This is a genomic window from Bradyrhizobium sp. LTSP885 (assembly GCF_000938305.1).
In the GTDB taxonomy this organism is placed as follows: Bacteria; Pseudomonadota; Alphaproteobacteria; order Rhizobiales; family Xanthobacteraceae; genus Bradyrhizobium.
Genome location: NZ_JYMT01000038.1, coordinates 256136 through 312456 on the forward strand (window position 1 = coordinate 256136; position 56321 = coordinate 312456).

The 56321-nt window shown below is 64.3% G+C and carries 55 protein-coding genes, 1 tRNA gene and 1 riboswitch (1 of these 57 cut by a window edge); of the genes, 29 read left to right on the plus strand and 27 right to left on the minus strand.

What is annotated here, in order from left to right:
- Positions 1 to 91 precede the first annotated feature (91 nt).
- Positions 92 to 1027 carry a methionyl-tRNA formyltransferase gene (gene fmt, locus UP09_RS24980; protein WP_044540943.1) on the plus strand — a complete coding sequence of 312 codons (936 nt, stop codon included), beginning with the start codon at positions 92 to 94 and terminating at the stop codon, positions 1025 to 1027.
- Positions 1027 to 1764 carry a tRNA pseudouridine(38-40) synthase TruA gene (gene truA, locus UP09_RS24985; RefSeq protein WP_044540944.1) on the plus strand — a complete coding sequence of 246 codons (738 nt, stop codon included), beginning with the start codon at positions 1027 to 1029 and terminating at the stop codon, positions 1762 to 1764. Before fmt ends, truA begins: the two co-directional genes overlap by 1 nt.
- Positions 1765 to 1936: 172 nt before the next feature.
- On the opposite strand, the gene dapE is transcribed toward truA, so the two are convergent.
- From dapE to rpmH, 11 genes are all read right to left on the minus strand, one after another.
- Positions 1937 to 3091 carry a succinyl-diaminopimelate desuccinylase gene (dapE, locus tag UP09_RS24990; RefSeq protein WP_044540945.1) on the minus strand — a complete coding sequence of 385 codons (1155 nt, stop codon included), beginning with the start codon at positions 3089 to 3091 and terminating at the stop codon, positions 1937 to 1939.
- Positions 3088 to 3729, minus strand: a complete 642-nt coding sequence (locus UP09_RS24995; RefSeq protein ID WP_044540946.1) for a DUF805 domain-containing protein — start codon at positions 3727 to 3729, stop codon at positions 3088 to 3090. Before UP09_RS24995 ends, dapE begins: the two co-directional genes overlap by 4 nt.
- Before the next feature lie 215 nt (positions 3730 to 3944).
- On the minus strand, positions 3945 to 4790 hold the full coding sequence (gene dapD / locus UP09_RS25000) for a 2,3,4,5-tetrahydropyridine-2,6-dicarboxylate N-succinyltransferase (RefSeq protein WP_044540947.1): 846 nt from the start codon (positions 4788 to 4790) through the stop codon (positions 3945 to 3947).
- A 94-nt stretch (positions 4791 to 4884) separates the two neighbouring features.
- Complete coding sequence (locus UP09_RS25005; protein ID WP_044540948.1) at positions 4885 to 5577, minus strand: pyrimidine 5'-nucleotidase; 693 nt, start codon at positions 5575 to 5577, stop codon at positions 4885 to 4887.
- Between the two features lie 24 nt (positions 5578 to 5601).
- Positions 5602 to 6588, minus strand: a complete 987-nt coding sequence (locus tag UP09_RS25010; protein ID WP_044540949.1) for a DUF1036 domain-containing protein — start codon at positions 6586 to 6588, stop codon at positions 5602 to 5604.
- A gap of 191 nt (positions 6589 to 6779) precedes the next feature.
- Entirely contained in the window at positions 6780 to 7673 is an 894-nt protein-coding gene (gene argB, locus UP09_RS25015) for an acetylglutamate kinase (RefSeq protein WP_044540950.1), read from the minus strand.
- 169 nt (positions 7674 to 7842) lie between these two features.
- Positions 7843 to 8211, minus strand: coding sequence for a DUF423 domain-containing protein (locus tag UP09_RS25020; protein ID WP_044540951.1), 369 nt, complete (start codon positions 8209 to 8211; stop codon positions 7843 to 7845).
- Complete coding sequence (yihA, locus tag UP09_RS25025) at positions 8211 to 8861, minus strand: ribosome biogenesis GTP-binding protein YihA/YsxC (protein WP_044540952.1); 651 nt, start codon at positions 8859 to 8861, stop codon at positions 8211 to 8213. Before yihA ends, UP09_RS25020 begins: the two co-directional genes overlap by 1 nt.
- A 103-nt stretch (positions 8862 to 8964) precedes the next feature.
- Positions 8965 to 10830, minus strand: a complete 1866-nt coding sequence (gene yidC, locus UP09_RS25030; RefSeq protein WP_044541208.1) for a membrane protein insertase YidC — start codon at positions 10828 to 10830, stop codon at positions 8965 to 8967.
- Positions 10830 to 11213: a ribonuclease P protein component gene (rnpA, locus tag UP09_RS25035; RefSeq protein ID WP_044540953.1), complete on the minus strand. Its 384-nt coding sequence runs from the start codon at positions 11211 to 11213 to the stop codon at positions 10830 to 10832. Before rnpA ends, yidC begins: the two co-directional genes overlap by 1 nt.
- 30 nt (positions 11214 to 11243) lie before the next feature.
- Positions 11244 to 11378, minus strand: a complete 135-nt coding sequence (rpmH, locus tag UP09_RS25040; RefSeq protein ID WP_006609582.1) for a 50S ribosomal protein L34 — start codon at positions 11376 to 11378, stop codon at positions 11244 to 11246.
- A gap of 380 nt (positions 11379 to 11758) precedes the next feature.
- Between rpmH and UP09_RS25045 the strand changes: the two genes are divergently transcribed.
- Both UP09_RS25045 and UP09_RS25050 read left to right on the plus strand, forming a co-directional pair.
- Positions 11759 to 13237 (plus strand): sensor histidine kinase, encoded by a 1479-nt coding sequence (locus UP09_RS25045; RefSeq protein WP_044540955.1) that lies wholly within the window; start codon positions 11759 to 11761, stop codon positions 13235 to 13237.
- A 250-nt stretch (positions 13238 to 13487) separates the two neighbouring features.
- Positions 13488 to 13564, plus strand: a tRNA-Arg gene (locus UP09_RS25050).
- A 203-nt stretch (positions 13565 to 13767) separates the two neighbouring features.
- Here UP09_RS25050 and UP09_RS25055 read toward each other — a convergent pair.
- The 5 genes from UP09_RS25055 to UP09_RS25075 form a co-directional block, all read right to left on the minus strand.
- Positions 13768 to 14640, minus strand: a complete 873-nt coding sequence (locus tag UP09_RS25055; RefSeq protein ID WP_044540956.1) for an amino acid ABC transporter substrate-binding protein — start codon at positions 14638 to 14640, stop codon at positions 13768 to 13770.
- A 62-nt stretch (positions 14641 to 14702) separates the two neighbouring features.
- Positions 14703 to 15773 carry an NAD/NADP octopine/nopaline dehydrogenase family protein gene (locus tag UP09_RS25060; RefSeq protein WP_044540957.1) on the minus strand — a complete coding sequence of 357 codons (1071 nt, stop codon included), beginning with the start codon at positions 15771 to 15773 and terminating at the stop codon, positions 14703 to 14705.
- Positions 15774 to 15826: 53 nt separating this feature from the next.
- Entirely contained in the window at positions 15827 to 16555 is a 729-nt protein-coding gene (locus tag UP09_RS25065; RefSeq protein ID WP_044540958.1) for an amino acid ABC transporter ATP-binding protein, read from the minus strand.
- A complete protein-coding gene (locus UP09_RS25070) occupies positions 16552 to 17208 on the minus strand; it encodes an amino acid ABC transporter permease (RefSeq protein WP_044540959.1) in 657 nt (218 codons plus the stop codon). Before UP09_RS25070 ends, UP09_RS25065 begins: the two co-directional genes overlap by 4 nt.
- Positions 17205 to 17924, minus strand: a complete 720-nt coding sequence (locus tag UP09_RS25075; RefSeq protein ID WP_044540960.1) for an amino acid ABC transporter permease — start codon at positions 17922 to 17924, stop codon at positions 17205 to 17207. The genes UP09_RS25070 and UP09_RS25075 overlap by 4 nt, the downstream gene beginning before the upstream one ends.
- A 334-nt stretch (positions 17925 to 18258) precedes the next feature.
- Positions 18259 to 18346: riboswitch (glycine riboswitch) on the plus strand.
- A 628-nt stretch (positions 18347 to 18974) separates the two neighbouring features.
- Here UP09_RS25075 and fabA point away from each other — a divergent pair.
- From fabA to UP09_RS25105, 6 genes are all read left to right on the plus strand, one after another.
- On the plus strand, positions 18975 to 19511 hold the full coding sequence (gene fabA / locus UP09_RS25080; protein WP_502689076.1) for a bifunctional 3-hydroxydecanoyl-ACP dehydratase/trans-2-decenoyl-ACP isomerase: 537 nt from the start codon (positions 18975 to 18977) through the stop codon (positions 19509 to 19511).
- 144 nt (positions 19512 to 19655) lie between these two features.
- Positions 19656 to 20033 carry a hypothetical protein gene (locus UP09_RS25085; protein WP_044540961.1) on the plus strand — a complete coding sequence of 126 codons (378 nt, stop codon included), beginning with the start codon at positions 19656 to 19658 and terminating at the stop codon, positions 20031 to 20033.
- Positions 20034 to 20169: 136 nt separating this feature from the next.
- A complete protein-coding gene (locus tag UP09_RS25090; protein WP_044540962.1) occupies positions 20170 to 21123 on the plus strand; it encodes an AraC-like ligand-binding domain-containing protein in 954 nt (317 codons plus the stop codon).
- A 102-nt stretch (positions 21124 to 21225) separates the two neighbouring features.
- The gene (locus tag UP09_RS25095) at positions 21226 to 22467 is read left to right on the plus strand and encodes an acyl-CoA dehydrogenase family protein (protein WP_245302188.1); all 1242 of its coding nucleotides are present in this window, start codon (positions 21226 to 21228) and stop codon (positions 22465 to 22467) included.
- A gap of 39 nt (positions 22468 to 22506) precedes the next feature.
- Positions 22507 to 23757 (plus strand): acyl-CoA dehydrogenase family protein, encoded by a 1251-nt coding sequence (locus tag UP09_RS25100; protein ID WP_044540965.1) that lies wholly within the window; start codon positions 22507 to 22509, stop codon positions 23755 to 23757.
- Between the two features lie 35 nt (positions 23758 to 23792).
- Complete coding sequence (locus tag UP09_RS25105; protein WP_044540966.1) at positions 23793 to 24512, plus strand: SDR family NAD(P)-dependent oxidoreductase; 720 nt, start codon at positions 23793 to 23795, stop codon at positions 24510 to 24512.
- Between the two features lie 35 nt (positions 24513 to 24547).
- Here UP09_RS25105 and UP09_RS25110 read toward each other — a convergent pair whose 3' ends face one another.
- Complete coding sequence (locus UP09_RS25110) at positions 24548 to 25618, minus strand: AraC family transcriptional regulator (RefSeq protein WP_044540967.1); 1071 nt, start codon at positions 25616 to 25618, stop codon at positions 24548 to 24550.
- Between the two features lie 406 nt (positions 25619 to 26024).
- Here UP09_RS25110 and UP09_RS25115 point away from each other — a divergent pair, with 406 nt between their 5' ends.
- The 6 genes from UP09_RS25115 to UP09_RS25140 all read left to right on the plus strand — a co-directional run bounded on the left by UP09_RS25115 (position 26025) and on the right by UP09_RS25140 (position 32623).
- On the plus strand, positions 26025 to 27677 hold the full coding sequence (locus UP09_RS25115; protein WP_044540968.1) for a fatty acid--CoA ligase: 1653 nt from the start codon (positions 26025 to 26027) through the stop codon (positions 27675 to 27677).
- 40 nt (positions 27678 to 27717) lie between these two features.
- The gene (locus UP09_RS25120) at positions 27718 to 28200 is read left to right on the plus strand and encodes a MaoC family dehydratase (RefSeq protein ID WP_044540969.1); all 483 of its coding nucleotides are present in this window, start codon (positions 27718 to 27720) and stop codon (positions 28198 to 28200) included.
- Between the two features lie 5 nt (positions 28201 to 28205).
- Positions 28206 to 29909: an alpha/beta fold hydrolase gene (locus UP09_RS25125; RefSeq protein ID WP_044541210.1), complete on the plus strand. Its 1704-nt coding sequence runs from the start codon at positions 28206 to 28208 to the stop codon at positions 29907 to 29909.
- Positions 29902 to 30846: a poly(3-hydroxyalkanoate) depolymerase gene (phaZ, locus tag UP09_RS25130; protein ID WP_063840161.1), complete on the plus strand. Its 945-nt coding sequence runs from the start codon at positions 29902 to 29904 to the stop codon at positions 30844 to 30846. Before UP09_RS25125 ends, phaZ begins: the two co-directional genes overlap by 8 nt.
- 23 nt (positions 30847 to 30869) lie before the next feature.
- Positions 30870 to 31295, plus strand: coding sequence for a phasin family protein (locus UP09_RS25135; RefSeq protein ID WP_044540970.1), 426 nt, complete (start codon positions 30870 to 30872; stop codon positions 31293 to 31295).
- A 110-nt stretch (positions 31296 to 31405) separates the two neighbouring features.
- On the plus strand, positions 31406 to 32623 hold the full coding sequence (locus tag UP09_RS25140) for an acyl-CoA dehydrogenase family protein (protein WP_044540971.1): 1218 nt from the start codon (positions 31406 to 31408) through the stop codon (positions 32621 to 32623).
- 10 nt (positions 32624 to 32633) lie between these two features.
- Here UP09_RS25140 and UP09_RS25145 read toward each other — a convergent pair whose 3' ends face one another.
- From UP09_RS25145 to UP09_RS25170, 6 genes are all read right to left on the minus strand, one after another.
- Positions 32634 to 33869: an MFS transporter gene (locus UP09_RS25145; protein WP_044540972.1), complete on the minus strand. Its 1236-nt coding sequence runs from the start codon at positions 33867 to 33869 to the stop codon at positions 32634 to 32636.
- Positions 33866 to 34189 carry a hypothetical protein gene (locus UP09_RS25150; protein WP_044540973.1) on the minus strand — a complete coding sequence of 108 codons (324 nt, stop codon included), beginning with the start codon at positions 34187 to 34189 and terminating at the stop codon, positions 33866 to 33868. Before UP09_RS25150 ends, UP09_RS25145 begins: the two co-directional genes overlap by 4 nt.
- Complete coding sequence (locus tag UP09_RS25155; RefSeq protein WP_044540974.1) at positions 34182 to 34751, minus strand: isochorismatase family protein; 570 nt, start codon at positions 34749 to 34751, stop codon at positions 34182 to 34184. Before UP09_RS25155 ends, UP09_RS25150 begins: the two co-directional genes overlap by 8 nt.
- Positions 34752 to 34794: 43 nt before the next feature.
- Positions 34795 to 35247, minus strand: coding sequence for a MarR family winged helix-turn-helix transcriptional regulator (locus UP09_RS25160; protein WP_044540975.1), 453 nt, complete (start codon positions 35245 to 35247; stop codon positions 34795 to 34797).
- A gap of 186 nt (positions 35248 to 35433) precedes the next feature.
- Complete coding sequence (locus UP09_RS25165; protein ID WP_156164760.1) at positions 35434 to 35814, minus strand: hypothetical protein; 381 nt, start codon at positions 35812 to 35814, stop codon at positions 35434 to 35436.
- Between the two features lie 102 nt (positions 35815 to 35916).
- Positions 35917 to 36216, minus strand: a complete 300-nt coding sequence (locus tag UP09_RS25170) for a hypothetical protein (RefSeq protein ID WP_052833202.1) — start codon at positions 36214 to 36216, stop codon at positions 35917 to 35919.
- Positions 36217 to 36229: 13 nt separating this feature from the next.
- On the opposite strand from UP09_RS25170, the gene UP09_RS36430 reads away from it, so the two are divergent.
- The 8 genes from UP09_RS36430 (at position 36230) to UP09_RS25205 (ending at position 42174) form a co-directional block, all read left to right on the plus strand.
- Positions 36230 to 36421, plus strand: coding sequence for a hypothetical protein (locus UP09_RS36430; RefSeq protein ID WP_156164761.1), 192 nt, complete (start codon positions 36230 to 36232; stop codon positions 36419 to 36421).
- Positions 36422 to 36499: 78 nt separating this feature from the next.
- The gene (locus tag UP09_RS25175) at positions 36500 to 37570 is read left to right on the plus strand and encodes a sensor histidine kinase (RefSeq protein WP_052833204.1); all 1071 of its coding nucleotides are present in this window, start codon (positions 36500 to 36502) and stop codon (positions 37568 to 37570) included.
- Positions 37571 to 37611: 41 nt separating this feature from the next.
- Positions 37612 to 38277: a response regulator transcription factor gene (locus tag UP09_RS25180; RefSeq protein WP_044541213.1), complete on the plus strand. Its 666-nt coding sequence runs from the start codon at positions 37612 to 37614 to the stop codon at positions 38275 to 38277.
- A gap of 158 nt (positions 38278 to 38435) precedes the next feature.
- On the plus strand, positions 38436 to 38816 hold the full coding sequence (locus UP09_RS25185) for a hypothetical protein (RefSeq protein ID WP_044540978.1): 381 nt from the start codon (positions 38436 to 38438) through the stop codon (positions 38814 to 38816).
- 1 nt (position 38817) lies between these two features.
- Entirely contained in the window at positions 38818 to 40569 is a 1752-nt protein-coding gene (locus tag UP09_RS25190) for an OmpA family protein (RefSeq protein ID WP_044540979.1), read from the plus strand.
- Positions 40569 to 41069, plus strand: coding sequence for a Rab family GTPase (locus tag UP09_RS25195; RefSeq protein WP_044540980.1), 501 nt, complete (start codon positions 40569 to 40571; stop codon positions 41067 to 41069). Before UP09_RS25190 ends, UP09_RS25195 begins: the two co-directional genes overlap by 1 nt.
- Positions 41070 to 41516: 447 nt before the next feature.
- Entirely contained in the window at positions 41517 to 41927 is a 411-nt protein-coding gene (locus UP09_RS25200) for a DUF3597 domain-containing protein (RefSeq protein ID WP_044540981.1), read from the plus strand.
- A 34-nt stretch (positions 41928 to 41961) separates the two neighbouring features.
- On the plus strand, positions 41962 to 42174 hold the full coding sequence (locus UP09_RS25205) for a hypothetical protein (RefSeq protein ID WP_044540982.1): 213 nt from the start codon (positions 41962 to 41964) through the stop codon (positions 42172 to 42174).
- 324 nt (positions 42175 to 42498) lie between these two features.
- Here UP09_RS25205 and UP09_RS25210 read toward each other — a convergent pair whose 3' ends face one another.
- Positions 42499 to 43164 carry a GntR family transcriptional regulator gene (locus UP09_RS25210; RefSeq protein ID WP_044540983.1) on the minus strand — a complete coding sequence of 222 codons (666 nt, stop codon included), beginning with the start codon at positions 43162 to 43164 and terminating at the stop codon, positions 42499 to 42501.
- Between the two features lie 19 nt (positions 43165 to 43183).
- Positions 43184 to 44596, minus strand: a complete 1413-nt coding sequence (locus UP09_RS25215) for an FAD-binding oxidoreductase (RefSeq protein ID WP_044541214.1) — start codon at positions 44594 to 44596, stop codon at positions 43184 to 43186.
- Positions 44597 to 44775: 179 nt separating this feature from the next.
- Here UP09_RS25215 and UP09_RS25220 point away from each other — a divergent pair, with 179 nt between their 5' ends.
- A complete protein-coding gene (locus tag UP09_RS25220) occupies positions 44776 to 45660 on the plus strand; it encodes a dihydrodipicolinate synthase family protein (protein ID WP_044540984.1) in 885 nt (294 codons plus the stop codon).
- A 99-nt stretch (positions 45661 to 45759) separates the two neighbouring features.
- Positions 45760 to 47853, plus strand: coding sequence for a tetratricopeptide repeat protein (locus UP09_RS25225; protein ID WP_044540985.1), 2094 nt, complete (start codon positions 45760 to 45762; stop codon positions 47851 to 47853).
- Positions 47854 to 47875: 22 nt separating this feature from the next.
- Here UP09_RS25225 and UP09_RS25230 read toward each other — a convergent pair whose 3' ends face one another.
- Entirely contained in the window at positions 47876 to 49606 is a 1731-nt protein-coding gene (locus UP09_RS25230; protein ID WP_044540986.1) for an ATP-dependent Clp protease adaptor ClpS, read from the minus strand.
- Between the two features lie 348 nt (positions 49607 to 49954).
- On the opposite strand from UP09_RS25230, the gene UP09_RS25235 reads away from it, so the two are divergent.
- From UP09_RS25235 to UP09_RS25245, 3 genes are all read left to right on the plus strand, one after another.
- Positions 49955 to 52300, plus strand: a complete 2346-nt coding sequence (locus tag UP09_RS25235) for a mechanosensitive ion channel family protein (RefSeq protein WP_044540987.1) — start codon at positions 49955 to 49957, stop codon at positions 52298 to 52300.
- Between the two features lie 457 nt (positions 52301 to 52757).
- Positions 52758 to 53858 (plus strand): LLM class flavin-dependent oxidoreductase, encoded by a 1101-nt coding sequence (locus tag UP09_RS25240; protein WP_044540988.1) that lies wholly within the window; start codon positions 52758 to 52760, stop codon positions 53856 to 53858.
- Between the two features lie 81 nt (positions 53859 to 53939).
- The gene (locus tag UP09_RS25245; protein WP_044540989.1) at positions 53940 to 54494 is read left to right on the plus strand and encodes a flavin reductase family protein; all 555 of its coding nucleotides are present in this window, start codon (positions 53940 to 53942) and stop codon (positions 54492 to 54494) included.
- Positions 54495 to 54692: 198 nt separating this feature from the next.
- Here UP09_RS25245 and UP09_RS25250 read toward each other — a convergent pair whose 3' ends face one another.
- Positions 54693 to 56321 carry the 3' portion of a sigma-54-dependent Fis family transcriptional regulator gene (locus UP09_RS25250; protein ID WP_044540990.1) on the minus strand. The gene runs 240 nt beyond the window's last position, so only the last 1629 of its 1869 coding nucleotides appear in the window; the start codon falls outside the window, past its right edge; the stop codon is at positions 54693 to 54695.

Below are 56321 nucleotides of genomic sequence, written 5' to 3' on the forward strand. Positions count from 1 at the left end.
CCATCCACGTCTTGCTTCGCTGTCGAAGAACGTGGATGCCCGGGTCAAGCCCGGGCATGACGGAAACTCTTCTTTCTTCCGAGTAAGCCTCATGCCTCTCCGCCTGATCTTCATGGGCACGCCCGATTTCGCGGTGCCGACGCTGCTGGAGCTGGTGGCGTACGGCCATGAGGTCGCGGCCGTCTACACCCGCGCGCCGAAGCCGGGCGGACGGCGCGGCCTGCAATTGCAGCCGACGCCCGTCGAGCAGGAGGCGCGGCGGCTCGGCATTCCCGTGCTGACGCCGAAGACGCTGAAGACGCCGGAAGCGCTTGAGGAGTTTCGCGCCCACGATGCGGATGCGGCGGTCGTCGTCGCCTATGGCATGATCTTGCCACAGGCCATTCTCGATGCGCCAAAGCTCGGCTGCTTCAATCTGCATGCCTCGCTGTTGCCGCGCTGGCGCGGCGCCGCGCCGATCAACCGCGCCATCATGGCCGGCGATGCCGAAAGCGGCGTGATGGTGATGAAGATGGATGTCGGCCTCGACACCGGCGACGTTGCGATGGCCGAGCGGTTGGCGATATCGGACAGCATGACGGCGTCAGATCTGCACGACGCGCTGGCGCCGCTCGGTGCGGATTTGATGGTCCGCGCCATCGGCGCGCTGGAGCGCGGGCGATTGCAGCTCACCAAGCAGAGCGAGGACGGTGTCACCTACGCCGCCAAGATTGACAAGGCCGAGGCGCGGATCGACTGGAGCAAGCCGGCACACGCGGTGCTGCGGCATATTCATGGGCTGTCGCCGTTTCCCGGCGCCTGGTGCGAACTGGCCGATGACGGCGGGCCGGTGCGTCTGAAGATCTTGCGCTGCGAATTGACTAAAGGCTCGGGTGCGCCCGGCGACGTGCTCGACGACAATCTTGCGATCGCCTGCGGCGAGGGCGCGATCCGCCTGCTCGAACTGCAGCGCGAAGGCAAGGCGCGGATGAAGGCATCAGACTTCCTGCGCGGCGCGCCGCTGAAGCCGCCCGCGCGGCTCGCCTGATGCCCCGCTACAAGCTCATCATTGAATATGACGGCACGCCGTTCTCCGGCTGGCAGATCCAGGACAACGCGCCGACCGTGCAGGGCGCGCTGGAGAAGGCGGTCAAGGCGATCTGCGGCGAGGACGTGCGCGTCCACGGCGCCGGCCGCACCGATGCCGGCGTGCACGCGCGCGGCCAGGTCGCGCATTGCGACATCGCAAAACCGTTTCCGCCGGGCCGCTTACGTGACGGGCTGAACGCCCATCTGCGCCCGCACCCGATCGGCGTGCTCGCGGCCGATATCGTGCCAGACGATTTTCAGGCACGCTTCTCGGCCATCAAGCGGCACTATCTTTATCGCATCGCCAACACCCGCGCCAACCTTGCGCTCGACATCGCCCGCACCTGGCGCGTGCCACGCCCGCTCGACGCGGATGCAATGCACGCGGCCGCACAGCGTCTGCTCGGCAAGCATGATTTCACCACCTTCCGCGACACCGAGTGCCAGGCCAAGTCGCCGGAGAAGACGCTCGATCAGCTCGACGTCATCAGAGACGGCGACGCGGTCAACATCGTCACCTCGGCGCGCTCGTTCCTGCACAGCCAGGTGCGCTCGATGGTGGGATCGCTGGTCTGGGTCGGCGAAGGCCGCTGGAGCGCGGACGATCTCGCCACAGCACTCGCCGCCCGCAACCGCGCCGCCTGCGGCCCCGTCGCGCCGCCGGACGGGCTGTATCTGATGCGGGTGGATTATTAGTGGCGCGCTCACTTAGCCTCGCCCCGCTTGCGGGGAGAGGCCGGATTGCATGCAGCGAAGCGGAATGCGATCCGGGTGAGGGGGAGTCTCCGTGAGTCCGTCTCACACCATCTTCGTGGATGGAGCCCCTCACCCCAACCCTCTCCCCGCAAGAGCGGGGCGAGGGAGAAGCTTAGCCGAAATACCTATCCAGCACGCCGCGATAGACCTTCGTCAGCTTCTCCAGATCGGACACCGGGGTGCGCTCGTCGATCTGGTGCATGGTCTGGCCGACCAGGCCGAACTCGATCACCGGGCAATAGCTGGAGATGAAGCGCGCGTCCGAGGTGCCGCCAGAGGTGGAGAGCTCCGGCTTGCGGCCGGTGACCTCCTCGATCGCCGAGACAGCGAGGTCGGTGAACGGCCCCGGCTTGGTGACGAACACATTGGAGTTCGACGGCAACCATTCGATGTGGGCGCGGATGCGATTGCCGCAGGCCGTTTCGAGGCGCGCGTCGACCAGCCGGCGCAGGGTCTCCTGGGTGTGGTTGTCGTTGAAACGGATGTTGAATTTCGCGCGCGCCTGGCCGGGGATCACGTTGCCCGCGGTGTTGCCGACGTCCACAGTGGTGAATTCGAGATTGCTCGCCTGGAATTGCGCGCTGCCGTGATCGAGCGGCTGGTCGCTCAGGGCTACGATCAGCCGCGAGATGTCGGGCACCGGGTTCGAGGCGCGGTGCGGATAGGCGACATGGCCCTGCACGCCATCGACAACAAGCGTGCCGGACTGCGAGCCGCGGCGGCCAACCTTGATCATGTCGCCAAGCACCTCGACATTCGAGGGCTCGCCGAGCACGCAATGGTCGAACTTCTCGCCGCGTTCGGCGCACCATTTCAGCAGCTTGACGGTGCCATTGACCGAGACGTCTTCCTCATCGCCGGTGATCAGGAACGAGATCGAGCCTTTTGGCTTACCGCCATTGTCCTTCAGATATTGCAGCACCGCGGCGACGCTGCAGGCGATGCCGCCCTTCATGTCGACGGCACCGCGACCGTAGAGAAAACCGTCCTTCACCTCGCCGGAGAAGGCACCGAGCGTCCACGCGGATTCATCGCCCGGTGGCACCACATCGGTGTGGCCGGCGAAGGTGATATGCGGCGCCTCGCTGCCGATGCGGGCATAGAGATTGTCGATATCGGCGGTGCCTGCTTCCGAGAATGTCATGCGATGGACGTCGAAACCGGCGGCCTTCAGCAGATTTTCGAGAACGCCGAGAGCTCCGGCATCGGCCGGGGTGACGGACGGGCAGCGAACGAGATCGCGCGTGATCGAGATGGCATCAGTCATGCGTCCCGCTTAACACGCCATACCGGAGGTGGGCCAGCTTTGTGCGGCACCAATTCGATCTCGCTCTGCTGATCCCAGCCTTGCGTGGGACGCGGCCTGATGTCGCGGTCGCTGCGCGGGCGGGTTTGAATCTTGCCAAGCGGGTCGGAGCCGAACTGGTTGGCGCGCGGAGTGCCGCGCAGGCAGCCAAGTTCGATGAAACCCCAGAGATAGAGTGCGGACGACGCAAGCACCAGCGGCATGATCCATGTGCTGTCGGGAAGGCGATCCTCGAACTGGCTACAGAGCCCGGGCAGGATAAAGAATGGTACGATCCACCATCCGCTCTTGTCGCGATCGTGCAGGCGCTTGATCGCGGCCGCGAAGTAGACCCACAGGAACAGCGCCGTGCCTGCGATCTTGATCAGCAAGACCGGAAGCCTGCTCAACGGGATTGCGTGGTAGGTCGCGGGATCGATGGCCTTGAAGAGGTCGTCGATGCTGAATCCGAACGACATCTTGCCACCGAACAAGCCGATGGCGCCAGCCGTCAGCGCGGCCAGGAACAGCATCCAGAACAAGATGATCAGTCCCGCGAGCCAGTATTTGGCACGGTTGATGCGGCCCTTGAAGCTGAAAAGGTACGACGTCCAATCCATAAAAAACTCCGGGCGGCGGCAATGCTCGCGGCCCGGAGTTTTGTCGACTTGAGACGATGGTTGGTTCGATCCCGTTGGACCCGTCATCCTGAGGTGCGAGCTCTTGCGAGCCTCGAAGGATGCGCGGCCCGGTCCGGGGCCGTTGACCCTTCGAGGCTCGCTTTCGCGAGCACCTCAGGGTGACGGTGAGGGATGAGGAATTGCCGCAGCGCTTCTTAGTCCCGCAGCAGCTCGTTGATGCTGGTCTTGGAGCGGGTGCGCTCGTCGACACGCTTGACGATCACGGCGCAGGCGACGGCCGGGCCCGGCTGGCCGTTCTTCATGAGCTTTGGCGGCATTGTGCCGGGCACCACGACGGAATATTCCGGGACCTCGCCGATGAAGATCTCGCCGGTCTCGCGATCGACGATCTTGGTGGAGGCGCCGAGGAACACGCCCATCGCCAGCACCGCGCCCTTGCGCACGATCACGCCTTCGGCCACTTCCGAGCGAGCGCCGATGAAGCAATCGTCCTCGACGATGACGGGCTCGGCCTGCAACGGTTCGAGCACGCCGCCGATGCCGACGCCGCCGGAGATGTGCACGCGCTTGCCGATCTGGGCGCAGGAGCCGACCGTCGACCAGGTGTCGATCATGGTCGCTTCATCGACATAAGCACCGAGATTGACGAAGGACGGCATCAGCACGACGTTGCGGGCGATGAAGGCGGAACGGCGCACGATCGCGCCCGGCACGGCGCGGAAGCCGGCATCGCGAAAACGGTTCTCGCCCCAGCCCTCGAACTTCATCGGCACCTTGTCCCACGACGAGGCATTGCCGGGGCTGCCGGGAATGGCGCTCATGTCGTTGAGGCGGAACGAGAGCAGCACGGCCTTCTTCAGCCACTGATTGACCTTCCACTTGCCGCTGGCTTCGCGCTCGGCGACGCGGGCCTCGCCCTTGTCGAGCAGCTCCAGCGCGTGATCGACCGCCTCGCGGACCTCGCCTTTGGTCGAGGTCGAAACGCCGTCGCGGGCATCGAATGCGGTGTTGACGGTGGATTCGAGGGCGGACAGCGACATCGGGACAATCCTTGGGCGTATCGGGATTATGACGGGAGGTTGGAAGGCTTTTTCAGGATTTGGGGCCGCGGAGTCAAGGCAAACTCCGCCGTCGTCAGGGCGTTAACTGCTGCAAAAACCCGGTTAGATCATCGGTGACGTGGTCGACGTGTTCGGCGTCGCGGCCTTCGAGCTCCCAGGTCTCGCGCACCACCTCCCGGCTGCCGTCGGGCACCACAAGCACGGTGGCCATGCCGAGCTGGTGCGGAACGACCAGGTTTCGCGCGAGGTCCTCGAACATCGCCGACCGCGTGGGATCGACGTCATGGAGCTTCAGGAATTTCTGGTAGGTCTGCGGCGCCGGCTTCGGCTCGAGATCGGCGGCGATGATGTCGAACACGCCGTCGAAATGATCGCTGATGCCGAGCCGGCCGAGCACCGCATCGACATGGTCGGTCGAGCCGTTGGTCAGGATCAGCTTGCGCCCCGGCAGCTTCGCGATCGCAGCCCCCATCGCCGGATTAGGCTCGAGCGGCGAGTGGTCGATCTTGTGCACATAGGCGAGATAGTCGTCGGCGCGCACGCCGTGCTCGGTCATCATGCCGCGCATCGTGGTGCCGTAGCGCAGGTAATAGTCCTTCTGTATCAGCCGTGCTTCCTCCGGCGAAATCTTCAGCCAGTTGCTGACGAACTCGCCGATCCGCGCGTCGACCTGCTGCCACAGATTGACGTGATGCGGGTACAGGGTGTTGTCGAGGTCGAACACCCAGGTGTCGACATGGCCGAAGCTGCGGGGAGTTTTCATCATGCTCTCACGGCAAAGAGGGGGCCATCACGGCATCGCAAAGCGCAGCGTCTTGCCGCCGCTGGTCATGTCGACGGGCACAAAGCCTGTTACGGCGAGGCCGCGGTTGGCGCAGTCGCCCTGGTCATTGATCTCGAACGTGCTTTCCCGGGTGCATAGCTGGGTGAGGCCGCCCCAGTTCAGCGGCTTGTCCTTGACCCTGATGGTGCGGTTGTCGCCGTCGACGGCTTCGGCGAAGGAGTAGATCTGTTTCGGCGCGCCCGTCACGTCGGGATGCAGGCACTTGCCGGGATCGACGCGATACCAGCCGCGGCTGGTCACCACCTTGCCGTCGTCGGTCGCGACTGCGGCCATCACCTTGTGCGGGGTGTCGTTGCACCACGTCAGCCCCGATGATGATGGCTTCTGCACGGCGTCAACCATCGCGGTGAAGAAGGTCGGCGATTGCACGATGTCGCTGGCGAGCCCGCGGCTCCTCAGGAATGCGGACAGCGCGCCTTGCGTCTTCGGCCCGTCGACGCCGTCGATCGGTGCCGCATCATAGCCCGCGATCACCAGCAGGCGCTGGATGGCGGCGAGCCGCGCCTGTTCGTCGTCATATTCGCTGTCCTCGGCGAGATAGGCGGTGAGGTTGCCGTCATCGCCCTGCGTCGGCGTGATCTGGGTGAACTGTGCGGGCGTCTGGCCCGCGCGGCACTGGCGCGCAGCGGCGATCACGAAATTATCCTGCGCGACGCAGAGCGTGTCGGTGCCGTTCTGCGGGATCGGCGAGGCGCCGTAGACGCCGAGCGCGCGCGCATTCAAGAGCACGCGGTCGGCGGTGAGCTGGCCCTGCACCACGACGCGGCAGGTCGCAGGATCGATCCGGAACCAGCCCCGCGTCGCGGTCGCCGCCTTGTCGTCGATGCCGATCGCGGCCTCGACCACATAGCTCATGCGGTTGCAGAGCTTCAGGTCGGCCAGCGCCGGCGCCCCGGAGAACAGAACCGACACGATCGCGGCCGGTAGCGACATCAAGAGCCGCGTGAGTGGAGACCGGAGAGAGCGCCTCACGCTCTGTTCGTCATGCCCGGGCAAAAGCGCGAAGCGCGTATGGACAGAAATGCCCCGGGCATCCACGTCTTTCGCCCGGCGAGCAAACAAGACGTGGATGGCCGGGATAAACCCGGCCATGACGCTTCGTATGCGCGTGCCCGCATCTCGCATCACTTGTGGATCAGCGTGCCCGTGCCCTGGTTGGTGAAGAGTTCGAGCAGCACCGCGTGCTGCGTCTTGCCGTCGATGATCACGACGCCCTGCACACCCTGTTCGAGCGCGTAGATGCAGGTCTCGACCTTCGGGATCATGCCGCCCGAAATCGTACCGTCGGCGATCAGCTTGCGGGCATCCTTGATCGACAGGTCCGGAATCAGCTTCTTGGACTTGTCGAGCACGCCGGGCACGTCGGTCAGCAGCAACAGCCGCTTGGCCTTCAGCGCGCCCGCGATCGCGCCGGCAAAGGTGTCGGCGTTGATGTTCAGCGTCTGGCCGTCCTTCGACGTTGCCAGCGGCGCCAGCACCGGGATCAGGTCATAGCCGATCAGCTGGTTGAGCAGCGTGAGATCGACCTTTTCGGGATCGCCGACGAAGCCGAGATCGATCGCCTTCTCGATGTTGGAATCCGGGTCGACCATGGTGCGCGTCGTCTTCGACGCCTTCACCATGTTGCCGTCCTTGCCGGAGAGGCCCACGGCCTTGCCGCCGGCCGCGTTGATGTAGCCGACGATCTGCTTGTTGACCGAGCCCGCCAGCACCATCTCGACGATCTCGATGGTCGCGGCGTCAGTGATGCGCAGTCCGGCTGCGAATTCCGACTGGATGCCGAGGCGCTTTAGCATGGTCGCGATCTGCGGGCCGCCGCCGTGCACCACCACCGGATTGATCGCGGTCTGCTCGAGCAGCACGATGTCGCGCGCGAAGGCCTTTGCGGTGTCCTCGGAGCCCATGGCATGGCCGCCATACTTGATGACGATGGTTTCCTCGTCATATTCCTGCATGTGCGGCAGCGCCTCGGACAGGATACGGGCCTGATCGAGCGGGCTGATCTGCTGGTCGGTCATGGGGCGGGTCTCGTCGTCAGCGGAGGGGCGCGCAGGGTTCTATCCGATTGGCGGGCAGGGCGCAAAGTGGGGGCTGGTATTCGTAGCCCGGATGGAGCGAAGCGCAATCCGGGGCCTGGTATCCGCGAGAGGATTCCCGGATTTCGCTTCGCTCCATCCGGGCTACGAATCAACGCTTCGGCCACATCGCCGCGATCGCCAGCACCACCCAGCTCAGAATCAGCAATGTTCCGCCGGTCGGGGCGGCCATCGGAAACAATCCGTGGCTGGCATATTGGCGAACCGTCAGGTCGCCCGCGAACAATGACGCCGCGATGACGAAACCGATCGCCGCAACGGTTCCGATCCTCGCATGAACGATGGCGCGGTCCGCGACCGCCACGGTCGCAAGCACGGCGGTGGCGTGAAACAGCAGCATCGAGGAGGCGGCCCCCAGCCGCGACGCGTCGGCGAGGTGGGCTGCGGCGGCCGCCAGCACCACGCCACAGGCGCCCATCAGCCCGGCAAGGCCGATCAGGATGCGATGCAGGCCGGCCATCAGCGCCGCTCTTCGATCAGGCGCAGCATCGCGGCGCGCAGCTCCGGCATCCCGGCGCCGGTGCGCGACGAGGTCACCAGCACCTCGGGGAATGCCGCGGGGTGTTTGGCCAGCGCTGCAATTGTGTCGGCGAGCGTCGTGCTCAATTCGCCGGCCTTGACCTGGTCGGCCTTGGTCAGCACTACCTGATAGCTGACGGCGGATTTATTCAGTGTCTTGAGCACGTCGAGATCGACGTCCTTGATGCCGTGACGGGCGTCGATCAGCACATAGACCCGCGCCAGCGTGGCGCGTCCGAGCAGGAATTTGTGGATCAGCGCCGTCCACGACGCCACCTTGACCTTGGGCGCCGAGGCGTAGCCGTAGCCGGGCATGTCGACCAGGCGGACGTCCGCACTCTCCGGGCCCTCGAAGAAGATCAGCTCCTGGGTGCGGCCCGGCGTGTGCGAGGTGCGTGCCAGGCTGCCGCGGCCGGTCAGCGCGTTGATCAGGCTCGACTTGCCGACATTGGAGCGGCCGGCAAAGGCGACCTCTAGCCCTGCCATCGGCGGCAGCGTTTCGATCGAGGGCGAGGCCCAGATGAAGTGCCAGTCGCCGGCGAACAGCTTTCGCCCTGCCTCGATCAGCTTCGCATCGGGTTCGGTGCTCATGCGAAGGTTTCCATCCATCGTCGTAGCCGGGCTAAAGCGCGAAGACGCGCTTTAGCCCGGCTACGACGAGTTGCGGCTTTGCGCGTCCAAGCAACGGCGCTTGCTAGGTCTTCGATACCGCTTTTTTTGACGCAAACGTGGACTTCAGATTGTCGAACAGTTCCACCTTCACGCCGTTGCGGCGCATGATGAAGCTCTGCTGCAGAACCGAGAGCGTGTTGTTCCAGGCCCAGTAGATCACGAGGCCCGCCGGGAAGCCCGCCAGCATGAAGGTGAAGATCAGCGGCATCCAGGTGAAGATCATCTGCTGCGTCGGATCCGGCGGCGTCGGATTGAGCTTCATCTGGAACCACATCGTGATGCCCATGATGATCGGCCAGATGCCGAGCGCCAGATAGTGGCCGAAGATCGGAAGCTGCGTCGGATCGTAGTGGAAAAGGCCGAACAGCGTGAACAGATTGGTCGGATCCGGCGCCGACAGGTCCTTGACCCAGCCGAAGAACGGCGCGTGCCGCATTTCAATGGTGATAAACAGCACCTTGTAGAGCGAGAAGAATACCGGAATCTGGAGCGCAACGGGAAGACAACCGGCGATCGGGTTGATCTTCTCCTTCTTGTAGATCTCCATCATCTCTTGCTGCTGCTTCACCCGGTCGTCGGGATAGCGCTCCTTCAGCGCGGCAAGCTGCGGCTGCACCGACTTCATCTTCGCCATCGAGGCGTAGGACTTGTTGGCGAGCGGGAAGAACAGCAGCTTCACGATCACGGTCACGAGCAGGATCGAGACGCCGAAATTGCCGAACAGGTGGTAAAACCAGTCGAGCGCCAGGAACATCGGCTTGGTGATGAAGTAGAACCAGCCCCAATCGATCAACAGATCGAAATGGTTCAGCCCGAGCTGCTTGGTGTAGCCGCCGAAGCCGACCAGCGGGAAGTTGATGCCGACCACGCTGGCTTCCTTGGCGCCGGCGAACAGCCGCGCATTGGCGCTGATGGTGCCGCCGATCGGCAGCGTCTGCGCGTCCTGCAAATAGTCGGTCTGGTAATTGTGGTTGGTGCCGACCGCGTTCGACCTGTAGGTCACATGCAGCTTGGCCGTGGTGTCGGGCAAGAGCGCCGACGCCCAGTACTTGTCGGTCATGCCGAGCCAGCCATCGGTGACGTCGAAGGTCATCTGCTTGGCGTCGTCGATCTTCTTGTAGGCGTATTCCTGCAGGCCCTGCTCGCCGAGATAGCCGGTCAGGCCCTCATGCAGGATGTAGTAGCCGGAGACCTGCGGCGTGCCGTGGCGCGAGATCAGCGCGAACGGATAGAGCGTAACCGGCGCGCTCCCGACATTGCTGACCTCGTCCTTGATGGTGAAAAGGTAGCGGTCGTCGATCGAAATGATGCGGCGGAAGGTGAGGCCCGCGCCATTATCGTATTTCAGAGTCACCGGGGTGGTCGGGGTCAGGCTGCCGGAGCCGTCCTGCTGCCACTCGGTGTTCTGGTCGGGGATGCGCGCCGTCGTGCCGCTCGCAGGCACCCAGCCGAATTCGGCGTAATAGGGGGCAGCGGTCTGCGACGGCGAGAACAGCACGATCGGCGGCGAGGCCGGGTCGACCGTCTCGCGGAACTGAACCAGTGCGATGTCGTCGATGCGCGCGCCCTTCAGCGAGATCGAGCCTGTGATCCGCGGGGTGTCGATCTTGACGCGCGGGGCGCCTGCGATGGCAGCTTCACGGCTGACGACCGGTTCGGCGACGGCCGAGGGTTGCGTGGCGGTTGGCGTGCCGCTGGCTGACGGCGATGGCGTCGTCGCGGGGCTCTGGCCAGGCGTCGGCTGCGCCGTCGGCTTCAGCAGCTCGGTCTGCCTTTGGGTCTCGGCGCGCTGCTTTTCCATCTGCGGCACGTTGTAGAAATATTGCCAGGCGATCAGGACGATCCCGGACAGAATGACGGCAAGGATGGTGTTGCGGTTGTCGGACATCATCTTAGGGGTCTCGTCATTCCGTTCGGATTACGCGCCTTGTCAGGCACCTTGGGCGCAGGCCGGTCGAGGCGGCGTAGCGCCGACCGCAGATCGTCGAGCATGGTCGCAAAGTCACGGGTCAGCGCGTCACGGCGGCCGACTAGCACATAATCATGGTGCGGCCGCATCGATATGACGTCGACCCGCTTCACCACTTCGCGAAGCCGCCGGCGAATGCGGTTTCGCTCGGTCGCGGTCCCGTTCTTCTTGGTGACGGTGAATCCGACTCGGATCGGGCCATCATCGTCGCGGCGCAGTCCCTGCAGCACAAAGGCCGTACTGTTCGCCCGCGCGCCATTGGCAACGGCGAGGAAGTCCGCCCGCTGCCTTAGCCGATCCATAAGGTATCTCCGGGGAGGAGACGTCCGGGCTTAGGCGCTCAGGCGCTTGCGGCCACGCGCGCGGCGCGCGGCGAGGACCTTGCGGCCGCCAGTCGTGGCGAGGCGAGCGCGGAAGCCGTGACGGCGCTTGCGCACCAGTTTGCTGGGTTGATAAGTCCGCTTCACGGGTAAGTCTCCGCTGACCGGGCAGTTCGCCCGGATTAAGATAAGTCCGTTGAGATGAAGTCCGGTGATGCTGGCGGGCCCACGGCGAGCCGTTCACGGCCCCAATGAGCCGCCTCCGGTCAAGAACCGGACCATCGCGGACAATTGCGCGGCTTATAAGGGAGCGTCCCCTTTTCGTCAACGTCGCAGGGTGTCGCAAAAGGACTTCTTCGAAAGGTCGCAATTGGGACGAATATATCTGTTTTCGCGGGGTTTTTGGCGGTAAGGGGCAGCGCTTTGAGGCGCCTGAGGGAACCCGCCCGACATTAGCGATCCGTAATTTGACCGGCTTGGGGGCCGAGCCGCATCTTCGACCCCCTAAGCCAAACAAGGCCTTAGTTGTGGCTGTAACCGACGATCAGGCGACCGCGCTGAAGCTGCGGCCCAAGCCATCCCTCCGGCTCGGGCTGTCCGGCAAGCTGTTGCTGCTGACGATTCCCCTGGTGATGATCGCCGGGCTGCTGATCTATGTGCCGGCGATCGCCAACTTCCGCATGAACCGGCTGAATGACCGCCTGGCCGCCGCCAACACCGCGGCGCTGGTGCTCGATGCCGCGCCCTCCGGCATGGTGCCGGATTCGCTGTCGCGGCAGATCCTGACCAGCATCGGCGCGCGCGCGGTCGCCATCAAGCTGGGGCAGCAGCGCCGCCTGCTCGCCAGCGCCGACCTGCCGGCCGCGATTGATCATGACGTCGACATGCGAAACTTGACGGTGTGGTCGGCGATCGTCGACGCCTTCGAGATCATGCTGGAGCGGGGCGACCAGACCATCCGCGTGGTCGGCGCGGCGCCGGGCCAGGCCCAGTTCATCGAGGTGGTGATCGACGAAAAGCCGCTGCGGCAAGCGATGTACCGCTTCTCGCGCAACGTCCTGGTCGTTGCGCTGCTGATCGCGGGGCTGACCGCCGGCCTGGTCTATCTCGCGCTCCACTATCTGTTCGTCCGCCCGATGCGGCGGCTGACCGCAAACCTGATCGGCTTCCACGAAAATCCGGAAAGCCCGGCGCGAATCATCGTGCCGAGCCAGCGCGGCGACGAGATCGGCGTCGCCGAGCGCGAACTGTCGGACATGCAGCGCGACCTCGTCTCGATGCTGCATCAGAAGAGCCGGCTCGCCGCCCTGGGCCTTGCCGTCTCCAAGATCAATCATGATTTGCGCAATCTGCTGGCCTCCTCGCAACTGCTGTCGGACCAGCTGGCCAGCGTGCCCGATCCGCGGGTGCAGCGCTTTGCGCCAAAGCTGTTGCGCTCGCTGGAGCGCGCCATCGCCTTCTGCCAGTCGACGCTGTCCTACGGCCGTGCGCAGGAGGCGGCGCCCGACCGCCGCGTCATCGCGGTCGAGCCGGCGGTCGCCGAGGTACGGGAATCCGCTGGCCTCGCCACCGATGCCACGATCACCTGGATCAGCGCGATCGAGCGCGGGCTGACCATCGACGCCGATCCGGACCAGCTGTTCCGTGTGCTGCTCAACCTCGTGCGCAACGCGGCGCAGGCGCTCGAGAACCGGCCGGCCAGCGACGGCGGTGCCCTGCAGATCCGCATCACCGGCCGCCGCGAGGGGACGGTTGCGATCATCGAGGTCTCCGACACCGGCCCCGGCGTGCCGGCCAAGGCGCGCGAGCATCTGTTCGAGGCCTTCCAGACCTCGGGCCGCCCCGGCGGCAGCGGGCTGGGACTGGCCATCTCCGCCGAACTGATCCGCGCCCATGGCGGCAATATCCATCTGGTCGAGGGTACCATCGGCGCCACCTTCCAGATCTCGATCCCGGACCGCCCGGTGGAACTGCTCTCGATCCGGAACGAGCGGGCACGGGCGTGAGCCGAGCCGTCATTCCGGGGCGGCGCAACGCGCCGAACCCGGAATCCCGTTGTTGTCGTACGACATTTCGGGTTCACGCCCGAAACGGAGGAAAATGGGCTCCATTTTCGCCCTTTCCGGTCAAAATCGCGGGACAGAACCTGCCTCCAAGACCTTGCCAACCGAACCCGGAGCCTGTAGCTAGAGCGCTCTTTCGCGCTGTTTCCGGGCCTTCCCGGATGCATGCGGGCTTATAGTCTGCCGCGAGAATGCGCCCGTAGCTCAGCTGGATAGAGCATCAGACTACGAATCTGAGGGTCGGACGTTCGAATCGTTCCGGGCGCGCCAGTTTCCCACCATTCTGAACAAAGTCGCGAACCCAACAGGGTGCACGGAAGTCGACTATCGGTGCCTTATCCAGACCGATAGTTCGATTGCGACCGTGGCTGTCATGTTCTTGCATTTTCGCTTTCAAGACATTTTAAGCGCGCCTTCAGAGAATGATGCATCGTCCCGATTGTAAGCAGCACCGGTGCGATGTCAGGCCGGGCTCACTCGGCGTAGGACTGGGTGGCCCAGGCCGCCCTTAGTTTCGGCGAGACATGAGCACCGAACTGCCCGAACCACTTGTTGAACAGGGCTTCGGCCTCGCCCGATTTGAACATCTTCCCCATGGAGTGGTTGACGATCCAGATGATCGTCGGGTTTAGCTTGGGCACCATGAAGCCTTGGGGCGCATAGCCATATTCATCGCCAACGATTTCCAGCGCGTCGGGCTTCTTCGACTGCCGTATCAGCCCGTAGAAGGCGCCGTTGTCGCTGAAATAGGCGTCGGCGCGCCTGGTCTCCACGGTGATCAGCCCGGCCGCGTGGTCGTCGACGTTCAGGATCCGGATGTTCAGCTTCTTTTCGGCGACGAGGTTTTTGAGGTCAGGCTCGCTACTGCCGCCGGTTGCCACGGCGACGATCTTGCCGTTCAAATCGTCATAGCTCTTGATGCCGGTGCTCTTGAGAGCGAGCATCTGGCTCGACGAAACATAGGAGACCGACGAGAAGTCAACCTGCTTGTTGCGGCCGAAGGTGTTGACCGTACCTTCGCATTCGAGGTCTATCGTGCCATTGGCAACGAGCGCCTGACGGTTCTGGATCGTGACCGGGACGTATTTGATCTTGATCTCCGGCAGGTTCAACTCGCTCTTGATGTCCTCGATGATGCGTGTGCAGAACTCGATCGAATAGCCCGTGGGGTTCTTTTTGTCGTCGAGGTAACTGTAGGGAAACAAAGCGTCCCTGACGCCCATGGTGATGGTCTGGGTGTCGCGCAACTTCTTGACGATGGAGTCCACCTCCTGCGCCCCGGCGGACGAAGATGCGAGGCCGATGGCTAGGAACGCGCCTGTGGCGGCAGCAAGATTGGGTGTCATAGGTCTCTCTCGGTTGTCGCGATCGCTCGCATGGTGATCCGCCCCCGGCTGAGGGAGGGTGTCTAGAATCCTCCGCGTGCTCGCGTCTGGAGTTCCTCCCGTGTCATCCGCATGAGGCCGAGCGCGGGCAGAAGGTCATTGTCTTGTGTGAAGTCGCGGCCGTAGGCCGCCGAGAGCATGGTCACCCCGGCCTCGTGAAGTGTCGCCGGACGCCCGACGAGCCGCCCGAGCAGCACCGTCGGCAGCAATCCGAAGGGGGCGTCCTCGAGGACGTAGCGGCTGTCCAGCGTGGCTGGGCCGAAGCCGCCGCGCCCGCGGTTGTGTAGTTCGGCATTCATCTCGGCGATGCTGGCGACCGGAAGTTGATAGGAGTAAGCGTAGTGTTCGCGGATGGTCCGCACCGAAACGCCGAAGGCTTCGGCGATCGCCAGCCGCTCGGCGTCGAGCGCTTCCATCACACGCCCGACGGCCGGCGTGACGTTCTCCGCCTGCCCCCAGCGCTCGCCGCGCTCCATGCGCGTCAGGTTGAACAGGGCGATGCCGAGATGGTTCTGCGGGTTGAGGTTGCTGAGCGCGATGGCGAGAAGCCCGTCGCGTTCGACGAAGCGGTCGCCGAACAGCGCGGTGCAGAGCGCGAGACCTTCGGCGCTGCCGCTTTGCGGCACCGTCGCGAGATCGACCTTCGAGCGCACCGAGTTGACGGCGACCTCGGTGGGCGAAGTCTTGCGGCCGGTGGTCAGCGTCGTGTTCCAGGTGATGATCGGTGCACGGACTCCCCGCGCCGCGAGCTGCTGCGAGAGATAGAGCGCGCCAAAGGAGGCGTGCGAGCTGATGATGATCGGCTGGCCATCCCGCAGGTGCTGCGCCGCGGCATCGAAGGCCATCTTGTGGGCGTAGCCCGGCATCGCGAGCATCAAGACGTCCGCGTCGGCGATGGCTTCGGCGGCACCGCCGGCAATGCGCGGATGGAAACTCGTCTCGATCGCCATCGTCGCCCGCAGCGGATCTCCTGCCGCGAAGGCTGCCGTGCTCCGGCCGGAAGGCGACCACAGCATCGGGTCATGCCCGGCCGTCGAGAGATAAGCGGCGGCGGCGCAGGCGGCGGAGCCGGCTCCAAGAATACTTACGCGCATGTTGCGAGCGCCTTTTCTGGGTCTGGTTGAGGAAGGGCGGTCATCTCAGGCGCTCAATGCGTCAGGACCTTGGTGAGGAACTGCTTGGCCCGCTCCGAGGCGGGGGCGGTGAAGAACTGGGCCGTGGGCGTGTCCTCCACGATCTGGCCACGGTCCATGAACAGCACGCGATCGGCGACGCGCTGGGCGAAACCCATCTCATGGGTCACGACCATCATGGTCATGCCTTCGAGCGCGAGCTCCTGCATCACTTCCAGCACCTCGTTGATCATTTCGGGGTCGAGCGCCGAGGTCGGCTCGTCGAAGAGCATGGCCTGTGGATCCATGGCCAGAGCGCGGGCGATTGAGACGCGCTGCTGCTGCCCGCCTGAGAGCTGGCTGGGCCGGCTGTCCCGCTTGTCGCCGAGCCCGACCCGCGCCAGAATTTTCTCCGAGCGCGCATCGGCCTCCGCCCGTGAGCGCTTCAGCACATGGATCTGGGCCAGGCTGACATTCTGCAACGCGGTCATATGTGGATAGAGTTCGAAGCTCTGGAAGACCATGCCGATGCGCGAGCGCAGGGCCGGCAGGTCGGTCTTGGGCGAGGAGACGGAGACGCCGTCCACGGTGATTGCGCCGCGCTCGAACGGCACGAGCCCGTTGATGCATTTGATCAGCGTGCTCTTGCCGGAGCCGGACGGCCCGCAAACCACCACGACCTCGCCGAGGTTGACCGTAGCGGAGCAGCCGCACAGGATTTGCTGGTTGCCGTAGGATTTATGCAAGTCCTCGATGACGATCATGACGGCAGGCCCTTCCTGTAGAACTCGGCGGCTTTCGTCGTGCTCAGGCAAATCACCAGATAAACCACAGCGACCAGCGTATACATTTCAGTGGCGCGCCCATCGCGGGATGCAACGACGCTCGCCGCGGTCAGGAAATCATGCAGCGAGACGACATAGACCAGCGAGGTGTCCTGGAAGACGATGACGATCTGGTTCAGGACCAGCGGCATCATCGCCCGCAGCGCCTGCGGCAGGATGATGAGGCGCAGCACCTGAGTGCGCCGCAGCCCGGTCGCCAGCCCCGCATCACTCTGTCCGTTGCGAACGTTCGAGATGCCGGCGCGGACGATCTCGCAATAGAACGCCGCCTCAAACAGCACGAAGGCTAATAGTGCCGAGGCCAGCGAGCCGACTGGCCTGCCGATGGCGAGCGGCACGAGGAAGTAGAACCAGAACAGCACCAGCACCAGCGGTAGCGTGCGCATCACGGTGACGTAGGCCGAGGCGGGGACGGAGAGCAGCCGGTGCGAGGACAGCCGCATCAGCGCAAGTCCGAAGCCGAGGATCAGCCCGCCGACGGTCGCGACCAGTACGAGCAGCGCGCTGAGCGCCATGCCATCTGCCAGAAACCCCGAGGAGCGGGCAATGACGCCCCAGTCGAAATCGCTCATGCCGGCGCTTTTCGCAGGGCCGCGCCGCCGATCTTGAGATCGATGAAGCGCATCAGCCCCGTCACGCACAGGCCGATGACAAGGTAGCCGATCGTCGCGAAGGTGAAAACCTCGAAGCCCTGGAAGGTGTAGTTCTCGACATGGCGGCTCTGCGCGGTAAGTTCGAGCACGCCTATCGTCAGGCTGAGAGAGGAGAGCTTGACGGTGATCAGGAATTCGGAAGTCAGCGGCCCGACAATGGCGCGCAGGCCCAGCGGCAGCGCGATCAGTCGGAAAGCCTGCACCGGGCGCAGTCCCGTCGCCAGCGCTGCCGGCATCAGCGGAGCGCCCACCGCCTCGATTCCGGCGCGGACCTGCTCGGCGACGCGCGCGCCGGCGAAGAGGCCGATGGCCACGACAGCGGTGACGGCCTCTGGATAGGGCAGATCCCTCTTCAGCCAGAGCCCAAAGGCATCGGGGACCACCTCGGGCAGAACGAAGTACCAGAGAAAGAGCTGCACCAGCGGCGGAATGTTGCGGAAGACATCGATGTAGAGCCCGGCCAGCAGCCGGGCACTACGCGAAGGGGCGCTCCGGGCGATTCCGATCAGGACGCCGACCGTGAGCGCGACGGCCCAACTGGCAAGGCTGATGATCACGGTCCAGAGCAGACCGTTCCACAGCCAACCCATATAGGTATCTTTGAAGAGGACCGACCAGTCCCAACGGTAATTCATGTCGCGGAAGCCCTGTCTCGCGATATCTCAGCGTTGCAGCGCGAGTCTCGGCCGTCCATTGGCGCCCCTTGAATTCCACTATTCGTGGAATGATTCCGCCATTGATTGAATATTGTCAAACGTACCGGTTGCAGGCGCCGGGCCAATTCGCCAGGGCTGCGCGCCTGAAGCTGGCAACGAAGCAGCGGATGTCGTGCCCGTCGATGTGTCAAAGGGAGACCTCGCGTCCGTTAGGCCGCCTTTGAAGCCATGAAGGACGGAAATTGCGGAAAGATCATTCTCGACCAGGACCGAATTGAGGTTCGAAACTGGGTAACTCGATTTTCAGTCGACGCGACCGTCAAAGGGAGAGACACGCCTAATCAGGCGCCGAAGGCGCAACCGTCCCGGAAACTTTCGGGCAAATGAACCTTGGCGGACTAACTTCTGGAAAGAGGCGTCCACGATCGGCAAGCCCAAGATCGTTTAGCGTGCGCGCCATCAGCGTCGCGCGTTCCTGCCCAGGTGGGTCGCGATCGGCGTAGATCGAGCGGACGAAGACGATATCGTCTTGCATTCGTGCGAACGTTACTTCGCCAATCTCACAGATGTGCCGTCTGGTCAGTTTCCAGTCTTTGCAGGTACCGCAGGACAACTTCACCCGAAGTCATGATGTGTTGCTCGATAAACGCCATCCCGCCTAGCTCGTGTCGTCGTCCCCGACTGGCCGAACCCCGTGGCCAAGCGCGGCAACGCCGCGCACGGACATTCCGGGAATGGAAATTATTGCGCGGCGGACCGGCGTTTTCAGGATTTCGGAATAGTGGAAAAATTACACTGAGTTGCCCGCCGCGTCAAGTGGCTTTTCCGAGTGCCGGCGGCCGCCCGCTACTTTGCATGGGGTTGTTTTTGACATTTTGGGGGCGCACACCTTCGATAGGAGTTCTCCAATGGCGGCAAAGGCACGGGGCGACACGCATGGTGCGCCTGCCGCCCCGTGCCAGCGTCGAAAAGTGGTCGTGACGAAGTCGCCTGACCTTCGGCGGCCGCCGGCCAAACATCGGAGGTAACATGGCCTTGTCCGACCCTCGCGAGTTTCACACGCCGCAATCGTCCTACACCAAGGACGATCTGCTCAAATCGGGCCAGGGCGGCTACTTCGGCCCGGGCAATGCGCAGCTGCCGGCACCGCCGATGCTGATGATGGACCGCATCATCGCGATCAGCGTGGACGGCGGCGAATTCGGCAAGGGCCATGTCATTGCCGAGCTCGATATCACCCCGGATCTCTGGTTTTTCGACTGCCACTTTCCGGGCGACCCGGTGATGCCGGGTTGTCTCGGGCTGGATGCGATGTGGCAGATCATCGGCTATTGGCTTGGCTGGTCGGGCTCACCGGGCAAAGGCCGCGCCGTCGGTGTCGGCGAGGTCAAGTTCCGCGGAGACATCAAGCCGGACATCAAGCGCGTGCGTTACGAAGTCAGCATGCGCCAGGTCAGGCGCGGCAAACTGGCGGTTGGAATTGCCAACGGCCGTGTCTTTGCCGATGACACATGCGTCTATCTCGCCAAGGATATGAGGGTCGGCCTGATCGTGTCCGCGGGCTGATATGCGGCCCTGTCGCGCCGCCGATCAGGTACGTAGGAAAGTCTTGATCGTGCTGGCATCGCCATTTCGTCCAGAACCTGTCGGCGCGGTTCAGCGACAAACGATGCGTTGATCGCCGCCGTGGCGATTCAGGGAGATCGAACAATGCCGGACAAAACCGTACTCGCCTCCATCGTTTGCAGCGCCTTGATCCTGGGCTTGCTGGGGGCGTCGGTGCGCGCGCAGACGCCGTCAAGCTGCAAGGAGCCGCAGGAGGGGACGACGCGTGCGCCGATGTTTTCACCGCCACTCGCCCATGTGGTGACGGGCACTGGACGGCTGCAGTTCTATTCGGCACCAAATCTGCACTGCCCGATCAGCGGGGTCTTCGTTATTCCGAAGGATCAACTCGTCGCCTACGCGCTGACCGATGATGGCTGGTCGTCCGTCATGTATTTAAATCCCAAAACGGGCAATGACGTCTCGGGCTGGGTGAGGTCGGCAAGGCTCAAGGTAACCGGAACCGTCGGCCCCCGGCAGTAAGCTTGCGGCGGTCGCCGGACCAGCGGCCCGGTCTGAGGATCGATGCATGTCGTAGCCGGTTTGACCTCGTCATTCCCTGATGTATCCTGCATAGGCCAAGCCATGAAATTTGCAGCCGTGAATTCTGGGTGGTCCTATGGAGTGGTCGACAAAAGCGATTGAGACGGACCGGCCCTTCGGAAGTTGGGCCGAGGACCTGGCCGACGCTTTCGTTCAGCTCGAACCGCGGAAAATCGCCGAACAACCTTTCCAAGGGACGATTTCGCGAACCGACGTCGCCTCGATCCAGATTTCCCGCGTCGAAGCGACAAAGCACGTGGTTCTCCGTCTGCGCTCGCACATCGCGCGAAGCATCGGCGATGTGTATTTTGTCAATCTCCAGCTCGATGGCGTTGGGCGTTACACCCAGCGCGGCCACGAGCAGATCTGCGGCCCCGGAGATCTCGCCATTGTCGACACGACGGAGCCGTTCGAAATCGCGAATGGTCGGAATTTCAGCCTGTTTTGTTTTGCGGTACCACGACAGCTGTTGCCAGGTACCCTCGCAGAGCGGCCACGGTTGAGGCTCTCCGGGACCGAGGCCGGCCGCGCGCTATCCCGGACACTCGCGGGACACGCAGAACTGTGTCTTCGTTCGGAGCCGGGCTCGGGAATCTCTGCCTTCGGTGCGCAACATGTCGTTGACCTGATATCTCATGCGCCCGGCATTTTGGACGACAGGCCGCCGGAACAGGCCGGTCAGTCTGTTTTGCTGTCGATGATGCTGGACTACGTCGATCGTCACGTGGCGGACGCCGAGCTGGGTGCGGCCACACTCGCGCTGAAATTCAGTTGCTCGCAGCGCTATGTGCACAAGCTGTTTTCTGCCACGGGTCGCTCGGTCGGAGAGCACATCAACGGGCAGCGGATCCTGGTTTGTACCCGCAATTTGCTGGATCAAGCACATCGACGCGCGACCATTGCGGAAATCGCATTCAATGCCGGTTTTCGCGATATTTCGCATTTCAACAAGCTGTTCAAGCGCAGCAACGGCTTGGCGCCCCGAGAATTTCGACGCGTCATGGGAAAGCCGGCCGACGGTACGCAGTAGACCAAGAAATCGGTTCACTCCCGCCCAAGACTTTGCCGGATCGGCAAGCTAGTCCTCTCTTGAATGCGGCGACACGCCGCTGAAGACGAGGACGCTTCACCAGTGATTGATTTCACGCTCACGGCGCAGCAGCGCGATCACCAGCTCGCATCCCGCAAATTTGCGAGAGAGGTGCTGAGCGAGGCCAAGGCGGCCGAGTTGTTGCCGACGCCGGAGGCACGCTTTCTCGCGACCAAGCCGACCTACGAGGCGATGGTGGCGGCCGGCTATTTGCGCAAATGTATCCCGGCGCCGGCCGGTGGCGACAATGCCGGCCTGATCGATATGGCGCTGCTCGCTGAAGAATTCTACAGCGTGAACCCCAGCGTGACGCTCACGATGCTCGGGACGGTGCTCGGCCTGTTGCCGATTTTGCTCGGCGGCACGCCGGACCAGTGCCAGCGGCTGCTGGCGCCGTTTCTGAAGACAAGCGGTGCGCCGCTGGCCGGCTTCTGCTCCAGCGAACCAGGCGGGAGCGCCAATGCCGCCTCGCCCCCGCCCGGCGAGGGCGTCCGCACCACGGCGAGGCGAGAGGGCGACAATTGGGTGATCAACGGCCGCAAGAAATGGGTGTCGTCGGCCACCGGCTGGAACCGCGAAGGCGCCGATGTTCTCTGCGTTGTGTGCCGAACCGATCCGGCGGCGGCGCCTGATGCTGCGATTTCCATCATTGCGGTAGAACGACCGGCAACGGGCCTGGTCTTCGAACGCGCGATCGACACGATCGGTCATCGGGCGCATCTCGTGCCGCAATTCGGCTTGCAGAACGTCGCGACGCCCCACCACAATCTGCTGGGACAGGAAGGTGCAGGACTAGCGTTGGCGGCTGCGGCATTCACCGGCACCGCCGCACTCGTCGGTATCTTCGGCGTCGCATTGATGCGTGCCGCGTTCGACTTTGCGCTTCATTTCGCGCGTACGGAAAAGCGGGGCGGCGTTCACGCGATCATCGAGCACCAGGCGGTCGGCTACGCCTTGGCCGATGCCAAGACCACGATCGAAGCGGCGCGCAATCTCAGCTGGCGCGCCTGCCATGCGCTCGACACCCAGTCGCCGGCGGCCGAGGAGCTTGCGGTCCAGGCGAAGATTTTCGGTTCAGAGGCCGCGGTCCGCGTGATCACCGATCTGATGCGCGTCGTCGGCATCGACAGCTACGATCATGAAATTCCGTTCGGCGGTCTGCTGCAGGATGCGCTCGCGCTGCCGGTCTTCGACGGCGGCAATATGGGCGTCAGGCGTCGTCAACTGCACATGATGTTCAAGCGAAGCGGTTATGATCCGCTCACTGCGAGCGGGGCGGCGTAGTGCACCTGGCTGATTGTGACCCGGTGAGAGGGAAGATCGGTGGCCATTGATTTTCGATTGACCGCGCGCCAGCGCGAACTCCAGCTGCAATCCCGGAAGTTCGCAAAGGAAGTGCTTTCGCCGGCTTTGGAGGCAGAGACGCTGCCCACCGCGGAGGAACGGTTCGCCGCAACGAAGCCCGCTTACGAGGCAATGATTGCGGCCGGGTTTCTGCGGAAATGCATTCCGCTTTCCGCCGGCGGCGAGAGTGCCGGCCTGATCGACACTGCGATTGTGGTCGAGGAACTCTACGCAGTGAACGCCAGCGTGACATTGACGCTGATTGGAACTGTGCTTGGACTGTTGCCGCTGTTGATCGGCGGCACGGAGCAGCAGCGGAACAGGCTGCTGCCTCGATTCCTCGAACAATCAGCAGCACCGTTGGCCGGGTTTTGCGCCACCGAACCGGGCGGCAGCGCCAATGCTGGATCACCCCCGCCGGGCGAGGGCGTTCGCACCACGGCCACGCTTCGGGGTGAGCGATGGATCATCGAGGGACGAAAGAGCTGGGTGTCCTCAGCCACCGGTTGGGATCGCAAGGGCGCGGACCTTCTATCGATCCTTTGCCGAACCGATCCTGATGCGCCTCCCGAACGGGGGATTTCAATCCTGGTCGTGGAGCGCCCGGCATCGGGCCTGATCTTCGAGCGCGCGATCGACTCGGTGGGGCACCGGGCACACCTCTTGCCCGAGTTCGATCTCAGGGCTGTCAGCGTCTCCAGAGATAATGTGCTGGGTCACCCCGGCGGTGGTTTGGCCCTGACGGGGGCCTGCTTCACCGGCGCGGCCGCGCTGGTCGGAATTTTCGCCGTGGCGCTGATGCGTGCCGCGTTTGAGTTCACACTGGGCTTCGCGCGTACCGAACGGCGGGGCGGCGTTCATCCCATCATCGAGCATCAGGCCGTCGGATACGCGTTGGCGGACGCAAAGATCGCCATCGAAACCACCCGTTGCTTCTGCTGGCGGGCGTGCCAGGCGGTCGATGTGCAATCACCCGCTGCGCAGGAGCTGGCGATCGAAGCAAAGATCCATGGTTCGGAAACGGCCGTGCGGGTGCTGACGGACCTCATGCGCGTCGTCGGGATCGAGAGCTACGATCATGCCCTCCCGTTGGGACGCTTGCTGCAGGACGCGCTCGCGCTGCCTCTGTTTGGCGGAGGCAATATCGGCGTCCGGCGCCGACAACTCCACGCGATGCTGAAACATCCGGACTACGATCCGCTGACGGCCAGTTGCGAGGCGGAGGTGTGACGAAAGCGAAGCTTCCTCGAACAATGGGGTGAATCATGAGCGCAGAGCAGAAAGTAGCCATCGTAACCGGTGCATCTCAGGGGATCGGTGCGGGTATTCTTGGAGCCTTCAGGGATCGCAATTACCGGGTTGTCGCCACCTCGCGGTCGATCAAGCCGTCTGCCGATACCGGCGTCTTGACCGTACAAGGCGACATCCGTGCCGCTGATACGGCCGAGCGCGTGTTCAAGACGGCCCTCGATCATTTCGGTCGCGTCGATACGCTGGTTAACAACGCCGGCATGTTCATGGCAAAGCCATTCACGCTCTATTCGCCTGATGACTATGCGCTCTACATGTCGACGAATGTGACGAGCTTCTTTCATATGACCCAGCGCGCACTGGACGTCATGAGCAAGCAAGGGAGCGGTCACGTCGTCACGATCACGACGAGTCTCGTCGACCAGCCGATGAGCAGTGTCCCGGCCGCACTTGCCTCTCTCACAAAAGGAGCGCTGAGCGCAGCAACGAAAGCGCTTGCGATCGAGTGTGCGAGGACCGGGATTCGCGTCAACGCCGTGTCGCCGGGAATCATCAAGACGCCGATGCATCCGCAAGAGGCCCATCAAGCGTTGGCGGCGCTCCATCCCATGGGGCGGATGGGAGAGGTGTCCGACATTGTGGACGCGGTACTCTATCTCGATGGCGCGGAGTTTGTGACAGGTGAGATTCTCCACGTCGATGGCGGGCAGGCTGCCGGCCACCACCAGATGTAGGAGATGGAGCGCTTTCGAGCGAAGAGTGACCTGCCCTATTCGCCTCGGATATCGCTCGGTGCCTTGTTGGTCCAGCGGTGGAACGCACGCCTGAAGTTTGCGGCATCGCTGAAGCCGAGGGCCAGTGCGATGTCTTCGTTGGCGAGCGTCGTGTGGCGGAGATATTTCAGGGCAATCTGGGTCCGCAGCTCGTCGCGCAGGCCGCGGAAGGAAAAGCCCTGCTGACGAAGCTGGCGCCGCAGCGACCGGTCATTCACGTCGAGCAGCTTGGCGATGGCCTCAAAGCTCGGCGGGTTTGCGATGTCGCGAAGCAGGACCGCGCGAATCTTGCCGGCAATCCCGATTCGCAGTTTCAGGTCTCCAAGCAAATCATCGCACAAGGCAACGATGGTCGGATATGTCGTCTTGTTGCCGAGATCTGCACTCCGATCCAGCCATTGCGACCTGAAGACGATCTGATTGGCCGGTTGTTCGAACCGGACGGGACATCCGATCTGGTCCTGGGGAAGACCGAAGTCGGACGCTTGCGGATAGGCAAGCCCGATTTCGGAGGGCGTAAAGGTCGGCCCCATGATGTCGCGCATCAGCGATATGTGGATGCCGATCTGCATCTCGGTGACGAACCGGTAGAGTGCGGATTCGGCTACCGCGTGCAGATTTGGTTCGATGGTCCATCTCGCGTCAGCCTTGTCTTCGCTGAATTCGATCGTCGCCAGCGGTGCGGCGAGCGCGTGGTAGCGCATCGCAAAATCCATCGCCTTGCGGAAATCCGGACAGCACAGGATCGCATAGCCGAACATCCCGTAGGTCGAGACGTGGACCGATGCGCCGATCCGATAGGCCAGGTGACGGTCGGTCGACAGCCGGAGCGCGTTCTGACAGATGGTCATCAGTTGCGTCAGTGAAATCCGCGTCTGCGGCGAATGCACCTCCTGGTGCGGGATGTTCACGTCGCGTAGAACGACATCGGCCGGGACGCCGTGATTGATCAGCATGTCGAAGACGGCACCAAGCTTGGTCGACTCATAGACCCTGTCGCCGGCGCCGACGGTCAGGATCTCATTGCGGGAGCCTGCAGGCTTCTTGAGACGCGTGGTTGGTTGCAACGTGAATCAGCCTTTCCTTCGGCGCCTGACAATAGAGGCGGCAATGTTGGAGGCGAACCAGCTTCTCTACAGCGCCAGATTTCAGTTCGCCAGCGCCGCGCAACATAGCCGGTTCGCGGCACAACCCAAGGCAGATCGGCTGGGTTCGCCCTTGCTGCAGAGCAGCAGAGGGCGCCGCGGCAAAGAGCGCAGTTTTATTCAAGACATCGCCGTCAGCGAGACCAGTCTGGCCGGTTCAGACCCGGCCGATGTCCGTTTCGGACCTTCACAAATCTCGGGCATCACGCGACGCTTCGGCCTAATGTCACGAGGTCGGGACCGTCGTGACAGGACGGCAGGCCAGACGATCCGCTCCTTAGAATTGCGGACGCTGCCACGCCGAGGAAACAAGTCGAGGGAGGCCGCGATGGTCGGAAGGCTGATTCAAACCACCAAATCCGCCTATCAATATCCGCTGATCTTCAAGCAACTCTGGCACACGCCGCGCGTGCAGGCGCCAGACCAGGAGGTGGTTTACCGCGACCTGAAACGTTTCACCTATCGTCAGATCAGGGAGCGGATCGGACGCCTCGCCTCGGCGCTGAGCAAGGCGGGGGTCGAGCCCGGTGACACGGTCGGCGTGCTTGAGTGGGACAGCAACCGGTTTCTCGAGGCCTTCTTCGCGATCCCGATGATGGGCGCCGTGCTGCAGACGGTGAATGTCCGCCTGTCGCCCGAACAGGTCGCTTACACGATCAACCACGCCGGCGCCTCGACGCTGCTTGTCAACGAGGAGTTCGTCGGATTGCTGGAGGGGCTGAAGGCGCAACTGCCGAACGTCAAGCGGATGATTGTGATGGCGGACCGACCGGCGCCGCAGATCGGCAGCCTGTCCTTCATCGGTGAATATGAGAGCCTGCTGGCCGCAGCCTCGCCCGATTACGATTTTCCCGATTTCGACGAGAACACCCAGGCCACCACCTTCTACACGACCGGCACCACCGGACTGCCCAAGGGCGTCTATTACAGCCACCGGCAACTCGTGCTGCACACAATCGCGGGGCTCGCCCTGTTCGGCATGGCGGGCTCGCAGGGCCGGTTCTCGCGCGATGACGTCTATATGCCGATCACGCCGATGTTCCACGTCCACGCCTGGGGCTTCCCCTGGTCGGCGACGCTCGCCGGCGCCAAGCAGGTCTATCCCGGCCGCTACGAGCCGGCGTTGCTGGTCAAGCTGATCAAGAGCGAAGGCGTCACCTTCACCCATGGTGTGCCGACCATCCTGCAGATGCTGCTCAACGCCGCTGCCGCGGCGGATGTCGATCTGAAGGGTCTCAAGATGGTGATCGGTGGCTCGGCGTTGCCGAAGGCGCTGGCCAAGCAGGCGCTCGCGGCCGGCATCGACATCTTCGCGGGCTACGGCATGTCGGAGACCGGCCCGCTTGCTGCGGTGTCCCATGTCCTGTCAAAGGATCTCAGCGGCGACCCCGACGGCGAGGTCGAATTCCGTACCAGGGCCGGCATGGCGGGGCCGCTGGTCGACCTGCGCATCGTCGACCCCGACATGAACGACGTGCCGCATGACGGCAAGTCGGCCGGCGAGATCGTGTTGCGCGCGCCCTGGCTCACCCAGGGCTACTTCGACAATCCGGAAGGCTCGGAGCAACTCTGGGCCGGCGGCTATCTGCACACCAGCGATATCGCGGTGGTGAGCCCGGGCGGCTTTGTCCACATCACCGACCGGATCAAGGACGTGATCAAAACCGGCGGCGAATGGGTCTCGTCGCTGCAGATCGAGGACCTGATTACGCAATGCGCCGGCGTCGCCGAGGCCGCGGTGATCGGCGTCAAGGACGACAAATGGGGCGAGCGGCCGCTGGCGCTCGTGGTCAAGAAGCCGGCCGGCGCCGACGGCCTCAGCGACGATGCCATCAAGGACCATCTCAAACTGTTCGCGGACAAGGGCATCATCTCGAAATACGGAATCCCCGGGAAGATCCTGTTCATCGACAGCATCCCCAAGACCAGCGTCGGCAAGATCAACAAGAAGGAGCTGCGCGAGCGGTACGGCGACATGTGACGGTCCCAGCGCGGCCGAGAAAAAGATCGAGGAGGAAAACATGAGCAGCCTCACAATAGCCGGCCTGGGCGAACGCGTTGGACAGGAACTCGGATTGTCGGATTGGGTCACGATCGACCAAGAGCGCATCGACACGTTTGCGGCTTGCACCGGCGATCACCAATGGATTCATGTCGACGTTGAACGGGCCAAGCGGGAGAGCCCGTTCCGCGGTCCGGTCGCGCACGGCTACCTGACGCTTGCGATGGTGGCGCCGCTCGCGATGCAGGTCGGGATCATCCCGAGCGATGCCGCCGCCGGGCTGAATTACGGGATCGACAAGGTCCGCTTCCTGGCGCCGGTGCCATCAGGCGCGCGGGTGAGACTGCGCGTCGTGCTCGCCGGGATCGAACCGAGGGATACCGGGCAGGTGGTCATGAAGACCCAGAACACGCTGGAAGTGGAGGGATCCGAAAAGCCCGCGCTGATCGCCGAAACGCTGGCGCTTCTGATTCCCGCCAAGGGGCCAACCAAGGGAGCATGACGGTCATGAGCACAGACAATCGCACTCCCGAACCCGCGACCGCTGATATCTCCGAGGCCGCATCCCGAAATACGCTGGCGCTCAATCCGCTGGTCGGCATCCGCGGCCAGGATCTGGTCGACAGCGCCGGCATCCTGTTCAAGGCGGTCATGAACGAGCCGAAGGTCGCGACCGAACAATGGTTGTCCTTCGTCGGCGAACTGGGCTCCATCGTCGCTGGCAAATCCGAGCGCACGCCGAAGGCGGGCGACAAGCGGTTCGCGGACCCGACCTGGAAGGATAGCTCGCTGCACTCTGGCCTGCTCAAGTCCTATCTCGCGTGGGGCGAGGCGGTCAGCGGCCTGGTCGACAAGACCAGCCTCAGCGACATCGACAAGGCGCGTGCGCACCTGGTCACGGACATCCTGATCGACGCCGTGGCGCCGACCAACACGATGCTTACCAACCCGGCGGCGGTCCGCAAGTTCATCGACAGCGGTGGACAGAGCATGTGGAATGGATTGAAGAACTATCTCGACGATCTCACGCACAATCGCGGCATGCCGTCGATGGTGGATAGCTCCGCCTTCAAGGTCGGCGAGAATATCGCGATCACCCCGGGCGCGGTCGTGTTCCGCAACGAGCTGCTTGAGCTGATCCAGTACACGCCGACGACGGCGACCGTGCGAAAGCGCCCGCTGCTCATCACGCCGCCGCAGATCAACAAGTACTACTCGCTCGATTTGTCGCCGGACAAGAGCATGATCCGCTTCCTGCTCGGGAGCGGAATCCAGACCTTCGCCATCAGCTGGCGCAACCCGACGGCGGCCCATCGCGACTGGGGACTGGACACCTACGTCGCCGCGGTCGACGAGGCCGTCGACGCGGCGCGCGAGATCTCCGGCAGCGAGGACATCTCGATGATGGGGGCCTGCTCCGGCGGCATCACCTCGACCGCCTATTTTGCGACACTCGGCAGCGCCGCCGAGAAGAAGATCAAGAATCTCGTGCTGGCGGTCTGCCTGCTCGATCCCAACTCGGCGGAGGAAAGCACGCTCGGCTGCCTGATGACGCCCGAGACGATGCGCCTCGCCAAGGAGTCCTCGCGGCTGCGCGGCATCGTCGACGGCCACGATCTGGCGCGGATGTTCGCCTGGATGCGGCCCAATGACCTGATCTGGAACTACTGGGTCAACAATTACCTGCTCGGCAACCAGCCGCCGGCCTTCGACATCCTGTTCTGGAACGCAGATACGACCCGCCTCCCGGCGGCGCTGCATCGCGACTATCTCGATCTCTACTTCAGCAATCCGTTCGTGAACGCCGGCAAGCTGACGCTCAACGACAAGACCATCGACATGGGCAAGGTTAAGGCCGACAGCTACATCGTCGCAGGGGTCACCGACCACATCACGCCGTGGAAGGGTGTCTACAAGACGGCTCAGATCATGGGTGAGGGCACCACCTTCGTGCTGACGAACAGCGGACATTTGCAGAGCCTGGTCAATCCGCCGACCAACACCAAGGCGTCGTTCATGATCGGGCCGATCACCACGGACACGCCGGACGCATTCATGGCTTCGGCCGAGAAGCGCAAGGGAAGCTGGTGGCTCGATTGGCGCGACTGGATGCATACCCGCTCCGGCGATGAGGTGACTGCGCCGGCCTCGCTGGGCAGCGAACGCCATCCAACCCTTGGTGCGGCTCCCGGGACCTACGTCTTTGAGTGAAGATCTCGCCAGCGGCGATAAGGCCGAGACGGTCGCGAAGCCAGGTGCGCTCGAAACCCGGCAGGTTACGATCGGCGGCCAGCTGCTTGAGGTCGCGATCAGGCATGGCGGCGGCAGCGGGCCGCCGTTGCTGCTGTTCAACGGGATTGGCGCCAATTGGGAGCTGGCGAAGCCGTTCCTCGACGCACTCACCAGCACGACCGCCATCATCTTCGACGTGCCCGGCGTCGGCGGGTCGCCAAGGCCGCTATTGCCATATCGTCCGTCGACGCTGGCGCGGCTTGCCGCTGAACTCGTTGCGAAGCTCGGCTACGCGCAAGTCGACGTCGCCGGTGTGTCCTGGGGCGGCGGAATCGCGCAGCAATTTGCCCATCAATTCCCAAAGCGGTGCCGGCGGCTGGTGCTCGCCGCGACCGCGGCCGGCTTCACGATGGTGCCGGCAAGCCCGTCGGTTCTGTGGAAGATGGCGACGCCACGCCGCTACACCGACAAGGACTATATGAACAGGGTCGCGGCTGACATCTATGGCGGGGCGTTTCGCGACGATCCGTCATTGATCGGTCGGCATGCGGCCGGGATGCACGGCACGCGCAGCCTCGGTTATTTGTACCAGCTGCTCGCGATGGCCGGCTGGACCAGCCTGCCATGGCTGTGGTCGCTGCCGCAGCCGACGCTGGTGCTGATGGGCAGCGACGATCCGCTAGTGCCGCCGATCAACGGCCATATCCTGGCGGGTCTGATCCCGAACGCCGAGCTTCGCATGATCGACGACGGACACCTGTTTCTGGTGACGCGGCCGAAGGAAACCGCAGCCCTGATCGAGGCGTTTCTGGCCGACGAGAGCCGGGAGGTCGCGCCATCATCGCTGCTGTCGCGAACGACCAATAGCCTCAGAGATCTCGTTCCAATGTCCGGCGGCGGACGCAACAAATCCTAAGCACAGCAACCAGGGAGGAACTCATGACTGATAACGCCTCATACGTCGATATGCTGCGGAAGTTCGGCACTGATCTCGGCCTGCCGAAGCTGAACGTGGACGAATTGCTGCAGACCCAGAGGAAGAATCTCGACGCGCTCGGCCAGAGTGCGAAGGTCGCCGCGCAAGGCGCGCAGTCGGTGGCGCAGAAGCAGCGCGAAGTGCTGGAAGCCGGATTGCGCGAGGCCGCGACGCTGGCGCGCGAATACATGCCGCTCAAGATTCAGGAGAACCTCGCGCTGCAGACCGAGTTCACGCGGAAGGTATTCGATATCGCGGTGAAGGGCGCCCAGGACAGCGCGTCGACCGCAAGGCAGTCGACCACCGACGCGGTGAAGATCATCCAGGACCGCGTCAAGGAGAGCTTTGAGGAGTTCCGCGCCAGCGTTCGTCCGAACAAATCGGTCTGACGTCGCTCCCGAGGGACATCGCGACGAAATTAAGTCTCGGCAGGATAGTCCGCCCTGCCGAGACCGCGACACATAACAGCAAAACCTCGCCACGCTGAGGGAGGAAATCCATGACGAATCCGCAGGCGACACGGGCTGCAAAGCCGGACTATGCGCCGCCGCCGATCGACGGTGATTTCTACAGCATTGCAAATGTGCTGAACGAGCAGGAGCGCGCGCTGGTGCGGCGCGTGCGGGAGTTCACGGAAGGCGTGGTCGCGCCCGTGATCGAGGACTATTGGGCGCGCGATGAATTTCCGTTCGCGATCATTCCTGACATGGCCGAGACCGGCATCGGCGGCGTTGGCTACCAGGGCTATGGCGCGGCGGGTGGCAGCTGGCTGCTGAACGGTTTCGTCGCGATGGAGCTGGCGCGGGTCGATTCCTCGATCGCGACCTTCTGGGGCGTGCACACCGGGCTGTCGGCGGGCTCGATCTATCTGTGCGGCGACGAGGCGCAGAAGCAGCGCTGGCTGCCGGCCATGATGCGGTTCGAGAAGATCGGCTCGTTCGGCCTGACCGAGCCGCTGGTCGGCTCCGCCACATCGGGCGGGATGCTGACGAGTTGCCGGCGCGAGGGCGATGTCTGGATCCTCAACGGCCAGAAGAAATGGATCGGCAACGCGACCTTCGCCGACATCAACGTGATCTGGGCACGCGATGAAGGCTCGAACCAGGTCAAGGGCTTCGTCGTGGCTAAGGACAATCCGGGCTTCTCGGTCGAGAAGATCAAGACCAAGATGGCATTGCGCGTGGTGCAGAACGGGCTGATCACCCTGAAGGACTGCCGCGTGCCGGAAGCGGACCGCCTGCAGAACGCCAACACCTTCAAGGACACCGCCAAGGTGCTGCGGATGACCCGCACCGGCGTGGCGTGGTTCGCCGTCGGCTGCCAGATGGGCGCCTATGAGCACGCGCTGCGTTACGCGACCGAGCGCAAGCAGTTCGGCAAGCCGATCGGCGGCTTCCAGCTCGTTCAGGATCTCTTGGTGCGGATGCTCGGCAACGTTACCTCGACACAGGCGATGATGCTGCGGCTCGCGCAGCTGCAGGACGAGGGCGTGATGCTGGACGAGCACGCCTCACTCGCGAAAGCGTTCTGCACCGTCAAGTGCCGCGAGACGGTCGGCTATGCGCGCGAGCTGCTCGGCGGCAACGGCATCCTGCTCGAGAACCATATCGGCCGGTTCGTCGCCGACGCCGAGGCGATCTATTCCTACGAGGGCACCCGGGAGATGAACACCCTGATCGTCGGCAAGTCGATCACGGGACTGAGTGCCTTCGTCTGAGACAACTGCTCTATCGCTTCACCGCGGGGGGCAGGCCGCTTGCTTCGACATCCCGTTGCGACAGGAAAGCAATTGCCACCAGCGCTGCTGCAAAGCCCGAGGACGCGCCGACGCCCAGCGCCCAGCGCGGGCCGAGATGGTCGGCGACCCAGCCGACGATCGGTGCGCCGATCGGCGTGCCGCCCAGCGCAACCCCGAGCCGCAGCGCCATCACGCGTCCGCGCATTGCAGGCTCGGTCGAGAGCTGCATCAGCGCGTTCGAGGTGTTGGTGACGGTGAGCGCAGCGACGCCGATCACGACGAGCGCGGCGGCGAACAGCCAGTAGTTCGGCGCCAGCGCGGCCAGCGTGCAGCCCAGTCCGAAGATCGCAGCGCCCAGCATCAGCGAGCTGAACCGGGGCCGCTCGCGGCTTGCGGCCAGCAGCGCGCCCGACACCGTCCCGATCGCCATCATCGAGGACAGCAGGCCGAAGCCGCGCGCATCGGTGTGGAAGACGCCGACCGCCATGGTCGAAATGAAGATCGGAAAGTTCAAGCCGAAGGTCCCGATCAGGAACAGCATCACCAGGGTGGCCCTGAGGTCGGGGCGCGACCAGACATAGTGGAAACCCTGCGTCACGCTTCCCTTGGTGCGATGGGCGCGGGCATTCGGGCGAAGCTCCGAGGTGCGCAGCAGCGACATCGAGGTCAGGACGGCCATGAACGACGCGCCGTTGAGCAGAAACGCCCAGCCGGTGCCGACGGAGGCGATGATGAGGCCGGCGACCGCGGGCCCGATCATGCGGGCGGCGTTGAACGTGGTCGAGTTCAGCGCGATCGCGTTCGACAGATCCGCCTCATCAACCAGTTCGGCGACGAATGTCTGGCGCACGGGAGCATCGAGCGCCGCGCTGCAGCCGAACAGGAAGGCGAATACATAGACGTGCCAGAGCTGCACCAGCCCGGTGACGGTGAGGATGCCGAGGATGAGGGCGAGCGCGCCCATGGTCGCTTGCGTCGCCATCAGCAGTTTGCGCTGGTTGAAATGATCGGCGGCATAGCCGGACCATGGCATCAGCAGCAGCTGAGGCCCGAACTGCAGCGCCATCACGATGCCGACGGCGGACGCACTGTGATTGGTGAGCTGGGTCAGAACGAGCCAGTCCTGGGCGGCGCGCTGCATCCAGGTCCCGATGTTGGATACCAGCGCGCCTGCCGCCCAGACCCGGTAGTTGAAGCTTCGCAGCGATCGAAACACCCGCCTCATGATCGCGTTGGCTCATTGCCGCCGTGAAACCGCCCGAAGTGCCGCGCCAGCAGGACGCCGAGCACGAGGCCGCCAAGGCCGAGTGCGGCGACGTGGCTTGTCGTCCGCAGGCCGAAATCACCGACGCGGCAGACCAAGAGATATCCGACGAACAGATTGAAGAAGCCCCACAGGATGTTGACGGTCGACGAGGACAGTCCTTCGCCTCGCGGCTTTGCGAACGGGCTCTGGAATGGTTCGCCCATCATGCCGGCGACGACATGGGGAATGGCGTTGGTGAGAAAGGCGCCTCCGAAGAAATAGGCGACGAGATCAAGCATGGGCGTGCGTCCTTTCAAGGAGATCGATGATTGATTGCGTCGCGCCGGTTTCGCCGAGCCGCGGAAACACATTGGCGATGCTGTAGTCGTGCGCCTCCGGCCGCGCGTCGGTCATGGCATCGATGGCGAGCGTGACGTTGAATCCCGCTTCATAGGCCTGGCGAGCCGTCGATTCGACGCCGGTGCCTGTGGCCACGCCAGTGACCACCACTTGCGTGACCCCGCGCGCTTTCAGCTGTTTCTCAAGATCGGTGTTCGCAAAGGCGCCCCACGTCCGCTTGGTCACGACGATGTCGCCGGGTTGCCGATCGAGCTCCGGGATCAGGTCGGTCCAGCCGTCGGGAAACGGTCCGCCAGGGCGCGGCCGCTCGGTTCGTCCCGGCGCGGTGCCATCGACATTGACCAGCACGACCGGCAGGCGGTGTCGTCGAAACGCCGCCGCGAGGGCGCAGGAGCGCGTCACGACATCGGTGACCGGATGAATGAGGGGCATGCCGACGATGCCGCTTTGTAGATCCACAATAATGAGGGCGGTGATCGGATCTAGCGTCGTGAGGGGCATGATTGTTTCCTTCTGCCTGCGAGATGGTTCGCGCGAGGCCGCATTAATCGTCGATCAGCCGCTTCAAGAGCCCGACGGCGGCGGCGAGCTCATCCTGCTCTCGGGGCGACAGCCGCGCGGTGATGGTGCGCGTCAGCCAATCCTGCCGCGCGGCGCGGCCGACCCGGATCCAGTCGCGGCAAGTGTCCGTCAGCGACATGATGGTTTGCCGGCCGTCTTCGGGATCGGGTTTACCGCTGACGAGCCCTGCGGCTTCGAGCGCTGATATTGCCGAACTCATCGACTGCGGGCGCATCCCTTCGGATCGGGCCAGGCTGGACACTGTCGCGGGGCCGGCCTTCTCGAGACGCAGCAGGACCGAGACCTGGGATGGTGTCAGGTCGCCATGATCGCCCTGCTCGCGAAGCCTGCGCTTCAGCTTTCCGATCAGCAAACGCAAATCTTCGGCCAACGCGGATGCGCGCGCCGGCCGGGGACGATCAGGTGAATTGCTCATGCCGGAGTGGATAGCATATCTGAAGGTAAACTGTAAAGATTATCTTTGCAGATTAGCTGCCGAACGAGTCGGCCAGCCGCGCGTTGCTGCCGCCCCGGCGACGGATCGCTTTCAGGCCGGACCAAAGTTGCGTGACTGAACGTGATGGAGGCGACCGCCGGCCGCCAGGAGCGCGAAGCCTGCGCGCTACCAGATGACCACAGCGCAGATCACCGCGAGCGGTACCACGGCAAGGCCGATCGGAACCCAGTTGCGCATGTCGGCGGGATTCCGCGAATATCGGAAGATCTGGAAGGCCACGAAGATGCAGACGGTGGCGCCGAGGATGATACGGAACAGATCGGCAGGCGTGTCGTATGCCGTCCACAGGCTTTCATTCTGCGGCGTGGCCACCCGGGCCGTTACCGCCACGACGACGATCAGAAACAGCGTCCGTAGAACGAGACCGAGGAAACGCATGGGCGTGTCATCCATCACTCTCTTCGAGTCAAGATATAGCACGGCTCTGACGATAAAGTAAGCATCTGCACAGCTTTGTGCAGTGCGATGCACGATGACGCGCGGCATCGCCAGTCTCGCTGGACGCGACGACCCGACCGCCCGGCGACGATCACGACCAATCTGATCGCCGGGCTCGCCTATGTCCCGTGCGGAAGTGGCGTCTCTATTTTAGGGCATGAGTTGGGAAAGCGTGCGGCCGTCCTGCCCGCTCGCCCCAGCGTCCGTTGGATCGGCATGGACTTCGCGCGCCCGCTGCGTTGCCGTCGCATAGCGCGCCGTCGCGCTGATGTTGATCAGGCCTGCGCGCGCGAGCCCGAGGACGGCCCGCCGTGAATGAAACGGTCCCGACTTGCTCGCGGCATATCCACGCGGATAGAGCTGCAGACGGCCGGTGAGCGCGGCGTAGAGTGCCGCTTTCTGCGTCCCGCTCAGGCGAAAGCGCTTCACAGGCTTTGCCGCGTCGGCCAAAATGGGCGGCGCCGTGCGCGACAATTTTCGTGGCGCGACCCTCATCCGTCAGCTCACTCCGGTCGATTGGCGCGGCCTCATCGGCGCGGCCCGGCTGGCATCGGCACGTGGCACTTTCACAGCCCGCACGATTTTGCTCGCCAATGAAATCAGAACCGCATTTCCAGCGGCGGCGGCACCTGACGAAAGTCAGGATCGATCATGACGAAAGTCATATTCGTTTGCGGCCGCCATGGGCTTACGCCAGAGTGGGGCGCTCGCTTCGAGCTTATTTGGGCAACGAATGATCGACCTGAGCGCGGATTTGATTCCGGCCGCAGAGGCAGATGTCATCGGTCTCGCCGTCATCGGCGCCGACAGAGCGATGGTGCGGAAAATCGGGCGCCTGGTCGAATGGCTGCCCGCGATCGGCGCCGATTGCTGCGAGTGTGTATTGCTGGTCGGAATGGAGGCCGAATTTAAAGCCCTCACTGATGGACAGCGGGACATGATCGCGCTCGCGGGCGTGCGCGGCGCATCGCCGGGGCTGACGCAACCGGTGACCGCCGTCGTGCTCTGGAATAGCGAGCGGTCGCACTACTTCGTCATCGCAATGCCCGATTTCGCGGCGCGTCAGGTCGAAACGCTGCTCGGAAGCGAACGCCGAGCCCGGCGCCTGATGGAGCAGCAGCTCGAGGCGGCGAGCGCCGAGGTGCGCTTTGCCTCGCTGGCGCGCACCCGGCTTCGCCTGGCGCGCGACCTGCACGATACGCTGGTTCATTCGATCGTGGCGCTGCTGACCCAGATCCGGCTGATCCGGCACTATCTGTCGACCGATCCGACGCGTCTCGCGGACAGCCTTGCGACTGCGGAAGACGCGGCTGCGAGCGGCCTCGTGCGGGCGCGCGATGCCATTGCCCGCCTGCGTATGCCCGACGACCTCAAGATCGACCCGGACGTCGAAGGATTGCTGACCGACTTTACCGAACGCAGCGGCATTGACGTCTCGACCGAGATCGACGAGCGGGCGCGCGACGGGTTGCGCGATTGCGCACTGACGGTTCAACGCGTGCTCAGCGAGGCGCTGCGCAACGTTCAGACCCACGCCAGGGCGCGGCGTGTCTGGTTTCGTGCCTTCGAGGCGCCGGCGGCGGTCGGCCGCAAACTCGTCGTCGAAATCCGCGATGATGGCTGCGGCTTCGATCCGGCCGTGCCTGCGCCCGGACATTTCGGATTGCTTGGAATGGCTGAATTTGCTGAACTTGTCGGCGGAGACTGTTCGGTCGAGAGCGCGCCGGGGCAGGGGACGCTGGTCCGGATCTCGCTACCGGTGGCGGTGCCGCCAGCGGCACCGTCGGGCGTGTTGGCCGATTGAGCCCGCCGGCCGCCCGGGGACGACTGGTGTTCGAGAGGATGATGGAGCCCGTGAGCAATATCGAGAAGGTGCGGGTGCTGATCGCCGAGGATCAGGCGCTGATCAGGGAAGGTATCGCCACACTCCTCGCTCAACAGAACGACGACTTCGAGATGCTCCCCGGTGCCGCCGATGGCGAGCAGGCGATCGAATTCGCACGGCGATACCGGCCGGACGTCATCCTGATGGACCTGCAGATGCCGCGCGTCGACGGCATTGCCGCAACCCAGCGGATCCTGCGCGAGCTGCCGCGGACCCATGTCGTCGTGCTGACGACGTTCGAGACCAACGATCTGATCTTCGAAGCCGTCAGCGCGGGCGCCAAGGCGTATCTCCTGAAGGACGCCAGGATCGACGAAATCGCGACGACAATCCGTGCGGTGATGAAGGGACAGTCGGGACTTTCGCCCGGGGTGGCGGCGCGTATCCTCGACGAGTTCAAGCGGCTGCGCGGCCCGCGCGCATCGGCCAAGCTGCCGGTGCGCGACGGCTTGACGGCGCGGGAGAATGAAATTCTCACGCTGATCGTCGAGGGCAAGAGCAACACCGAGATCGGCGAGCGGCTGCATTTGGCTGAGGGGACCGTGAAGAACTATGTCAGCGCGATCCTGGAGAAGTGTCAGGTCAAGAACCGCACGGAACTCGCAATAAAGGCAATCACTTACTGAAATAATCTGGTGAGCCCTGCACCGCGCCGGCACAACCTGCCGCTGATTGCTCGCCTTTTGTTGTGCCGCGCTGCCGAAATTCGCTATAAGATTGTTCCAGATTTGTTTTTTGGCACGCAACGGGTTTGCGTAGCTTCGGATATTAGCAGGGAACGACCATGAAGGGCACCGAGCGCCAGGCCAAGGGCACGGATGGACTGGCAAATACCGTAGCTGCAAATACCGTAGCTGCAGGTAACGGAGCGGATGGAGCGGTGCATGGCGCTGCGACAATCGATCAGGTCCGCGACCTCTTGTTCGGCGGCGCGCAACGGTCGATCGAAGGCAATCTGGCGGGCCTGCGTGAGGAGATGCTTGCGTCCCTCAAGCAGATGCAGGCGGACTTTGCCAACGAGCTCGCAGCCGTTCAGGCGAGGGTCTCGGACCTCGAGCGCGACACCGAGCAGAAGCGGCTCGAGTCGCTGAAGGATATCGGTGCGGCCATCTCGCAGCTCGGCGCGGCCGTCAGCGGATTGGGATCCAGCCGCTCGGGCAAATAGCATGGCAGCCGCTGCCGGCCAGAATCGCGAGATCGAGCAGCTCAGGACATTGCTGTTTCAGCCGGAGGCGGTGCGGCTGGAGTCGCTGGAAACCGACCTCGCGTCGCTTCAACAGTATGTCGGCAACGCCGATCGCCTGGAGACGGCAACCGCTGATATCCTGGTCGCGGCGTTGGAGCGGGCCGAGGTCAATCGTCCGCGCGAACTCGCCAACGCCATCGCGCCCACCGTGGTCTCCGCGATCAGGAGCGAGATCAGGAATTCGCGCGAGCTGATGGTCGAGGCGCTCTACCCGATCGTCGGCCGGCTGGTCAGCGCCGCGGTGGCGAATTCTTTCAGGGAAACGCTGGCGTCGCTCGAGCAGCGCATCAACGCGCTGACATCAGCCCAATTGTGGGTGGGGCGCATCAAGTCGCTGGTCACGGGCCGCCCGATCAGCGAGTTCGTGCTGACGGACAATCCGCCGCGGGTGAACCGGCTCCTGATCATCGAGCGCGGCAACGGCCGGCTGGTGGCGGACTGGAAGCGCGACGAAACCCCCGATGAGCGCGCCGACCTGCTCAGCGCGATGGTCGCGGCGATCCTGGAATTTTCCGTTCAGGCGCTCGCCGGCGAAGGCAATCTGCAAACGCTCGATTTCGGCGGACGCGAGATCGCGCTCCGCGCCTCGCCCCGCTTCATCCTCGCGGCGCAATGCCTCGGCCCGCTGCGTCCCGCCGACAATGCCAGGATCAATTCGCTGTTCTTCGATGCGATCGAGAGCATCGACCGCGGCGCGACCTGCGATCGCGCGATGCTTGCAAATTTGGCGACGTCGATCGAAGCCGATGATGCTCCTCGCAAGGCAACGAGCCGGCGCGGCAAGGTCATCCTGTTCGGCCTGCTGACGCTCGCCGTGGCGGCGCTGGTCTGGTTCGCCTGGATCTCGGTGACGAGGGGCCTGCTGGAGCGGCGGACGCAAGCTGCGCTGGAGCAGTTCGCGGCGAAGCAGCCGCTGCTGGCTTCGTTTCCACTTCGGCTCGATTTCGATCACGGCAACCGAAGCGTGGCGGTCTCCGGCATCGAGCCGAGCCAGCTGGAGACCGCACCGCTGATCGATGCGCTTGGCTCAGCGGCGTCGCCGTACCGGATCGTCGACCGGATCGGCGTCGTGTCCGGACCCGAGCAGTTGGCTGCATCGCAAGCTTCGGTCGCAGCCGTGCAGCAGTCGCTCGCGCGCCTGCAGGCGAGCCTCGACCAGATGCGCGACGCGATGTCAGAGCAATCGAAGTCGGGCGACCGGCAATATGCCGGGCTGAACGGGCAATATGACAAGCTCGGCGAACAGTACGCCAAACTGGGCGAGCAATATGCCGCGCTGCAGTCCGTCGTCGACGGTCCGGCCGCGCAGCTCGATCGTTTCATCGCCTCGACGGCGGTCTTCTTCACCAACAACTCCGACGAATTCCTCGACAACGATCAGGCCGAGCAGCAGATTCGTGAGCTTGCCGGATTGCTGGCGAAGAACGATCTCAGGGTTCGAATCGTCGGATATGCCGACCAGAGCGGCACCGAGGGCACCAACAGGACGCTCGGGCGCAAGCGGGCGGAGCAAGTGACGCGGAGATTGACGGCGCTCGGGGTCGAGCCGGCACGGCTGATCCTGGTGTCGCGCGCGGCGACACTGCCGATCACCGACAAGCTCGACACCACGATCGGCGGCAACCGCCGGGTGTCGTTCGAAAACGTCTATCGATCCGAAATGTCCCGCTGATGCTTACCGCAAAGGTCATGCTGCTCGGCGATATGGGGGTCGGCAAGACGTCGATCCTGTATCGCCTCGTCTACGACCGCTTCGAGGGACAGTACAAATCGACGCTCGGCGTCGAAATCCTGAGCCATGACGTTGCACCCGCCGACGGCAGCGATCCGATGCGGCTTGTGCTGTGGGACACCGACGGCGATTTCGGCACCCAGATCTTCGACACCGTCTATGTCACCGGTGCGTCGGCCGCCATCATCGTATCAGACGTCACGCGGCCGCAGACGGTGACGCGCATGGTCGAGCTGGTCCACGGCTTCGAGGCCCGGTTCCCGGGCAGGCCGTACCGGGCGCTTCTCAACAAGATCGATCTTCCGCAAGCCGCGGGAAGTGCCGGCCAGATCGGCGAGCTCGCCAAGTCGAACGTCAGATCGGTGAGCGCAAAGACCGGCGTCGGCATCGCGGAAAGCTTTGCCGAACTCGCCCAAATCATCCGCCGTCGGCAGCTTTGAATCAGGATATCTCCCCGTCATTGCGAGCCAACGGGTCGCGCGAATGCGCGCCCCGTTGGCTCGCAATGACGGATGGTGAGGGGCTCGCTCGATATGCACTGATATCGATTGGTGTCAGCCGCCCCGACCTCTCGGGGCTGGCGAATCGCGTCGGAGCGGCTGACTTCACCACGCGTGGGGCGCGCGATGAACAGTTCTCGCCAGTCGGATAGCGTGACCTGTCCGGCCTCGGTGCCGGAGTTCGAGGCCGCGCTGGCGAGTTCATGCAAGCATGCATTCCGAGACGCATCGTCGACTCGCGACCACGCGCTTGCGACCAAATTGCACCACGCCGCCGAACCTTCCGGAAGTGACGAAGGTCATCTTCCGCCCGCATTGCGCCCTGCCTATCGTCCGTTCCATCGCCGGACCAGGAGCAGGTACCGGGCGAGAACAGGAGCGAAGATCATGAGCGTGTTTGGAAGCATCATGGGTGCAATCTTTGGCCACGGCTCGGCCCAGGCCAAGACGCCGCCGACGGCAACGACCACTGCGGGGACCGCTGGCGTGTCGCCGACTGCCTCCACACCTGCCGCAGCGCCCGGCGCGGCTCCGGCGCAAGCCGTCGATGTCGCAGCGATCGTCGACAAGGCCGCTGCTGCCACGGGCGAACGGCTCGACTGGCGGACCTCGATCGTCGACCTGATGAAGGCGCTCGGGCTCGACAGCAGCCTTGCGGCGCGTAAGCAGCTTGCGCAGGAGCTGAACTACACCGGCGATACCAGCAACTCGGCCGCCATGAATGTCTGGCTGCATCAGCAGGTCATGGCCAAGCTCGCCGCCAACGGCGGAAAGCTGCCGAGCGATATCAAGGTCTAGGCGTCTCGACGAAATCGAAACGGGAGAGCAGGGCATGGCAAAGGCACGCAAGGGTCTCGACGGCCGTCATCGCGACAAGACCGGCAGGATCGAACGCAAGCACGGCAACACCGAGGTCGCCGCGCTGCGCAAGAAGTATGGTGAGAGTTTTGCCGAAGGACGCCGCAAGGACATGATGCTCAAGACCTTGCTCAAGGAGACAGGGTCGAGCTCGCTGCACGATTACCTGCGGCATCACCACAAATAAGCCCGGCGAAGGCGCCGCGCAGACACGACCGCCGACGCGGGTCATGCTGCCTGCACTGGAGCGATAGCCATGACAGACAAGGTCAAGCTGCCCCGAAAACTCTCCCAGGAGCCCGGCGGGCCGGCACCGCTTCGGCCGAGCCACAAGCGGATCATCGAGGAGTTGGACCGTTGGGCCAACAGTCCAGGTCTTCAGCCTCCAAGCCTTCAACCTCCGAGCCTTCAACCTCCAAGCCTTCAACCGCCGACGACGGGCGGCGTGAAAAAAGGTGAGGGCAGAGCACGCTCGCACATGTGACGAAGAGCAGGCGGCGACGGTCGTTCCTTAGGCGACTTGCAGCGCCTGCGCGTAGGTCCGCCCTGAATTGGCGATGTGTGTCGTCATCAGGCTCCCGAAACCTGCGAAATCACCGCGTTCGAACAGATCCAGTAGCCGGCGATGCTCCTCGAACGAGGCAGGCGTCTGCACATCGATCGGCGACGTCAGATTGGTGCGCAGCGCGGCCACGCGGCCCGAGACGAGCTGGTAGGATTCGACGAGATAGTGATTGCTGCAGTATGCGAACAGGGCGTCGTGCATCGCGGTGTCCGCGCGCCCATAGGCGACGTTGTCCTTGGCGGCAAGCGTGCGCTTCATTCCGGCAATCGCCTGCTCCATCGCAGCGACGGCGCCGGCACGGTCATGACGATAGGCAAACTCGGCGGCTTTGGGCTCGATGATGATCCTGAAGGCGCAGAGCTCCGCGATATCGGCTGCGCTCGGCGTAAAGACGAAGCTGCCGACCTGCGGCCGGATCACCACGAGGCCCTGCGCCTGCAACTGTCCCATCGCTTCGCGGACCGGCGTGCGGCTTACGCCGAAGGATTGCGCGACCATCTCCTCGGAAATCGCAGCGCCCAGCGCAAACTCGCCGTCGATGATGCCCTGGCGCAGCCGCAGCATCACCCGCTGCGCCAGCGATTTCGGCGTATCGAACTTCAGCGATTTCATCCGCCCCTCCGGCAGCTCGTCAGATCACCTTGCCGGGGTTGAGCAGGCCCGCCGGATCGAGCGCAGCCTTCAGCGTGCGCATCAGCGCAATCTCGGCCTCGCTGCGCGCGTGGCCCAGCCATTTCTTCTTGAGCGTGCCGATACCATGCTCGGCGGACACGCTGCCGCCCATCTCGCGCACCAAGCCGTAGATGATCTCATCCATCGCCTCCTTCGGCTGGCGTTCGACGGCCAGGCCCGTCACCCAGGCGACGAGATGCAGATTGCCGTCGCCGATATGGCCGTAATAGACGCTTTCGCATCCCGCAATGCCTGTGGCGAGCGCAGCCTTGCAGCGCGTGGCGAACTCGTCCATCCGCGCGACCGCCAGGCCAATGTCATAGGAGATATGGGGCCCGAGCACTTGGCCGAACTCCGAACAGATGTCGCGTACCGCCCAGAATTTCTGGGCCTGCGCGAGCGACTGCGCAACGGCCGCGTCCGCAAGCAGGCCGCGCTCCATCAATCCTTCGAGCCAGGCCTCGAAGCGCGGTGCGTCGAGGCTTTCGTCGGTGCCCTGCGCTTCCACCAGCACGTAGAGACCGTGACCGGGGGCGACCGGCGGCCGTACGCCGGCACGCGCGGTGATCACCTCCCAGTAGTCCGGCCACATCACCTCGAACGCCGACAACAGCGGGCCAAGGCCGCTGCGCGCGGCGTCGAGCAGGGTGACCACCGCGGCATAGTCGTTCAGCGCGCATAGTGCGGCCATGGTCGAACGCGGTTTCGGAAACAGCCGCAGCACCACGCGCGTAATGATGCCGAGCGTGCCTTCCGAGCCGATGAAAAGATGCTTCAGATCGTAGCCGGCATTGTTCTTCATCAGCTTGTTGAGGCTGGTCATCACGGTGCCGTCAGGCAGCACGACTTCGAGGCCGAGCACCAACTCGCGCGTCATGCCGTAGCGGATCACGCGATTGCCGCCGGCGTTGGTCGACAGATTGCCGCCGATCGCGCAGGAGCCGCGCGATCCCAGGTCGAGCGGGAAGAAAAAGCCGGCTTCGTCGGCCGCCTTTTGAATCGTCTCCAATGGCGTACCGGCCTTCACCGTCATGGTGGCGGAGGCACGATCGATTTCCTCGATGCCGACCATGCGTTCCAATGAAATCGCGACCCAGCCCGCCTCGGGCGCAGCGCCGCGGCAGAGCCCGGTCAAACCGCCCTGTGGCACGAAGGGCAGCCGAGCCTTGCGGCAGGCCGCGATCGCTTCCGATACGCCGGCGGCATCGGTCGGACGGATCACCGCGAGCGGCGTTTGCGGCAGGCTCGCGCTCCAGTCGTTGCAATTGCGCGCGGGCACCTCAGCGCCAACGAGCACGGCTTGCGGGCCAAGGCTGTGGCGCAAGCCGGCGAGCAGGTCTTCGGGGCGTTCGGACGGAGTGATGGCGTTCATGGCAAACCTGTTGTGCGAGATGCGGTCATGCATTCCGGGATTGCACCGCCGCTCTCGTGTGAATTGCAGCATTCTTGTATGTAAGGTACAAGATCAGCCGACAGATGAAAAGCGGCGAAGGTCTTTCTGAGAAAACGTTATTCTGGACAATGCCTTAGTCAACCAACCGAGGAGCTGTCATGACGGAAGCAATTCGCGGGTTCTGGGCGGCGGTTCCCACCCCGCTGACATCGGACGGGACCGTCAATTGTGCCAGCCTCGCAGGCCACGCGTCCCATCTTTTCACGCAAGGCATCGACGGGGTCGTGTTGTTCGGCACGACAGGCGAGGGCACCTCATTCAATGTCGCCGAGCGGATCGCCACCATCGAGGCGCTGCTCAAGGCTGGCGTGCCGGCGTCGCGCCTCGGGCTTGGAGCCGGCTTTCCTGCGATCACGGACGCCGTCGCGCTGACGCGATCGGCGCTGGCGCTTGGCTTGAATCACGTGCTGGTGCTGCCGCCCTATTTCGACCGCAGCGTCACGCCTGACGGAATCGAGGATGCCTTCTCCGGCGTCATCGATGGCGTGGCGGATGATCGCCTGCGGCTCACGCTCTATCATATCCCGCAGATGTCCGGCGTCGGCATCCCGGCTGCGGTCGCCGCCAGCTTGCGCAAGCGTTACGGCAAGCTCGTCGCCGGCCTGAAGGATTCGAGCGGCGACTTCCGGCAGTTCCAGGCATTCCGCGCCGCCGCGCCCGAGCTTGCGATCACGGTCGGCAACGAAGCCGACATCGCCCGCGCGCTTGCCGCCGGTGGTGCCGGCACGATCTGCGGCATGGCCAATATCGCGCCCGGCCTGGTCAAGGCCATGCTCAACGGTTCAGGCGCGGAAGCGCGCATGCAGGCCGCGATCGATATCATGCTCAACACGCCGTCGCTGGTTGCGGCGCTGAAGGCCATCCTCGCTGCACAGACCGGCGACGCCGGTTGGCTGCGGGTGCGTCCGCCGTTGCGCCCGTCTTCCGACGGGGCGGCACTCAAGGCGAAGCTGGAGCAATTGACCAGCCCGGCGCTCGCGTGAGCATCTAATTCCCGTGCCGGAATCTGCATCGCCGCCCGTTTAACTCCCAATGGGGTCTTTGGCGGAGGCGGTATCGTGGCAGGTGTGGCGGTTGATCGGATGTTGATGGACGCGGTCGCGCATTATGGCGCGGGCCGCTCAGAAGAGGCCGACGCGCTGTGCGGCGACATCCTGACCGCCGATCCCGACCATCTTTCCGCGCTGCACCTGTCCGCCGTCATCGCCTTCGTCACCGATCGCGCCGCTGAAGGTGCGGTGCTGCTGAACCGGGTGTTCAGCCTCGATCCGCTTCATGGACCGGCCTTTGCGACGCTCGGCGATGCGCTCGCGGTGAAAGGTGAGCGCGACGGCGCGGTGGCGGCGTTCGAGCGCGGCGTGACGCTGCGGCCGCAGGATGCCGGGCTTCACGTCAAGCTCGGCGTCGCGCTGTGCGACCTGTCGCGCTTCGAGGAAGCCGAGGCGGCGTTTCGCCGTGCGATCGCCCTCGATCCCGGCCTGACCCGGGCGCGGTTCAACCTCGCCGTTGCACTGGCCGGGCAGAAACGGCTGGTGGAGGCGGAGGCGGCCTATCGCGAGGTGATCGCGCGCGATCCGGCCTATCGCGGCGTCTGGCTCAATCTCGGCAATGTGCTGGTCGATCAAAAAAAGCTCGATGCCGCCGTCACGGCGTATCTTCGCGGACTGAGCACGGACGCCGACAATGCGGCGCTGCATTGCAGCCTCGGCGCGGCGCTCTATCGCCAGCGCCACCTGAAGGACGCGATACTCAACTACCGCCGTGCGACGGTGCTCGATCCGGACGACGTCACGCCGTTGCGTATGCTTGCGCTCGTGCTGCACGAAGCCGGCGAGCGTGAGGAGGCGGTTCGCATCTACCGGCAGGTCAGCGCGCGCGATCCCGGCGATTATCTGATCCTCAGCAATCTCGGCGCCTGCCTGTTCGAGCTCGGACAGGTCGATGACGCGATCGGCTGCTGTGAGCTGGCGCTGGCGATCAAGCCGGACTATGCCTCCGCGCATACCAATCTCGGCATCATCTTCGAGGCGCAGAATCTCGTCGAGGCGGCGGTCGCGGCGCATCGGCGCGCCATCGCCGCCGACCCCGATTACGCCAAGGGGCATGCCAATCTCGCGGTCGCGCTGCGCAATGCCGGCGAGATCGACGAGGCGCTGGTCGCCTCGCACCGGGCCATCGAGCTCGATCCGGATATTCCGCTGGCGCATTATAATCACGCGCACTTCCTGCTGATGAATGGCGAGTTCGAGCAGGGTTTTGAGGAATATCAATGGCGCCGTAAGTCCAAGGCGCTGATCGACGGCGATCCCATCTTCGGCGAGAAGGAATGGCAGGGGGAGCCGCTCGCCGGCCGTACACTGTTGCTGTTTGCCGAATTCGGGCTCGGTGACGCCCTGAATTTCGTCCGTTATGTGCCGATGGTCGCCGCAAGGGGCGGCGGCCGTATCATCGTCCAGGTGCAGCCTGCGATCGCGTCGCTGCTGCGGGCGATGCTGCCTGATGTCGCGGTGTTCGCTCGCGGCGAGCCGTTGCCGCTGTTCGATCTGCAATTGCCGCTGATGAGCCTGCCGCGGATCTTCCGCACCACGGTCGACACCATTCCAGCTGACATTCCCTATCTTCATGCGGATGAGGGCAAGCTTGCGCGCTGGCGCCAGGCGCTCGCCGGCGACACGGCGCTGAAGGTCGGCGTGGTCTGGGCCGGCAATCCCAGGCACAAGGGCGACCGTCAGCGCTCGCTGGCGGCGGAGGCGGTGCTGCCGCGCTTGATCGTACCGGGCGCGCAGCTCTACAGTCTGCAGAAGGAACCGCGGCCAGACGATGCTCCGGTGCTGGCGCGCCTCGGCAGCGGCGTCGTCGATCTGGCGCCGACGCTCGGCGATTTCGCCGATACGGCGGCAGCCGTCTGCGCGCTCGATCTCGTCATCGCCGTCGATACGTCGGTCGCGCATCTGGCCGGTGCGCTCGGCCGTCCAGTCTGGCTCTTGTGCCCCTACGCGCTGGATTGGCGCTGGCTGCGCGACCGCGAGGATACGCCCTGGTATCCGACCATGCGGCTGTTCCGCCAGGACAAGCCGCAGGCCTGGGAGCGCGTGCTGGCGCGAGCGTCCGCCGATCTCGCGCGCGTCGCGGCAGGCGAGCGGGCGTTGCTGCTGCCTCCGGTGTTGCAGGATTGAGCTGCCGAACACCGGCGCGCCGTCACGCAGCACTCATCCCCTGCGCGCCGCCGAGCAATTTCACGTTGAGCCGTCCGCCATCGAACAGCATGTCGTTCAATGCCTCGTCGATGTCGGCTGGAATGACGGTCTGACCGCCGTCGCGAACGATGCTGGCTTGGGCGACACGCCGCATCAACTCCTTGATGAAAGCGGCGCTGACGCCGGTCGTGCGCCGCACCGCTTCGTCGATGACCTCCTGCTCCAAAGGCAGGCCCTTGCCATAGAGCCGGATCAGCTTGTCGCGCCCGATGTCGTCGGGCAACGGCACCTCGATCGCCTGGTCGATGCGACCGGGCCGGCCGGCGAGCGCGCTTTCCAGCTCTTCCGGCCGGTTGGTGGTGAGCAGGAACAGGATGTCGGCGTCTTCCTTCAAACCGTCCATCTCGTTGAGCAGCTTGTTGAGCAGCGATTCCTCGCACGGACCGCCCATGTCCTCGCGGCTGCGCGCGATCAGGTCGACGTCCTCGATCACGACCATGGCTGGCTGCAGCAGGCGCGCAAGGTTCATATAGGCGCCGAGCAGGCCGACTTGCTCGGCGGTGATGATCAGCGTGGTGTGGCCGGGCAGATTGGTGGCGAGATAGCGGATGGTGTGGGTCTTGCCGGTGCCGGGCGGGCCGTAGAGCAGGATGCCCTTGCGGGTCGATTGGCCGAGCCGACGCAGCAGGTCACGGCTCTCGACGAAGTCGAGCACGTTGCGGTCGAGCAGCCGCAGGGTCTTTTCCGGCAGGATCACATCGTCGCGAGCGACCGTCGGCAGCCGATGCACGGTCACGCCGCGCGTGCGGCCGCGGTAGTCGGCGTCACCATCGAGCGAGAGGATCTTGCCGCGATAGGACCGTGCCGTGTCCACGGTGGATTCCAATTCAGCCAAGATGCGCTGCACGAAGGTGTTGCCGGTAGCGCCGGCAGGCACCGCCAGCTCGATCCGCAACGACGGCTCGCGGCCATAGTCGCGATGGAAGGCGAGCAGGACGGCGTAGCGCAGCTCGTCGCTGCGGCACAGCCATAATCCGTTGACGAGGCATTTCACCGGCTCAGCCTCGCCGATATCGACATCCTGGTATTGCGGCGGCGCGATTGCCGGCGCGTTGCGTCCGAATTTCATCAGCGCCGCGATATCAAGCGTCTCGTAGCGATGTTCTTCATGGATGCCGAAGAAATGGATCGGGTCGGCGAGCAGCCTGTCGATCGCAATCTGGACATCGGCGCGCATGTGGCCGGGAAACTGCCGCGACCGCGTCACGATCTGGTTGCGCGGCATTCCGGCAAAATGCCAATCGAGCGCGGTGACGGCAAATTTGAATTCGTCGCCCGGTAGCTCTTCCGAACTCCTCCTGACGGCAAGCAGGCAGTTTGTGCATAGGCATGCCTTTCCGTCGCTGAGAAAGATATTGGCGACCGATCTTTGTGTTTCACAGAGATCGCACAGGCGGACGGCATCGGCGGCCTCGGTCGTGATCCGCAGCGGCTGCTCGTCGTCGCGGATCAATTGCTCCGCGGCCTCCAGCAGTGCCTTGGCCACTTGAGTGGGAAATGGGCCGCAAACGATTCCATACTTGTCCTCGAGTTGCGCGGCGACCGTGATCGCTTCCCGCTCGGTCTTGCCGAACACCACGCGCAGAAGATGCCGGACGAAGTCCAGTGGCGTATCGCCGTCATCATGGATCAAGAGCTTGAGCGGGCCGTTCTCGGCGAACACGTCGTGCATGAGAACCTCGATACGCATCTGGAAACAAAAAGAACAAAACTAGAACATAACAGGGATTGAAACCCGTCAAGCGAAGATTTTTCGGTCGCACCCTGGACGTGTGACGGCATTGGTGAAGGCCCGTCGATTGGTGCGACTTCACGCCTTTGCACCGGTAAACGCGGCTCAACTCCTGTGACGATTTTGTGCCGGAGGAAATGCCAGGAAAATTGCCAAGAGATCGCCGCCCGGGCAGCAAACTTCCGACACACCGGCGGGGCGAAAAGGGCGCTTCCGACATGACGCGAGCGCGAGGGCAGATTCTCCCGAGGATGTGCCGTCGCGCAATCATTTAAAGAAGAGGCTCTCGTGTCGCACAAACTTCCTTTTGCGTTTCTGTTCGCGCTCACGCTGCTCGTCACTCCCGCCGCGGCTCAGGTGGCGATACCTGCAGCCCCGCAAACCAAATCCGCCCAAGCCCAATCTGTTGATGCGTTGACGCCGGAGCAGGCCAAGCGCGCGCTCGAGACGTTGCAGGACGACAAGAAGCGCGGCGAGATGATTGATACGCTGCGCGCGATCGCCAATGCATCGCCGCAAGCCGCGCAGCCAGCGGCGGAGCAGTCTCCTATCCCACTCACCGCCGACAGCCTCGGCGCGCAGCTCTTGCTGATGGTGTCGGAACAGGTCGGCGAGACGTCGCGCGACGTCGCTGACCTTGCGCGCACGCTGACGCATGTCCCGGCGTTCTATTACTGGATCGTGCGCACCGCCAACGATCCCGAGGCCTATGGCCTCCTGATCGATATCGCCTGGAAGCTCGCGCTGGTGTTCGGCTGCGCGCTCGCTGCCGAATGGGTGGTGTTCCGCCTGGTCAAGCGGCCGGTGGCGTTCCTGGAGCAGCGGCTGCCGCAGACCGCGCGGGTCCCGGTGCAGGCGCTCGCGAGCGCCGATCCGCCGTCGTCGGTCGCCGACGTCACGCCGGAACCGGAACTGCATCGCCGCCGGCTCAGCCTGGCGCGGCTCTGGCAGTCGCTGATCCGGCTGCCCTTCGTCGTTGGACGTCTTGTGCTCGAATTGCTCCCGGTGGTCGTCTTCATCGGCGTCGCCACGGCGCTGCTCGGTACTGAGTTGGGCGATCAGTCGACCACGCGGCTGGTGATCCTTGCGGTGGTCAACGCCTATGCATTCTCGCGCGCGCTGATCTGTGCCGTGCGGGCGCTGGCCGGGCCGTTCGGCCTGTTTCGTGTGCGCGCCGAGACCGCCGCCTATATCGAGATCTGGGCGCGGCGCATCGTCGCGGTCGGCGTCTCCGGCATCTGCTTTGCCAACGTCGCGCTGCTGCTGGGGCTGCATCGCGCCGGTTACGCCGCGGTGCTGCGGCTGGTGATGCTTATCGTGCATCTCTTCATCGTCGTCATCATCCTGCAGTGCCGCCGCCAGGTCGCGGCCGCGATTCGCGCCCCGGCCGATCGGGTCAGCATCGCGGCGCGGATCCGCAACCGCGTCGCTGCGGTCTGGCATGTGCCGGCGATCGTGCTCGATCTCTCGCTGTGGGCGGTGTGGGCGCTCAACATCCGCAACGGCTATTCGCTGCTGCTGCAATATTTCGTCGGCACCGTCGCGGTGCTGCTGGTGACGCGCCTCGCCATCATGGTGGTGCTGAGCCTGATCGATCGCGGCTTCCGCATCTCGCCGGATATCCTGCAGCGCTTCCCCGGGCTGGAGGCGCGCGCCAACCGCTATCTGCCGCTGCTCCGCAAGGTGGTCGCTTCGGTCATCGCCGTGATCGGCTTCGTCGCGCTGCTGGAGGTCTGGGGCGTCGATGCCATCGTCTGGTTCTATGGCGGCCAGATCGGCAGCCGTCTGATCTCGGCGGTGGTGACGATCGGCATCGCCGCGCTCGCTGCAGCCGTGATCTGGGAGGGCGCCAACGCGCTGATGGACCGCCAGCTCAATGTGCTGTCGCGCGACGGGCACTTCGCCCGCGCGGCGCGGCTGCGCACCTTCCAGCCGATGCTGCGCACCGCGCTGCTTTGCCTGATCGTCGCGGTGGTCGGCCTCACTGCGCTGAGCGAAATCGGCGTCAATGTCGCGCCATTGCTTGCCGGCGCCGGCATCGTCGGCATCGCGATCGGCTTCGGTTCGCAGAAGCTGGTGCAGGACCTCATCACCGGGCTGTTCCTGCTGCTGGAGAACACCGTGCAGGTCGGCGACACCGTCACGGTCTCGGGCCTCACGGGCTCGGTCGAGAACGTCTCGATCCGTACCATGCGGCTGCGCGCCGGCGACGGCTCGGTGCATATCGTGCCGTTCAGCGCGGTGACGACGATCACCAATGCCAGCCGTGGCGCCGGCAATGCCGCTGTCAGCGTCAACGTCGCGTTCAAAGAGGATACCGATCGCGCCGGCCAGATCCTGAAGGACATCGTCGCCGAGATGCGCCGCGAGGCGGAGTACCGCGCGGTGATCCGCGGCGATCTCGAATTGTGGGGCGTCGACAAGGTCGATGGCTCGGTCGTGACCATCGTCGGCCAGATCCGCTGCACCGACGGCGGCCGCTGGCCGGTGCAGCGCGAGTTCAACCGCCGCATGAAGCGGCGCTTCCAGGACAACGGCATCGAGATCGCTTCCGCCGGCCAGACCATTTTGATGCAGCTTCCGGCGCCGTCCGAGCCCGACACCAACGCGCTGCCGCGCCGCGCCGCGGGCTAGAGCGACGGGCTCAGCTTCACCTCGCCCCGCCTGCGGGGAGAGGTCGTATCGCATCGAAAATGCGATACGGGTGAGGGGGAGTCTCCGCGAGCACTTCTCCCAGAGAGTATGCTGAGGCAGCCCCTCACCCCAACCCTCTCCCCGTAAGAACGGGGCGAGGGGGCGCAGCATCTTCGCGATGCCGCGCGAAGTCCGTCTCACCGCCGCGATACCGTCTCGCGACGGTGAGACGTTGCAGCGTTTCTTTCGCGGATCGATCGGTTGCTACCGGCTGAAAACCCGGCGCTTTCTTCACGTTTCCCGCGATTTCCTCGCTGGCATGGGGCTTGCTCACCGCTGCTGTTAATGCGCGGCAAGACGCATTGCACGACTGAACCCGCGAGCATGATCCGGAAAAGTGGAGACCGGTTTTCCGAGAAGATCATGCTCAAAACAAACAGATCGAAGGAAACACACCATGGAGCTTGGATATTTCACCATGCCCTCGCATCCGCCGGAGTGCGGATTGAAGGAGGGCCACGACTGGGACCTGCAGACCCTGCGCTGGCTCGATGAGCTCGGCTACAAGGAAGCCTGGATCGGCGAGCATCACACCGCGCCCTGGGAGCCGCATCCCGCGCCCGATCTGTTGGTCGCGCAGGCCCTGCTGCAAACAAAAAATATCCGCATCGGACCCGGCGGCTTCCTGCTGCCCTATCACCATCCTGCTGAGCTCGCCAACCGCGTCGCGATGCTCGATCATCTCTCTGACGGCCGCCTGAACTTCGGCGTCGCCGCCTCGGGCCTTCCGAGCGACTGGGCGATGTTCAATGTCGACGGTATGTCGGGCCAGAACCGCGACATGACCCGCGAGGCGCTCGAGATCATCCTGAAGATGTGGAGCGACCCGGCTCCCTGGACCTACAAGGGCAAGTTCTGGACGGTGACCAAGCCGGACACGATGTTCGATTTCCTCAAACCGCACATCAAGCCGAAGCAGACGCCGCATCCGCCGATCGGCGTTGCGGGGCTCTCCAAGAATTCCGACACGCTGAAGCTCGCCGGCGAGCGCGGGTTCATTCCGATGAGCCTCAACCTCAATCCGGCCTATGTCGGCAGCCATTGGGACTCGGTCGAGGCCGGTGCGGCTAAGACCGGCCGCAAACCGAACCGCAAGGATTGGCGGCTGGTCCGCGAGGTCTTCGTCGCCGATACCGACGAGGAGGCCTGGAGGCTCTCGACCGGCGACATGATGGGCCGGATGATGGGCGAATACTTCCTGCCGCTGCTCGGCCATTTCGGCTTCAAGGACTATCTGAAGCACAATCCCGATGTGCCCGACAGCGACGTTACCGTCGAATATTGCGCGCGCCGGAATTGGGTGGTCGGCTCGCCCAAAACCGTCACCGAGAAGATCGAGAAGATCTACCAGGAAGTCGGCGGCTTCGGCGTGCTGCTGGTGTTCGGCTTCGACTACAAGCACAAGCCGGAAGCCTGGCGGCACTCGCTAGAACTGCTCAAGAACGAGGTGATGCCGCGGCTGAAGCATCTCGGGGCCGAATTCGAGAAGGCGGCATGACAGGTAGGCGGGGTGCGGGGGCTTGCCTCGCACCCTGCATCGCATATTTTAGGGGGAGTTTTCGCTATCGGGGCTAGAGGCATGACGGTCGACGCACAGAGTTTCAAGCAGGCGATGCGCCATTGCGCCGGCGCCGTGGCGCTGGTGACGGTGGGCTCCGAACCCGGGAAGCGCACCGGCCTGACCGTGACCTCGGCCTGCTCGCTGTCGGACAATCCGCCGTCGGTTTTGGTCTGCGTCAACCGCAACGCCAGCGCGCATACGCGGATCCTCGAGGAGCGCCATTTCGTCATCAACTTCCTGAACGAGGAGCACGCGATGCTGGCCCTCACCTTCTCGGGCCAGAAGGGCGTCAATGGCGACGACCGTTTTGCCTTTGGCCGCTGGACCACGGGCGTCACCGGCTCCCCGGTGCTGGAAGATGCGGTGGCCGCATTCGACTGCGTGCTGGCGCAGGCGCTCGAGACCAAGACTCATTCCGTGTTCATCGGCGAAGTCCAGCACGTCCGGGCCGCGACCGCGGTCGACCCGCTGATCTATTTGCGCAGCGGTTTCCAGAGCGTGCGCAATATCCATGATCCGGTCGTACTCGGCGATCTCGACGCGCGGCGCGTGAGCTGGAACGAGTTTTCGTAATCTGGACGGATCGTGGACCTTCTTCCTTACCTCGCCCCGCGTGCGGGGAGAGGTCGTATCGCATCGAAGATGCGATGCGGGTGAGGGGGACTCACCGCGAATCCAGCTCTTACCGTCTTTGTGGAGGCAGCCCCTCACCCCAACCCTCTCCCCGCAAGAGCGGGGCGAGGGAGCGGAGCCAGTGTGCCTCGACGATCTCTAGGACGGCGCGCCGATCTTCAACGCCTTGATCTTCCGGTACAACGTCGCGCGGCTGAGCTTGAGTGCTTTGGCCGCCTCTGTCACCCGCCCTTCGCTTTCACGCAGCGCTTCCACGATCGTTGCGCGCTCAGCCGCCGCGTGATCCGCCTCCACGGCTCGCCCGCCAAACGGTGGCAAATCGAGATCGGCCTCGGCGATGATGCCGCCCTCCGCGGTGCAGCCGGCGAGCCGCAGCACGTGGCGGAGCTGGCGCATGTTGCCGGGGAAGGGATAGGCCACGAGCTGCGCCCAGGCCTCAGGCGCGATGCGGTGTTGCGGGGCTTCCTCGTCGGCGATCTGCGCGATCACCTCGCGCTTGTCGGCGCGCTCGCGCAACGCAGGCAGCCGGACCTCCATGCCGCGCAGCCGGTAATACAGGTCGGAGCGGAAGCTGCCGTCCTCCGCCATCGCTGCGAGATCGCGATGGGTGGCGCTGATCAGGCGGATGTCGACCGGAACGGGCTTTAGCGCGCCGAGCGGCCAGACTTCGCGATTCTCCAGCACGCGTAAGAGCCGTGTCTGCAGCGTCAGCGGCATGTCGCCGATCTCGTCGAGGAACAGAGTGCCGCCGCTCGCCTGCACGATCAGCCCCTTCGATCCCTCGCGCCGCGCGCCGGTGAAGGCGCCGGCCTCATAGCCGAACAGCTCGGCATCGATCAGGCTTTCCGGCATCGCCGCGCAGTTCAGCGCGACGTAGTTATTGCGCGCGCGATTGCTCGCCGCGTGGATGGCGCGGGCGAATACGTCCTTGCCGGCGCCGGTCTCGCCGCGCAGCAGGATCGGCAGATCGAGATTGCCGACCGTCATCAGCCGCTTCACGCCCTTGAGTAGCACCGGATCGTGCCCTGCGAGCTTGTGCAGGCCAGCAAAATGTCCCGAGCGATTGTCGCGCGGCGGCGCCGGCAGCGAGCGCGGCGATCTTGCGCGCAGCGGCGGCGCGACGCGGCCCTGGCCCCACGGCGTGCCGTCGGCGCGGCGCAGCGCGACGCTGCCCTCCGGCGCCCGCGCGGCGCGATCGTCGAGCTGGATCAGATGCGCTAGCTCGATGCCGTCTGCGATCATCGCGTCGCTCAAGCCGAACACCGCACGCGCGGTGCGGCAGGCGCCGACGACGCGACGGTCGTCATCATAGGCGATCAGCCCGCTGCTCTCGCTGCCGGGCAGGGTCGCGACCCAGGAGGCGCGGTAATGGCGGCGGAACATCGAGCGTTCGATCCGCCGCGTCGCGTCTGACGTGACAGCCAACGCCAGTTCATGGGCGCCACGGCCGAGATCGCTGCGGCACGAGGTGATGTTGACGGCGCCGGCGAGGCGGCCGGTGTGGTCGAACAATGGCGACACCGCGCAGGTGAACATGCTCCATTGCTCGCGGAAATGCTCGTCGCCATGCACGATGATCGGACGTTGTTCGGCCAACGCAGTCCCGAGCCCGTTGGTGCCCTCGAAGGTCTCGGCGAAGTTCGAGCCGGTGTAGATCTTCCATTCCAGGAACATCCGCGCATAGTCGCCCTCGGGCAGGCGGCTCAGCAGCATGGTGGCATTGGGGTCGGCGAGATTGACGCAATAGCCGGAGTCGCGCAGCACCCG

Excerpts from the sequence above, each read along its gene's own strand:
- truA (WP_044540944.1), top strand. The coding sequence starts at position 1,027 with ATGCCCCGCTACAAGCTCATCATTGAATATGACGGCACGCCGTTCTCC.
- UP09_RS25195 (WP_044540980.1), top strand. The coding sequence starts at position 40,569 with ATGCTTACCGCAAAGGTCATGCTGCTCGGCGATATGGGGGTCGGCAAG.
- UP09_RS25205 (WP_044540982.1), top strand. The coding sequence starts at position 41,962 with ATGGCAAAGGCACGCAAGGGTCTCGACGGCCGTCATCGCGACAAGACC.
- UP09_RS25010 (WP_044540949.1), bottom strand. The coding sequence starts at position 6,588 with ATGTCGCTACCGGCCGCGATCGTGTCGGTTCTGTTCTCCGGGGCGCCG.
- UP09_RS25125 (WP_044541210.1), top strand. The coding sequence starts at position 28,206 with ATGAGCACAGACAATCGCACTCCCGAACCCGCGACCGCTGATATCTCC.
- UP09_RS25135 (WP_044540970.1), top strand. The coding sequence starts at position 30,870 with ATGACTGATAACGCCTCATACGTCGATATGCTGCGGAAGTTCGGCACT.
- UP09_RS25085 (WP_044540961.1), top strand. The coding sequence starts at position 19,656 with ATGCCGGACAAAACCGTACTCGCCTCCATCGTTTGCAGCGCCTTGATC.
- dapD (WP_044540947.1), bottom strand. The coding sequence starts at position 4,790 with ATGTCGCTGTCCGCCCTCGAATCCACCGTCAACACCGCATTCGATGCC.
- argB (WP_044540950.1), bottom strand. The coding sequence starts at position 7,673 with ATGACCGACCAGCAGATCAGCCCGCTCGATCAGGCCCGTATCCTGTCC.
- fmt (WP_044540943.1), top strand. The coding sequence starts at position 92 with ATGCCTCTCCGCCTGATCTTCATGGGCACGCCCGATTTCGCGGTGCCG.
- UP09_RS25065 (WP_044540958.1), bottom strand. The coding sequence starts at position 16,555 with ATGATCGTCATCGAGGACTTGCATAAATCCTACGGCAACCAGCAAATC.
- UP09_RS25005 (WP_044540948.1), bottom strand. The coding sequence starts at position 5,577 with ATGATGAAAACTCCCCGCAGCTTCGGCCATGTCGACACCTGGGTGTTC.
- UP09_RS25190 (WP_044540979.1), top strand. The coding sequence starts at position 38,818 with ATGGCAGCCGCTGCCGGCCAGAATCGCGAGATCGAGCAGCTCAGGACA.
- UP09_RS25220 (WP_044540984.1), top strand. The coding sequence starts at position 44,776 with ATGACGGAAGCAATTCGCGGGTTCTGGGCGGCGGTTCCCACCCCGCTG.
- UP09_RS25225 (WP_044540985.1), top strand. The coding sequence starts at position 45,760 with ATGTTGATGGACGCGGTCGCGCATTATGGCGCGGGCCGCTCAGAAGAG.
- UP09_RS25140 (WP_044540971.1), top strand. The coding sequence starts at position 31,406 with ATGACGAATCCGCAGGCGACACGGGCTGCAAAGCCGGACTATGCGCCG.
- UP09_RS25150 (WP_044540973.1), bottom strand. The coding sequence starts at position 34,189 with ATGCTTGATCTCGTCGCCTATTTCTTCGGAGGCGCCTTTCTCACCAAC.
- rnpA (WP_044540953.1), bottom strand. The coding sequence starts at position 11,213 with ATGGATCGGCTAAGGCAGCGGGCGGACTTCCTCGCCGTTGCCAATGGC.
- UP09_RS25180 (WP_044541213.1), top strand. The coding sequence starts at position 37,612 with ATGGAGCCCGTGAGCAATATCGAGAAGGTGCGGGTGCTGATCGCCGAG.
- UP09_RS25105 (WP_044540966.1), top strand. The coding sequence starts at position 23,793 with ATGAGCGCAGAGCAGAAAGTAGCCATCGTAACCGGTGCATCTCAGGGG.
- UP09_RS25245 (WP_044540989.1), top strand. The coding sequence starts at position 53,940 with ATGACGGTCGACGCACAGAGTTTCAAGCAGGCGATGCGCCATTGCGCC.
- UP09_RS25210 (WP_044540983.1), bottom strand. The coding sequence starts at position 43,164 with ATGAAATCGCTGAAGTTCGATACGCCGAAATCGCTGGCGCAGCGGGTG.
- UP09_RS25175 (WP_052833204.1), top strand. The coding sequence starts at position 36,500 with ATGATCGACCTGAGCGCGGATTTGATTCCGGCCGCAGAGGCAGATGTC.
- UP09_RS25055 (WP_044540956.1), bottom strand. The coding sequence starts at position 14,640 with ATGACACCCAATCTTGCTGCCGCCACAGGCGCGTTCCTAGCCATCGGC.
- UP09_RS25060 (WP_044540957.1), bottom strand. The coding sequence starts at position 15,773 with ATGCGCGTAAGTATTCTTGGAGCCGGCTCCGCCGCCTGCGCCGCCGCC.
- UP09_RS25155 (WP_044540974.1), bottom strand. The coding sequence starts at position 34,751 with ATGCCCCTCACGACGCTAGATCCGATCACCGCCCTCATTATTGTGGAT.
- UP09_RS25090 (WP_044540962.1), top strand. The coding sequence starts at position 20,170 with ATGGAGTGGTCGACAAAAGCGATTGAGACGGACCGGCCCTTCGGAAGT.
- UP09_RS25160 (WP_044540975.1), bottom strand. The coding sequence starts at position 35,247 with ATGAGCAATTCACCTGATCGTCCCCGGCCGGCGCGCGCATCCGCGTTG.
- UP09_RS25200 (WP_044540981.1), top strand. The coding sequence starts at position 41,517 with ATGAGCGTGTTTGGAAGCATCATGGGTGCAATCTTTGGCCACGGCTCG.
- yidC (WP_044541208.1), bottom strand. The coding sequence starts at position 10,830 with ATGTCCGACAACCGCAACACCATCCTTGCCGTCATTCTGTCCGGGATC.
- UP09_RS24995 (WP_044540946.1), bottom strand. The coding sequence starts at position 3,729 with ATGGATTGGACGTCGTACCTTTTCAGCTTCAAGGGCCGCATCAACCGT.
- yihA (WP_044540952.1), bottom strand. The coding sequence starts at position 8,861 with ATGAGCACCGAACCCGATGCGAAGCTGATCGAGGCAGGGCGAAAGCTG.
- UP09_RS25115 (WP_044540968.1), top strand. The coding sequence starts at position 26,025 with ATGGTCGGAAGGCTGATTCAAACCACCAAATCCGCCTATCAATATCCG.
- fabA (WP_502689076.1), top strand. The coding sequence starts at position 18,975 with ATGGCCTTGTCCGACCCTCGCGAGTTTCACACGCCGCAATCGTCCTAC.
- UP09_RS25120 (WP_044540969.1), top strand. The coding sequence starts at position 27,718 with ATGAGCAGCCTCACAATAGCCGGCCTGGGCGAACGCGTTGGACAGGAA.
- UP09_RS25215 (WP_044541214.1), bottom strand. The coding sequence starts at position 44,596 with ATGAACGCCATCACTCCGTCCGAACGCCCCGAAGACCTGCTCGCCGGC.
- dapE (WP_044540945.1), bottom strand. The coding sequence starts at position 3,091 with ATGACTGATGCCATCTCGATCACGCGCGATCTCGTTCGCTGCCCGTCC.
- UP09_RS25230 (WP_044540986.1), bottom strand. The coding sequence starts at position 49,606 with ATGCACGACGTGTTCGCCGAGAACGGCCCGCTCAAGCTCTTGATCCAT.
- UP09_RS25020 (WP_044540951.1), bottom strand. The coding sequence starts at position 8,211 with ATGGCCGGCCTGCATCGCATCCTGATCGGCCTTGCCGGGCTGATGGGC.
- UP09_RS25240 (WP_044540988.1), top strand. The coding sequence starts at position 52,758 with ATGGAGCTTGGATATTTCACCATGCCCTCGCATCCGCCGGAGTGCGGA.
- UP09_RS25075 (WP_044540960.1), bottom strand. The coding sequence starts at position 17,924 with ATGAATTACCGTTGGGACTGGTCGGTCCTCTTCAAAGATACCTATATG.
- UP09_RS25185 (WP_044540978.1), top strand. The coding sequence starts at position 38,436 with ATGAAGGGCACCGAGCGCCAGGCCAAGGGCACGGATGGACTGGCAAAT.
- UP09_RS25165 (WP_156164760.1), bottom strand. The coding sequence starts at position 35,814 with ATGCCGCGCGTCATCGTGCATCGCACTGCACAAAGCTGTGCAGATGCT.
- UP09_RS25145 (WP_044540972.1), bottom strand. The coding sequence starts at position 33,869 with ATGAGGCGGGTGTTTCGATCGCTGCGAAGCTTCAACTACCGGGTCTGG.
- UP09_RS25070 (WP_044540959.1), bottom strand. The coding sequence starts at position 17,208 with ATGAGCGATTTCGACTGGGGCGTCATTGCCCGCTCCTCGGGGTTTCTG.